Genomic DNA, 55,447 nt, shown 5'->3' on the forward strand with positions numbered 1-55,447 from the left:
GTCATCGGCGCGACGTCTTCGGCCATGTCGGACACGACCAGCGCATCCAAGCTGGCGGGTGTGGCTTTCAGGCGTATCTCGGCCTGAAGGGCCGCGAGGTTCTTCTGCAGCGGCACGAAGCCGGCGGAAGCGCCGCCGAGCGGCGACAGATAATTCGGCAGGCCAGAAAGCCGGCCCGTCATCAGCTTGATCGCGCGTTGCGCGGAAGCAGTCGCGAGATGCGAAAGCGCAATCGCCAGCGTGTCGAAGGCGAGCGCGAGCGCGGGCGTGTGGAAATTGGCGGTGGAGTGGATTTCGCCGCTTTCCACCAGCACCAGCGGATTGTCCGGCTCGCCGTTCAACTCGATCTCCACCTCGCGCCGCGCGCTCTTGACAGCGGCGAGCACCACGCCCGTCACCTGCGGCAGGGTGCGGAATGACAACGCGTCCTGCACGCGGGCCGGTTTGGTGCCGAGGAAGTCGCTGTCCTCGAGAGCATGACGAAAGCGAGCAGCGGCTTCCACCTGCCGGGCTGCGGGGCGCGCACCGACCAGCCGCGCGTCGAAAATGCCGGGATTGGCGCCAAACGCCTCACAAGCCAGTGCCGCCACCGCGACATGCAGCGTCACGATGCGCGCCAGGTCTTGAAACGCGAAACAGGCGAGTGCCGCCGTCACGGGCGATGCATTGGCGATCGCCAGCCCGTCCTTGGAGCCGAGTGCCACAGGTTCCAGACCGGCCCGTCGCAACGCTTCTTTCGCCGGCAAGACCTCGCCCGTATAGAACGCCTCGCCCTGACCCATCGCGGCACCCGCCATCGGCATGGATTGCAACAGATCGCCCGTGCCGAGCGAGCCGCGCGAGGGGAGAACCGGCACCACGTCGCGCTCGACCATCCGGACCAGCAGCTCGAACACATGCGGCGACAGGCCCGCGCCGCCCCGGCTCAAAGCCTCGACACGGGCAAAGAGTGCCGCGCGTGCGATCTCCACGGGCAGCGGTGCACCGATGCCCGCCATGCGCCCGAGCACCAAGCGCTCCTGAAAGCCTGCCGTCTCGGCGATCGTCACCCGGTGGCCGACATTGCCGCCGAGTCCGGTGTTGAGCCCATAGGCCGGGATATTCTCGTCCAGATAGCGCTCGACCACGGCCCGCGCCGCTTGCATCCTCGCCTGCACCGTCTCGTCCACCACCAGCCGCGTCGGAGCGCTGCCGGCCGCGACCACGTCCTCGACGGTCAGCGGCTTTGCTCCGATCTCATGGACCCGTCCGCTCATGCGTAGCGCAGGCGGTGTCCGGCGCCGATGCTTTCCGCCTTCCGGAGAAAAGCGTGGCCCAGCGCGATATCGGACAGCGACAGGCCGCGATGCCAGAACAGGATCGTCTCGTCCTCGTTCTCGCGGCCCGGTTTCAGGCCAGCCACGATCTGCCCGAGTTCGGCGTGAAGCGTTTGTTCCGACAATTTGCCCGCTTCCACATGCGCGCGCAGCGAGCCGAACTTGCCGCCCTTGCACTGGCCCCAATCGTCCACCACCAGTTTGCTCATGATATCGGTGAGTGAGAGTTCCACCGCACTCATCGTGCCGTAAGGCACCACCAGCGCGCCGGGTTTGATCCATTCGGTCTTGAGAAGCGGCGTGGGCGCGCTCAGGCGCGAGGCCTCCACCACGATATCCGCCCCTTCCACGCAAGCCTGCCAGTCATCCGTCGCGATCACTTCCTTGCCGAGATCGCGCGACAGGCGCTCGGCGAAACCGTTGCGGCTTTCCGGCCGGCGCGAGTGGACGCGGATCGCGTCGAAATCGAAGAGGTGGTCGAGCAGTCGCACGTTCCAGTAGGCCGTGCCGCGCGCCCCGATATGGCCGAGAACCTTGGAGCCTTTGCGCGCCAGATATTTCGCGCCGATGGCCGTCACCGCGCCCGTGCGCATATCGGTGATGCCGGATGCGTCGAGGATCGCTTTCGGCGCGCCGGTGCGCGGGTCGAAAAGGTTGAGCACGCCGAATTCGGAGGGCAGGCCCTGCTTGTAATTGTCCACGAAGTCGCCGACGACCTTGACGCCCGCCGCGTCGATGGCGCCGCCGATCCAGCCGCGCAGCACGTTGAAATGGCCCTCGACGCCCGCGCGCGGCTCGAGATGCACGCGCGGCTCGATCACCGTCTCGGCCCGCCCCTGCATGGCGAGGCTCGCCTCGATGGCCGCAAGAATCTCGGCATCGCTCAAGGCCGCCGCCTCGATGTCGAAGCGGTTGAGATAGGTGATATAGATGGGAGAATGGGGGGAATGGGATGCGCTCATGGGCTTTCGCCTAATCCCTGGCGCCAGTCGCGTCCAGCCCGCCTGCCCGATGGCGAAACGCGAAGCGGTCGGCTGTTGACGGAAAACCCGCCTGCCCTAGAATTTTGTTTCGCGAAAGTGCCTTGCTTTGGCAGGGACGTTCTCACAGTCGCTGCCAATTCAGGCCATTATCCGCCGTCCTTCCCTTTGGAGAATTCCATGGTCTCGTCTTTCCTCAAGGCTGCCGGCCTCAGCCTTGCCGCAATCGTCGCGGCCACCGCCGTCCAGGCCGAGCCGGTCAAGATCGGCAGCAAGAATTTCACCGAGCAGTTCGTCGTCGCCGAGATTTACGCCCAAGCGCTCGAAAAGGCCGGCATCGAGGTGCAGCGCCGCTTGAACCTCGGCACCACGCAGATCGCGCAGACCGCGCTCGTCAATGGTGAGATCGACCTCTACCCCGAATATACGGGCACGGCACAGGCCTCCGTGGTCAAGGGCGACCTGACGATCGGCGCCGACAAGATCTATGACGAGGTGAAGAGCTATTACGAGAAGAACTTCCAGGTCACATGGCTGAAGCCGACCGGCATCAACAACGGTTATGCCATCATCACGCTTCCCGAAACGGCCGAGAAGTACAAGCTCAAGACCCTGTCGGACCTCGGCCCCGTGTCCAAGGACCTGACCTTCGGTGCCGAAGCCGGTTTCGCCGATCGCTCGGACGGCCTGCCGGGCATGAAGAAGGTCTATGATATCCAGTTCAAGGACTTCATCATCTTCGCCAAGCTCGGCATCCGCTTCTCGGCCGTCACCGACAAGCAGGTGGACCTGTCCTATGGCTTCTCGACCGACTGGCAGATCGCCGACAGCAAGCTCGTGGTGCTCGAAGACGACAAGAACCTCTTCCCGCCCTACTATCTCGCGCCCGTGGTGCGTCAGGACGCGCTGAAGGCCAACCCGAAGATCGCCGAAGTGCTCGACAAGGTGGCGCCCCTTCTCACCAATGAGAAGATGCGCGAGCTGAACGCCGCCGTCGAGCGCGACCGCGAGGAGCCGGCCGACGTGGCGGAAAAGTTCCTGGCCGACAACAAGATCTGACCTATTTCCACCCGAGAACTGAGCCCGCGAAGGTTTTGAAACGCCTTCGCGGGTTTGCTTTATTGTTTGAGCCTTTCGTGATGAGGATTGCCCTCTGCTGAAGTGGACGCCCAAGAACCTCGACACCATCGCGGAAGCGGCGTGGCAGCACCTCGTGCTGTCCTTCTCCTCCGTCTTGATCGGCTGTGCGATTGCGCTCGTGCTCGGCATCGTCTGCGCGCGGCGTCCGCGTTTGTATTCGGTCGTGCTGACGCTCACCGGAATCATCTTCGTGATCCCGAGCCTCGCACTCTTTGCCTTTCTGATCCCCTTCATGGGGCTGGGCTTCAAGCCCGCGCTGACCGGCCTTTCTTCCTATTGCCTGCTGATCCTGCTCCGCAACGTCGTCACCGGCCTGCGCTCGGTGCCCGAAGATGTGCTGGATGCGGCGGACGGCATGGGGTTCAGCCGCTGGCAGCGGCTTTTCCGCATCGAACTACCGATGGCGCTACCTTTGATCGTGTCGGGCATCCGCATCGCGCTCGTCACCGTGATCGGCATCGCCACTATTGCGGCCTTTATCGACGGCGGCGGTTTGGGCACCATCATCCTGGCCGGGCTCGACCAGAACTATCCCGAGAAGATCATCGTCGGCGGCCTGGTCACGGCACTCATGGCGATCCTGTTCGACTATGGCCTCACGCGCTTCGAGCGCTCGCTCCTGCGCTGGAGGGCGGCATGAGCCTCGTTCTCGATGCGTTGACCTGGATCTGGAACAATCCCGCTCCCTTCAACCGCGCCCTGATCCAGCATCTGGTGATGTCGGGTGCCTCGCTTCTGATCGCGCTTGCGGTCGGCCTGCCGCTCGCGGTTCTGATCATCAGCCGCCAGACCCTGGCAACCGTCTCCATCAACGTGGTCAATGCCTTGCGCACGCTGCCGAGCCTCGTGATCCTCGCCATCATGATGCCCTTCATGGGCATCGGCTTGGCACCGTCCATCGTCGCGCTGACGATCCTCGCGCTGCCGCCGATCCTGATCAACGCCTATGTGGGCCTGCGCGACGTCGATCCCGATGCGGTGGAGGCCGCGACCGGCATGGGCATGAGCCGCTCGCAGATCCTGTGGAAGATCCGCGTGCCGCTGGCCGCTCCAGCGATGTTCGCAGGGCTTCGTACCGCGGCCGTACAGGTGTTGGCGGGCGCGACCCTCGCGCCCTTCATCGGCGGCGGAGGCCTGGGCGATTTCATCGTCGCGGGCCTTGGCATCATGGATATGTCGCGTCTGCTCGTCGGGGCGCTGACGATTGCCGTTCTCGCCCTTCTCGCCGAGTTCATTCTCGCGCTCACCGAAAAGCTGCTCTTTGCCGAAAGGACGGGCGCATGATCACCATGAACCATGTTTCCAAGCGCTTCGGGGACGGGTCGGCTGCCGCCGTGGACGATCTTTCCATGGTGGTGCCCGATGGCGAGACCGTCGCACTGGTCGGCCCCTCGGGCTGCGGCAAGACCACCACCATGCGCATGATCAACCGTTTGATCGAGCCCACGGAGGGCAGGATCATGGTGGCGGGCGAAGACGTGCGCAAGGTCGATCCCGTGCAGTTCCGCCGCCGCATCGGCTATGTGATCCAGCAGGTGGGCCTGTTCTCGCATATGACGATCGCGCAGAATATCGGCGCGGTGCCCAAGCTGCTCGGCTGGGACGCGTCCAAAATCAAGCGTCGCAACGAGGAGCTCATCGAGCTGGTGGGCTTGGACACCTCCATGCTCTCGCGCTATCCGCGCCAGCTTTCGGGCGGCCAGCGCCAGCGCGTGGGCGTGGCGCGTGCGCTCGCGGCCGACCCGCCGGTGCTTCTCATGGACGAGCCCTTCGGCGCCATCGACCCCATCGCCCGCACCCGCCTCCAGAACGAGTTCCGCGCCATCCTGCGCCGCGTGAAGAAGACGGTGGTGATGGTCACCCACGACATCGACGAGGCCGTGCGGTTGGGCGACCGCATCGCCATCATGCGCGCGGGCAAGATCGTGCAATACGACACGCCGGATACGATCCTGTCGCGGCCCGTCGATGGGTTCGTGGAAAACTTCGTCGGCGCGGATCGGGCGCTGAAGCGGCTGAGCCTGTTCGAGGCGCGCAACGTGATGAGCGCACCGGACGAGGCAGTGGCCAAGGCTCAGGTCTCGGGCGACACGGACTTGCGCGACGCGCTGGCCGCGATGATCGCGGCGGATGCGGATCGGGTGGATGTGGTGGACGAGGGCACGAAGGTGGGCACCTTGACGCGCGAAGCGGTGTTCGCGGTTTAACGACCGGCAGGTTTCGCGGTGAGGTGTGTTTCGCGGCCGCGTCACCCCCACCTCTTCGACGCTTCAAATCAGACGAGAGAACCCTCCGTTCACTGACCCAGAGGCAAAGTCACCTCCTGCAGCAATCCGTGCGGTTGCCGGTTGCGGATGGTGATCGTGCCGCCATTCCGCTCCACGATCTCGCGCGCGATCGCCAGCCCCAGGCCTGCGCCCTTGTGGACCTTGCGCCGGGCAGCATCGACGCGGAAGAAGGGTTCGAAGGCCTGGGCCAGAAGATCGTCCGGAATGCCGGGGCCGTCGTCTTCCACGCGAAAAACCGCGCGCCTATCGGCTTGGGTGACCTGAACCCTGGCACCCCCGCCATGGCGGGCGGCGTTCTCCACGAGGTTGCGCAAGGCACGCTTGAGAGCAAGCGGCTGGCCGCGCACCAGCGCAGGCGCGTCGCCGGGGACGATCGAGGCCGGCAGCCCGATCTCGCTCACCTCCTTCACCACGTCCTGCGCCAGCCTGCGCAGGGAGATCGGCTCGAAGGCACCCGGCTCGGCTTCCTCGCGGACGAGGCGGATGGCGCTGTCGGCGATCTGGTCGAGCTCGTCGAGGTCGCGCAGCCAGATGGCGCGGTCATCGTCGGGCAGAAATTCGGCGCGCAGGCGCAGCCGCGTCATCGGCGTGCGCAGATCGTGCCCGGCGGCAGCCACGAGGCGCATGCGGCTTTCCATGGCACTTTTGAGCCGGGCGGAAAGACGGTTGAGGGCATGTGCCGTGGCGCGTGTTTCGGGCGGCCCCTTTTCGGGGATCGGCGGCGGCACGCCTTCGGGCCCGACGGCGGCGAGCGCGTTCTCGATCATCCGCATCGGGCCCAGGATGCGCGAGGCGACAAAGAAGGAAACCACGATGGCCCCGAGCACCACGAGCGAAAGATAGGACACCAACGCTCGAAACGGCGAGGGCGGACGGCTGGGATAGCTGAGATAGGCCCATTCGCTGTCGGTGACCGGAAAAGCGAGCTGGCGCTTGTTGTCGTCGGCCGCCACGATCATCGCGCTGGGCGGCAGGTCGAATGCCATCAGCTCCTCGTTGAGGCGGCGCATCAGTCGCCCGTCGGGCTTGGGCCCCAGCGTGATGCCGGCTTCCCGCGCCCGCTCGGCCGAGCCTCCGACGAGCCTGGTGACGACGCTGACCTCTTCGGCGAAGGCGCGATTGAAGCTGCCGTCACGCCCCCGTTCCACGATCTGCGCGGTGATCACGGCGGCCAGCACCACGACGGTGACGATCGCCACGAAAAGCAGCAAAGCAAGCCGCAGGCGAAGCGGGATCATGGCGTCCGCTCTTCCCGCTCCACATGCGCGGCGAACTGGTAGCCGCCATTGCGCACGGTCTTGAACAGGCGGAACACACCGCCATCGCCGAAGCGGCGCCGCAGGCGGCTCATGGACACGTCGATGGTGCGGTCGAACGGATCGACCGAGGCGCGGCCGTGGAGCAGGTCGAGCAATGTTTCACGTGAAAGCACGCGGCCGGGCCGTTCGAGGAAGATGCGCAAGAGGTCGAATTCGGTGCCGGTCAGCTCGATCTCCGCGCCTTGCGCATCCGTCACGGCCCTCGTCACCGTGTCCATCCGGTAGGTCTCGAAGCGGAAGATCGCGCCTGAAACCGACAGGGGCTGCTCCGCAGTTTCCGGTGTCGGCCCGCCGCGCCGCAACACGGCCTTGATGCGGGCAGAGAGTTCGCGCGGGTTGAACGGTTTGCCGAGATAGTCGTCGGCACCCAGTTCCAGCCCGATGATGCGGTCCACATCTTCCTTGAGCGCGGTGAGCAGGATCACGGCGAGGCCCGGCGTGCGGTTCTTGATGTCGCGGCAGATGTCGAGGCCGGACCCGTCGGGCAGCATGACGTCGAGCACCACGAGATCGGGCGCGAACTGCGCGATCTTCGCCTCGCATTCGCGCCGGTCGCCGGCGAGTGCCGTGGCGAAGCCCTGGCCCTCGAGATAGCGGCCAAGGAGCTGGCGAATTTCGCTGTCGTCGTCCACCACGAGCACGCGGGTCTTGTCGGTCATCGGCTTGTCGGTCGGGCTTCGGTCATTCTCTTAAAATGCACCGATCGGCCTTCTGCGCCAGCGCCCGAGCCGCCCTCGTTACAAATCGATACATTCGGAAACGCACCCGCCATGGGGGCCGCCACAATCGCTTTCTATGTTTGCTCCTGTCACCAACCCGAACAAAGGACTTGGTTCATGAGCACGAAAAGAAACATCCTCGCGGCAGCCCTTGCCGCAGGCATCGCCCTTCCTGTCGGCGCCTATGCGCAGCAGGGCGGCTTCGACGATGGCAACCGGGGCGGTCCGCGCCAGGAGCGCGGCGACAAGGACTGGCGCGACCGTGACGGTCGCGGTGGTCCGGGTGGCTGGCGTCATCACGGCCCGCGCCATGGCGAGCGGCGCGGCCCCGGCATGCTGTGGAACGTGGCCGAAAAGCTTTCGGCCGCCGAGGTCGCCCTTGGCATCACGGCCGAGCAGGAGCCGGCATGGCGCAACTTCACAGGCGCCGTGGTGGCCTTCGTCCAGGCCGGTCGCGGCGGACCGATGGCGCAGCCTCCCGGCGACGAGGATGACGGCCCCGAAGCGGCCGCACCCGATGCAGGCCCAGCTGACGAGGCCGGCGCACCCCCTGCGCCCGACGCTGCCGATGAGACAGTCGATCAGGCCGATGCGGGCGTGCTCGACGATCTGCGTGGCGTGCAGCGCATGGAGCGCTTCCTCGACCGTTCGATTGCACGCGGTCAGGCAGCGGAACGCGTGAAGACGGCGCTCGACGGCTTGTCGGCCGTGCTGACGCCCGAGCAGGCCAGAACCGCCGATCGTCTTCTCGCCGAACTCGGCCCCCGTCATGGACCGCGCCACGGCCCGGGGCGCGACGGCTGGGGCGGCCCGAAGGGTCCCCGTGGTCCGGAAGGTCGTGGACCCGGACGAGGACCGGACAATCGCGGCGGTGAAACCCCTCCGCCGCCTCCGCCGCCTGCCGGTGAAGCGCCTGCGCCCGCGCAGCCGCAGTAAAACCGCAAAGGGGCCGGAAGACCAGCAAGGGTTTTCCGGCCCTCTCTCTGCTATGACTTGAAACGAGATGACCTTTCCTTTTCGCACGCTTCCGCTCGCAGCATCGCTTCTGCTCGGCCTTTCGCTCGGGAATGCCGAGGCGGAGGAAGCACGCGCGGCAACCGAAGCGAAATCGCCGGACGCGCCCGTAAGTCTCTCGGTCACCACCGACCGCGTGCGCGAGCAGGCGGTGTCGGTTCCCATTTCCGGCACGGGGCTGGTCGAGGCCTGGCAGGAAGTGGTGGTCGGTGCCGAGAGTGGCGGCGTGGCACTCAGGGAAGTGCTCGTGTCCGAAGGCGACCATGTGGAAAAGGGCCAGGTTCTGGCCCGCCTCGACGCGGCGCTTCTGAAAGCCCAGATCGCGCAGCAGGACGCGGCGGTGCGTAGTGCGGAAGCCTCCGCCCGCAATGCGGTGGCGGCGAGCGAGCGCGCATTGCGCTTGTCACGGTCAGGCACGCTCGCGAGCGAAACGGTGGAAACGCGCCAGACCACGCTCGAAACCGCGAATGCGGCCGTGGAACAGGCCAAGGCCGTGCGCGACACGCTCGCCGTGCAGCTCGACCGCCTCGAAATCCGTGCGCCTTTCGCCGGCGTGATTTCGGCGAAACCGGCGGTGGAGGGCGGCATGGTGCAGGCCGGCACCGAGATTGCCCGTATCCAGCGCGACGGCGCGCTCGAAGCACGCATCAAGATACCCGAACAGCGGCTCGGCCTCGTCTCGGTCGGCGATGCCGTCACGCTCGACGGTTCGAACGGCAAGCCGGTGACGGCAAAGGTCACATCGCTTGGCCAGACGGTCGATGCCACGTCGCATCTCGCGACGGTTGCCGTTCGCTTGCCCGAAGGCTCGGGCTTTCGCGCCGGCATGTTCGTGCGCGGCACGGTGAACGCAGCGGGCGGCAGGGCACTCACCGTGGCGCAGGGGGCGCTGACCTGGGTCGACAACAAGCCGGCCGTGTTCGTGGTCAACGACGACAGCACCGTTTCGCGCCGCACCGTTCAGGCCGGCGCGCGGGCGGAAGGACGCATCACGGTGTCGGGCGATTTGAAGCCCGACGAGATGGTGGTGGCCGAGGGCGCGGGCTTTCTTGCCGACGGCAACCGCGTGCTGGTGGTCGAGAGCCAGGCGCAAAACGATGAGACCGTGACGGGAGACACCACGCGGTGAACAACATCTCCGCCTGGTCGATCCGCAATCCCATCCCGACCGTCGTTCTCTTTCTGGCGCTTCTCGTCGCGGGCATCTGGGGCTTCACCCAGTTGCGCGTGAACATCATGCCCGACATCGATTTTCCGATGGTGACGGTGGTGGTGGCGCAGACGGGCGCGGCGCCGACCGAGATCGAGACCCAGGTGACCGATCTGGTGGAAAGTGCCGTTTCCACGATTTCGGGCGTGGAAAGCGTGTCCTCCACGATCAGTGAAGGCTCTTCGGTCACGATGATCGAGTTCGAGCTCGACACCGACCTGACGCAGGCCACCGACGAAGTGCGCACGGCCGTGTCCTCGATCGAGAACCAGTTGCCGACCACGGCCGAAGCACCGGTCGTCGCACGCGTGAATGCGGGTGATTTCGCGATCCTGACCTATGTGGTCGATGCCCCGAAGATGGACCCGGGCGAGTTGTCCTGGTTCGTGGACAACGATATTTCCAAGGCGCTGTTGAAGGTCGATGGCGTGTCCAAGGTGACGCGCTCGGGCGGCGTGTCGCGCGCCGTCCTCGTCAAGCTCGATCCCGACCGGCTCACCGCACTCGGCGTTACCGTGCAGGACATCAGCCAGGCGCTGGCAGCGCAGACCACCGACAGTTCGGGCGGGCGCACGGTGGTGGGGGAGGCGGAGCAGTCCGTGCGCACACTGGGCCGCGTCGCCTCCGTGGCCGATCTGGCCGATCTGCCGGTGACGCTCGGTTCGGGCGAAATCATGCGGCTGGGCGATATCGGCGCCATTGAGGACAATTGGGAGGAGCCGCGCAGCCGTGCCCGCTTCGACGGGCGTGAGGTCGTGTCCTTTTCCGTGTTCAGCGCCAAGGGATCGAGCCAGGTCGGCGTGACCCATGCGGTGCGCGACGCGGTCGCCGGGTTGAACGCGCAGAACAGCGGGGCGAAGCTGACGGAAGTCACATCGACCTCGGACTTCGTCGAGGAAAGCTACGACGCGGCCGTGGAAGCGCTGTGGGTGGGCGCGCTGTTGGCGGTGGCCGTGGTGTTCGTGTTTTTGCGCGACTTTCGCGCGACGCTCGTGTCCGCCACCGCCTTGCCGCTGTCGCTGATCCCGACCTTCGCCGTGATGGCGTGGCTGGACCTGTCGCTCAACGGCATCACGCTGCTCGCCCTTTCGCTCGTGGTCGGTATCCTCGTGGACGACGCCATCGTCGAGATCGAGAACATCGTCCGCCACATGCGCCAGACCGGCATTTCGGCCTATCAGGCGGCAATGGAAGCGGCCGACGAGATCGGGCTCGCGGTGGTGGCGACCACCATGACCATCGTGGCCGTGTTCGTGCCGGTGGCCTTCATGCCGGGCATTCCAGGCAAGCTTTTCGCGAGCTTTGCGGTGGCGGTCTGCGTGTCCGTCCTGTTTTCGCTGCTCGTCGCGCGCACGCTGACGCCCTTGATGGGCGCCTACCTCGTGAAGGCGGGCGGCGGGCATGACGAGACCAGGGTGGCGGGGTGGGTACGCGCCTATCTCGCCGTGCTGAAAGGTGCGCTGCGCTTTCGCTGGCTGACGATCCTGCTCGGGCTTTTATTCTTTGCCGGCTCGATCTTCGTTGCGACACGCCTGCCGACCGAGTTCATGCCCGCGACCGACCAGGGCCGCGCGGTGGCGAGCGTGGAGTTGCAGCCCGGCTCGACGCTGGCCGAGACCGACCGCGCGGTGATGGCGGTCAGCGAGCGCCTCAGGAAACAGCCGGAAGTGAAGAGCGTATTCGCCGAGATCGGCACGGCGACGGAAGGCCGTGGCGGGCCCGGCCGCTCGACGAGTGCCGCGGTGACGACTGCCACCGTGACGGCGAACCTCAAGCCGCGCGCCGAGCGCGACATCACGCAACAAGAGTTCGAGGCGCGGATGAGTCCGCTTTTGCGCGACATCCCCGGCGCACGCATCCAGTTCGGTGCGGACGGCCAATCGGGCGCCAAGGTCTCGATCACGCTGGTGGGGGCCGACAGCGACAGGTTGGCTCAAACCGCTGCCCAGCTCGCGACCGAGATGCGCACCGTGCCGGGCCTGCTCAACCCGGTTTCGGACGCGGCGGCCGCCAAACCGGAGCTTGTCGTGGTGCCCGACAAGGCGCGCATGGCGAGCGCGGGCGTGACGGCAGCCCAGGTCGCGCGTCTGTTGTCGGTCTCGACGCTGGGCGACAATGATGCGGCCCTCGCCAAGTTCAATCTCGGTGACCGGCAAGTCTATGTGGTGCCGACGCTGACCGACGAGGCGCGCGGCGATCTCGACCGCATCGCGACCCTTCAGGTGAAGGGCACGAACGCCACCGTGCCGCTGGGAGCGATTGCGCGCTTCGAGTTCGCGGCGGGCCCGACCACGATCCGGCATGTGGACAATGACCGCCGCGTGCAGGTCGAGGCCGAACTGTCGGGCCTGACGCTGGGCGAGGCGCGAAACGCCATCATGCAGCTGCCCGCCATGAAGAATTTGCCGGCCGGCATCACGGAAGAACCGCAGGGCGATTCCAAGCGGCTGGCCGAACTCTTCAACGGCTTCATCATGGCGATGATCGCGGGCGTGCTCCTGATGTTCGCGACGCTCGCACTTCTGTTCAACTCGTTCCTGCAGCCGGTGACGATCCTGACCGCGCTCCCGCTTTCCATCGGCGGCGCCTTCGGCTTTCTGTGGGTGACGGGCGCTTCGGTCGCCGTATCCGTTCTGATCGGCGTGCTGCTTCTGATGGGGATCGCCGCGAAGAACTCGATCCTGCTCGTGGAATACGCCATCGTCGCGCGGCGCAACGGGCAGGACCGGCTGGGCGCGCTTCTCGACGCCGCCACCAAACGCGCGCGGCCGATCGTGATGACCTCGATCGCCATGGGTGCCGGCATGGCGCCGATCGCGCTCGGCATCGGTGCCGACGCCGAAAGCCGTGCACCGATGGCATTGGCCGTGATCGGCGGGCTCCTGTCCTCGACGCTGCTCAGCCTCGTCTATGTGCCGGTGGTGTACACCGTGGTGGACGACCTCGAGCGCTGGCTCGGCCGCTGGCTCGGCAAGCTCTTGCCGCGCCAGGAGAAGCCGGCGCCGGAAGTTTCGGCCCCGGCGGGTTCATAGAGACTGTTTGGTGATTCATCGGCTGAGGGCTGGCGAGGAGTTTTCGTTGCCCGCTTCGTTGCCGAGCCTCGAATAGGCTCAAACGGATCGCATCAGCCCGCCATCGACGCGCAGGCTCTGGCCGGTGATGTAGCCGGCACCTTCGGAGACCAGAAAGGAAACGGTGGCGGCGATCTCTTCCGCCTTGCCGTAGCGCTGCATCGGCACGCTTTCGCGGCGTTCTTCGGTGCCGGGGAGGCTGTCGATCCAGCCGGGCAGCACATTGTTCATGCGCACATTGTCCCTGGCATGAGCATCGGCGAAGAGCTTGGAATAGGCGGCAAGGCCCGCGCGCGCGACCGCCGATGTGGGAAACATCGCGCTTGGTTCGGACACCCAGGCAGTCGAAATATTGACGATCGCACCCGCCTTCTGCGCGATCATCACGGGGGTGACGAGCCGCGTGGCGCGGACCACGTTGAGAAAATAGACGTCGAACGCCTGATGCCACTGTTCGTCGGTGATGTCGAGGATCGGCGCGCGGGGACCATGGCCCGCGCTGTTCACCAGGACATCGACGCGGCCCCATTTTTCGAGCGCGACGTCGAGCAGGCGCTTGAGGTCATCATTCGACTGGTTGGAGCCGGTGACGCCGACACCGCCGAGTTCGAGGGCCAGGGCCTCGCCCTTGCCGGATGAGGACAGGATCGCAACCTTGAATCCGTCTTCGGCGAGCCGCCGCGCGGAGGCCGCGCCCATGCCCGAACCGCCTGCGGTGATGATGGCAACCTTTTCGCTCATATGATCCCTCCTGATTGGGGAGACAGCCTTAAGTGTCCGCCGGCTTTTGCGCGAGGTGTTCGTTGTAGAAGCGCGGGTCGCCCGTCACTTCCTCGCCGATCCAGTCGGGCAGCGAAACGGCGTGGGTTTCAGAGGGTAGCTCGACCTCGGCCAGCACAAGCCCGGCATTCACCCCTTCAAAGACATCCACTTCCCATTTGAGGTCGCCCAGCACCACGTCGTGGCGCGTCTTCTGCAGGCGCGGGCCTCCGGAAAGCGCGATCATCGCCTCGGCGTCCGATACGGGGATCGGATATTCGAACTCCGAACGGCTCAGGCCTTTCTCCGCGCTCTTGACTGTCAGGAACGCCGTCTGGCTGTCGCGGATGCGCAGGCGGATCGAGAGGCCCGGGGCGGCGCCGAGATAGGCCTGGACGATATGCGAGAGGCGGGAAACGTTTTCGCGCCAGCCTTCATGCCGCACGAGAAACTTGCGTTCGATCTCCTGCGCCATCCGCTTTCTCGCTCCGTTTGCGCCAGTCGGTCCAATAGCTCTCGATGCGTGAAACCAATGCCTTGGGCTTTTCCACGAAGAGCTCGCCGCCCATGGCAAGCGCCTGCCGACCGAGCGCCTGTTCGCGCGTCAGGAGAACGTCGTGCAGCACGTCGCGACCCTCCAGATTGCCGAACAGCTCGCTTTCGGTTTCGAGGCCCAGGCGGAACACCGACATGTCGTGCTGCTGGCCCAGGAGCTCGCCCAGCTCGTTGGCGAGATCGCGCTGGCCGCCGAGCAGATGCGGGGCCCCGTCGCGCATTAGGCAGAGATGGTAGAAATGCGCCTTCACGGCCTTGCGCCAGTCGTGGAATGTTTCGGCGTCGTCGCTGTGCGAAAGCGCGCGCATGTCGTCGCGGCCGCGCTTGTAGATGATCTGGAACCCTTCGCGCAGCGCGCCGAAATTCTTGGTGCTCAGCTTCCAGCCCTCGGCGCGGCTGCGGAGAGCCGTGAAAGCCGTGCGGAAGCTTTCGAGGGCTTCCTCGCGATCGACTTCGGCTGTCATCTTTTCGGCGCGGGCCTTGATGGCACTCTGGAAGCGGTCGAGCTTGCGCTGACTCAGGCGCGCCTTCAGTTCGTCCTCGATGGCTCCGAATGTCTCGCCCATCACCTCGGCATCGCGCAGGAGGGACAGGCCCTGTGCCGCGTCGCGAATGGCGGCGTTCTCGTGGGCGTAAGCGTCGAAGGACGGGCGCACGAGGCGTAACAGGGCGCGCAGGCGCTTGGAACGCTTGCGGACGCTGTGAATGGCTTTTTCATGCGCGATCAATCCGCCGAGTTCGGCGAGCGCCGTGTCGATCTGGTCGAGCGCGATGCGGCGGACAGCGCTTTGGACATGTCTGTCGTCCGCCATGAATTTGAATGCCACGGGAAACTCCTTCTCGCGGAACGCCTAAGGGATCAGCCTGCGAAAAGGTTGCAAACCAGGCCAGCGCACGGAGACAGCGCACCGTTCTGTCACGCTCCTGTCATGGGCGGAACGGATAGGCAGAACCTTCTTTCCAAGGGGTCTCTGTTCATGCGCCATCGCGTTCTCCCGCCGCTCGCCACCGCACTGCTCGCCGCTTCCGCCCTCCCGGCTTCGGCTGACCCGTTCTTCGACCGGGTGGCGACTTTCATGGCGCACAGCAATGTCGAGGGCGAGGCGGATAAGCCGGCGGTGGCCGAGATCATCTCGGCGAATGCGGACGGCACGCTGCTCGTTTACACCGACGCCGCCGGAAAACGCGTCGGCATGATCGACATCAACGATCCGGCGAACCCCAAGCCCCTCGGCACGGTGGCGGTGGGCGGGGAGCCGACTTCCGTGAAGATCGTGGGCACCACGGCCTATGTGGCGGTGGACACGTCCGAAAGCTTCACGAAGCCCACCGGCAAGCTCTTGGCGGTCGACACAAGCGCGAAGAGTGTCGCCAAGGAGTGCGAACTGCCCGGCCAGCCGGACTCGGTGGCGGCTGCCAAGGACGGCGCGTTCCTGGCGATTGCGATGGAAAACCAGCGCGACGAGGAGACGAACGACGGCAACCTGCCGCAGCTGCCCGCCGGCTCGTTGGTGACGGTGGCGCTGGATGGTGCTGCGCTCGACTGCGCCAGGATCAACGAGATCGCACTGACCGGTCTCGCATCGGTCGCGGGCGAAGACCCCGAGCCGGAATTCGTGGATATCAACGAGCGGGGCGAGATCGTCGTCACGCTGCAGGAAAACAATGCGGTCGTTCTCGTGGACGGCAAGACCGGCAAGGTCACCGGCAACTGGGATGCGGGCCGTGTCGATCTCGACAGGATCGACACGGAAAAGGACGGCGTCATCCGTCTGGACGGCAAGATGGAGAACGTCGCGCGCGAGCCCGATGGCGTGGCATGGCTCGGCAATGACCGTGTGGTGACGGCGAACGAGGGCGATTGGAAGGGCGGCACGCGCGGCTTCACGATTTTTTTGCGCGACGGCACCGTGCAGTTCGATCCGGGCAACAGCCTGGAGCATGCGGTGGTGGCGCTTGGCCATTACCCTGAGAAGCGCAACAAGAAGGGCATCGAGATCGAGGGCGTGGCGACCGGCACTTACGGCGACGAACAGCTGATCTTCGTCGGCTCCGAGCGCGCGTCCGTGGTGGCCGTTTACCGCGATCGCGAAGGGGCCGATCCGGACTTGTTGCAGGTCCTGCCCGGCGGCATCGGACCGGAAGGCCTGTTGGCGATCCCGAGCCGCAACCTGTTCGTGACGGCGACCGAAACCGACCTCACGGAAGATGGCGGCATCGGGGGGCAGGTGGTGATCTATCAACGTGCCGAGCGCGCGGCGCCGGCCTATCCGACGATTGCATCGGAACTGGGCGAGACCGGCCTGCCCATCCCCTGGGGCGCGCTGTCCGGCCTGGCCGCCGACAAGGCGACGCCCGGCCGCCTTTATGCGGTGACCGACAGCGCCTATGGCAAGGCACCGCGCATTTTGACCATCGACGCCACCCGCACACCCGCCGCGATCACGGCCGAGATGACGGTGACCAAGGATGGCAAGACGGCGGAAGACCTCGACCTCGAAGGCATCGCGGTGGCGGCCGATGGCGGCTTCTGGCTAGCCTCGGAAGGCAATGCCAAAGGGCGCAAGAATCTGCTCCTGAAAGTCGATGCGAAGGGCGCGGTGCAGGACGAGATCGCGCTGCCTGCCGAAGTCGAGGCGACTGCGACCGCGTCCGGTTATGAGGGCGTGACGGTGACCGGCGAGGGCGACGCCACCACCGTCTGGCTCGCCCAGCAGCGGCCGTGGAAGGGGGACGCCGAGGACGAGGTGAAGCTTTTCGCCTTCAAGCCGGCTTCAAAGGAATGGGGCGCGGTGCGCTACAAGCTCGAGCCCAAGGGCGAGGGCTGGGTGGGCCTGTCCGAGATCACCGCCGACAATGACCGCGTCATCCTGATCGAGCGCGACAATCAGATCGGGAGCAAGGCCAAGCTCAAGCGCTTGTATGCGGTGCCGATGAGCGAGATGAAGCCCGCACCGCTGGGTGGCGAGTTGCCGCTCGTGTCGAAGGCGATAGCGCACGACTTCCTGCCGGAGCTTCAGGCGCCGAAGGGCTATGTGCTCGACAAGATCGAAGGCTTCGCGCTGGACAAGGACGGCAATGGCTTCGCGGTCACCGATAATGACGGCGTGGACGACGCATCCGGCGAAACGCAGTTCCTGCGGCTGGGCCGGCTGTAAGGATCGGAAAGGCGGCGCGGCTCACGCGGAGCCGGGTTGCCCATCAAGCGCTTCGAGAAACGTCACCGCCTCGCCGGCGCCCATGGTACGGGCCATGGAAAGCGCGGTGGCGCCTTCGGGCGTGCTGGCGTCAGCCTCCGCGCCACGGTCGAGCAAGAGGCGCATGGCCTCGACGCGGTTGAACATCGCGGCCATCATCAAGGGCGTGCGGCCGTCCGGCCCCGCCCCATCGACGGCAGCACCGCCGTCCAGGAGCGCTTCGATCACCGCCACCTCGCCTTTGAAGGCAGCGCCCGCCAGCGGCGTCTGGCCGCGATCATTGGTGCGGTCGGGATCGGCCTGGCGCTCGAGCAGCATGCGCACCGTCTCGGCGTGCCCGTTATAGCTCGCGAGCATCACGAGGCTGTCGCCTTTTTCGTTGGACAGGTTGGGCGGCAGGCCCTGGTCGAGGAAGCGGGCGAGCGTGTCCGTGTCACCGGCGCGCGCGGCCTGGAAGATGCGTGCGGCGAGTTCCGCCATCGCTTCCGCTTCGCTGCTCTCCATCGCACGTGCCTCGCTTGTTGAACGCTTGGAGCCTATCGCCAAAGCCGGCGCGCGCTTCAAGGGTGGATCACGTGTTTTGCGCCTTCAGCCGCCCGATCGCCTCGGCCTGCAACGAATTGGGCGCCATCTCCATGAATTCGATGCGGTTGCCGTCGGGGTCTTCGATCCAGGCCTGGCGGTTGCGGTCGAGGCCTGTGTTGATGGCGTTGCCATGCGTCGGGCGCAACTCGCCATCCTGCCAGATGAACACGGTTTCACCAGTTAGGCGGATCTGGTCGAGAACCGGTTCCAGCCTGTCCACAGTCAGGCAGATGTGGTGGATGCCATTGGCCTTCGGCCCCGAAGTACGCTCGGTTTCGGCTTCCGGAAAAATCTCCAGATACTGCGTGTCGGTGATCCGGAGATAGATCAGGAACAGGCTCCCATCATCGTGAAACAGACGCATCATTTCTAGAAAACCAAGTGAATCCCGATAGAAGCGAAGTGTTCGCTCGACATCGCGAACCTTGATGGCAACATGGCCGATCCCGCTGATCCCTTGCATGTGGCGTTCCTCCCGGTTATGCCGAACACCATGGTAGCGGATGGGAGGAGGAGTCCAAGCCCATTCGCTTCCGGTTTCGCAAAGCCGATCCAGCCGCCTTGAGACGGCAAGCGGAAAAGGCGATGTGTGAAATCGGTTTCAATCGGTGAGGGCGCTTGCGGTTCGACCTTTCCATTCTTTGGCCCCATCTTCCCTTCCTGTGGAAGGGCGCGGTGCTGTCGGCGGAAGTCTGCCTGCTCGCCATTATCGGCAGCGTGGTGCTCGGCGCGCTTGTGGCGATTGCGCGGACATCCTCGGCCAAACCCCTGCGCTGGCTGGCGCTGGCCTATGTCGATCTCTTCCGCAACGTGCCGTTTCTGGTGCAGCTTTTCTTCTTTTATTACGGCCTGCCCGAGCTCGGCATCTATATCGACGCCTTCACCACGGGCGTGATCGCACTCTCGATCGCAGGTGGCGCGTTCGCGTCCGATGCGATCCGCTCCGGCATCCTCGCCATCGAGCCCGGCATCATTGAAGCGGCTGAAGTCAGCGGCCTGTCTCGCCGCGTGATCTTCACCAGGATCGTACTGCCCATCGCGTTGCGCACGGCGATCAGGCCCCTCGGCGCGGTTCTGGTCAACATGATCCTGACCTCCTCGATCCTGTCGGCCATCACGCTCAACGAGCTGACGGGCAGCGGGCGCATCGTGGCATCCGACACGTTCCGCCCCTTCGAGGTCTATGCGGTGCTTCTCGTCTTCTACGCGGCCCTCACTTACGCCGTGTCGATCGCGGTGAACCTTTTGCATGTGCGGCTCAATCGCGGCATTTCGCAGGACGTGGCCTGATGCGCTATTCGTCCTTCACCCCTTACGACATCGTTCTTTTGCTTCAGGGCTTGGGCGTCAGCGTCGGGCTGTTTCTCGCGACCTCGCTGATCGGCCTGCTCCTTGGCACGGTCTGGGCCGTGATCCGCTACTATCGCGTGCCGGGCCTGTGGCAGCTGATGTCCTTCTTGGCCGAGCTCTTGAAGAACTCGCCGGTGCTGGTGCAGCTCTTTCTGGTGTTTTTCGGCTTTCCGGCCTTTTTCCGGGTCAACATGACGCCGGTCGAGGCCGCGACCTTGACGCTTTCACTCAACACAGCGGCCTTTGTTTATGTGATCGCGGTGTCGGCCGTGGAATCGGTCGGCCGAGACCAGATCGAGGCCGCGCGTGTATTCGGCCTCTCCCGCTGGCAGGTCTTGCGCCATGTGATCGGCCCGCAGGCCTCCGCTTTCGCGGTCGGTCCGCTGGTGGCGCTTCTCGTCAACCAGTTGCAGGTCACCTCGCTGATCTCGGTGATCGGCGTGGTCGATCTCACCAAGGTCGGCAACATCCTGAACTTGCGCACGCTCAAGCCCTTCATCGTCTGGACCGTGGTCGGGCTCCTTTATTACGCGGCTGCGAAGCTGATCGCGATGCTTGGCACGCGTCTCGAAAACCGCCTGCGCGCCCACAGCGCTTGGAAAGGCCTCTAGCATGCTCAAAGCGGAAAATGTGCGGAAGGTCTTCGGGTCGACGGTGGTGCTCGATGGCGTGAACCTTTCGGTTCAACCCGGCGAGGTCGTGTCGATCCTGGGCTCGTCGGGCTCGGGGAAGTCCACGCTGATCCGCTGCATCAACGGGCTCGAAAAGCTTGATGGCGGGCGCATCACGGTGGACGAGTTCGACGTGTCGAAGCCGCGTGAACTGGCGGAAGCGCGCAAGCGCTCCGGCACCGTGTTCCAGCTCTTCAATCTCTACCCGCATATGACCGCGCTTCAGAACATCACGCTGGCCCCGATCCAGGTGCTGCAGCAGCCGAAGGCTGAGGCCGAGCGGAAAGCGCGCGCGCTCTTGGCGCAGGTGGGGCTGGGCGATCGCGGCGACGCCTATCCTGCCCAGCTTTCCGGCGGCCAGCGCCAGCGCGTCGGCATCTGCCGGGCGCTCGCGATGGAGCCGCGCTATCTGCTTCTCGACGAGGTGACGAGCGCGCTCGACCCCGAAATGACCGCGGATGTGCTGGGCATTCTCGCCGACCTCGCGCGAGGCGGCACCACCATGGTCTTCGTCACCCACGAGATCGAGTTCGCCCGCCAGATCTCGAACCGCATCGTGTTCCTCGACAAGGGCAAGCTCGTGGTGGACCTGCCCACGGCGGCCTTCTTCAGCGCCAAGGGCGGCATGGCCGTGCCGCGCATCGCACAGTTCCTGTCCAAGATGAGAAAAGACTGACATTCATGCTTCTTCTGGCCAATGCCGAAGCCTGGGCGGGTTTCGCCACAAGCGTCGATCTCTTGAAGAAAGGTGACACGAGCCTCGACGCGATGGTCGCGGGCATCGCCAAGGTCGAGCAGGAGGAAAAGGTCCGCAGCGTCGGCTATGGCGGCTGGCCCAACATGCTCGGCCGCATGGAGTTCGACGCGGGCGTGATGGATGGCACGACGCGCGAGGTGGGCGCGGTGGGTGCCGTGCCCGACACGATCCCCGTGGCCCGATTGGCCCTCGAAGTGATGCGCCGCCTGCCGCATGTGATGCTGACGGGTGACGGCGCGCGCCGCTTTGCGACCGAGATCGGCATGCCGCATGACGAGACGCTTCTGGACGACAGCCGCCGCGTCTGGTGGGAGCGGCTCGAAAAGGAACTCTCGCCGGAAGACATCAGGCGGTTTCCCGACATTCCGCTGGCTCCCTTGAGCCGGACCATCACCGACCCCGAGCGCGTGCGCGACACCACGGTGTTTCTTTGCGCCGACCCGGCACGCGGTATTCACGCGGCGACCTCGACCTCCGGCTGGGCCTGGAAATATCCAGGGCGGCTGGGCGACTCGCCCATTCCTGGCGCGGGCTTTTATGCCGACAGCCGCTATGGCGCGGCCGCCTGCACGCATACGGGCGAGATGACTATGCGCTGCGGCACCGCGCGTACGATCGTGCTGGCGCTCAAGCTCGGCTATTCGTTGCGTGACGCCGTGCAATTGGCCGTGGACGAACTGGCCGATCTGACCGATGGTTTCCTCGCCGGCGTCGTGATCCACGCGGTGGATGCGAAGGGCGGCCACGAGGTGGTGAATTTCCGGTGCGAGGGCGAAATCCGCTTCTGGTTCTGGGAAGACGGCATGGCCGAGCCCGAGCTTCGGCCCGCCCGAGAACTCTGACGCGTCGTTTCTGAATCATGAAAAGGGGAAAGTGCATGAAGCGTTTGATTGGAGCCCTGGCTGCCCTTGCGGTGGTGGCGGGCACGGCATGGCCGGCGGCGGCGGGCATGCTGGACGATATCCGCTCGCGCGGCACGGTGCGCATCGGCGTCTCGCTCGGCGGCGAGCCGATCGGCTTCCGTGACGACCAGAACAACCCGACCGGCTATGACGTCGATGTGGCGAACATGCTCGCCCAGAAGATCGGCGTGCCGGTGGAATTCACCGATGTCTCGGGCGATGCGCGTGTTTCGATGCTGGTGTCGGGTCAGCTCGACATCGTGGTGGCGAACACCTCGGCGACGCTCGAGCGCGCAAAGACGGTATCCTTCTCGATCCCCTACAACCGTGCTGGCATGCGCGTGATCGTGCAGAAGGATGTAGGGATTTCGACGCTCAAGGATCTGGCCGGCAAGAATGTCGTGGTCGGCCGCGGCACGACCGGCGAAGCCTTCCTCAAGCGCGAAGTGCCGGACGCCAACCTCGTCTATGTCGATAATTTCGCGCCCGACGGCGTGCTGCAGCTCCAGCAGAGGCGCGTCGATGCGGCGATCGAGGATTCCTCGCTGGTCGACTATCTCGCCACCAAGAACGACACGCTCGTGACCCTGCCTGAACTCTACTCCAACGACCCGATCGGCATCGCGGTCGCCAAGGGCGATCCGGATTTCGTGCGCTGGCTCGACATGTTCGTATCCGACTATATCCAGTCGGGCGCCTATGAAGCGAACTACAAGAAGTGGTGGGGTGCGAACGCCAACCCGCCCAAGCTGAACCCGCTCTGGTAAGACGCACGCCTCGCCGGGCTGGTCCCTCGGGATCAGCCCGTCAGGCGGGAAATGAAGCGCGTTGGCACCGAAACGGGCGGATCGCCTGGCGTGAAGCTGTTCGGCTCCGCGACGAAGCGGGCGATATGCTCGACGAATTCTTCCTGGTCGTAGCCCACGGAAGAGATCGGATAGGCGGCGAAATCCGTCAGCGACAGGTTGTCGTAGCCGTAAAGGCGGAAGCGCGTCGGCCGGCTCTCCGGGAAATGAGCCCGGCAGGCATCGAGCACGCCCATGGCGGACGCGTCGGAGGTGCAGAACACCGCATCGGGCACCTTGTCCGACAGAAACGACGCACCGGCCTGATAGCCGCTCTGGTAGGTATAATCGCCGGCCCGCACCGTCTGAACCAGCGTGACGCCGTGTTCAGAAAGAGCGTGGAGATAGATCTGGATGCGCGCCTGCTCGACGGGCGAGGATTCACGGCCCGTCACGAGGGCTGCCGTCCTCACGCCTTTCTCGGTTGCATCGCGCACGGCGGCGCGGATGCCGATGGTGGAGTCGGGCACGACGGCGGGCGAGAGCGGGTCGGGGCGGCCGTTCAGCATCACCGCGAAGTCCGAGCGGAACATCTGCCGCACGGTCGCGGCATCCGCGAAATCGGACCAGACCAGGGCTGCATCGACATGGTGGGCGACGCCGTTGCGCAAAAACTGCTCCACCCGGTCCACGGAATTGACGCGGATGAACAGCACCTGCTTGCCCAGGCTCTGCATGGCATTCAGCAGGCAATCGAACAGGTCGAGGTCGGACAGGTCATGAATATGGTTGACCACCACCGCCACCAGATTGGTGCGCTTGGTGGTGAGGCTCTGGGCAAGAAGATTGGGCTGATAGCCGAGCTGGGCTGCGGCTTTCAGCACGCGCTCGCGCTTTTCAGGCGAGATCGGACGCGGATCCACCGAAAAGGCGCGCGACACCACGGCGCGCGAAACGCGGGCCAGAGCCGCCACATCGGCCATGGTCGCGCCGGTGGCGGATTTCGGACTTTCTCCCTTGGGTTTGTCGTTCAATTTCCGGTCCGGCAAAAAATCAGTATGACAATTCTACTCCATTCCACACAGACCCTCCAAGGTGCAATGTGATCGCGTGTTTCGATATTGGCGGTTCCGCCATCAAGGGCGCCGCCGCCCGCTCCGTTTCAGACATCGCGATGATCGGCTCGCGGCCGACCCCGCTCCATGATTTCGACGCCTTCGCGGGCGTGCTGGAAGCGTTGATGGCAGAAGGCGGCGTGCCGGCGCGAAGCCCTGTCTCGGTGTCGATCGCGGGCGTGGTCGATCCGGCCGACGGGCGCATCAAGATCGCGAATATCCCCTGCCTCGACGGGCGGCCTCTCGCGCATGATCTGTCGCAAAAGCTCGGCCGCGCCGTGACGGTGGCCAACGATGCCGACTGTTTCGCGCTGGCGGAAGCCATCGAAGGCGCGGGGCGCGGGCATCGCATCGTGTTCGGCGTGATCCTGGGTACGGGCGTGGGCGGCGGTCTCGTGATCGAGGGCAAGCCTTTGCAGGGGGCAGGCGGCTATGCCGGCGAATGGGGGCATGGACCGGTGGCGGCGACCCTTGCGGGCGATCCGCCGGTGGAGATCCCGCGTTTTTCATGCGGCTGCGGGCTGAAGGGCTGCGTGGATGCCGTGGGCGGCGCGCGCGGGCTGGAAAAGCTTCATCGCCACCTGCACGGGTTGGAGCAGTCGAGCAAGGAGATCGTCGAAGGGTTCGAGAGTGGCGAGGAAAAGGCGTCGCGCACGGTCGATGTCTTGATCGACGTGCTGGCGAGCCCGCTGGCGCTGGTGGTCAATGTGGTGGGTGCCGATATCGTGCCGGTGGGCGGTGGGCTGTCGAACTCGCGCCTTCTGATCGAAAGGCTGGACAGAGCCGTGCGTGCGCGCATTCTGCGGAAGACGACCGTGCCGCTCGTGGTGCAGGCGCAGTGCCGCATCGAACCGGGGCTGATCGGGGCAGCCATTCTGGGCTTCAGGGAAGACGCGGATCATGCCGCTGCTTGAGGTCTGTGTCGGGGATCCCGAAAGCCTGAGTGCTGCCGTCGAAGGCGGGGCGGACCGGATCGAGCTGTGCTCGGCGCTGGAACTCGGCGGACTGACGCCGGGGCCGGGGCTGATCGCGCTTGCCGCGCGTGTCGCGGTGCCCGTCTATGCCATGGTGCGCCCGCGCGGGGGCGATTTCGTATTCAGCAAAAGCGAGGTGGCGGCGATGCTGGCCGATATCACGGCGATCCGTGCGGTGGGGCTGGCCGGTGTTGTGCTGGGGTGTTCGCGTCCGGATGGTCGTCTCGACCGCGACACGCTTCAGGCGTTGCTCGAGGCCGCACACGGCCTGGGAACGACCTTGCACCGCGCCTTCGATCTCGTGCCCGAGATCGAACCGGCGGTTGAGACAGCCGTGGAACTCGGCTTCGAGCGCATCCTGTCTTCGGGCCGGGCGCGAACGGCCGTGGATGGCGCGGACGATCTGCGCCGTGCGCATGAAGCGGCGCGGGGCCGGATTGCGATCATGGCCGGCTCGGGGGTGAACGCCGGCAATGTGGGTGCGCTTCGGCAGAAGGTTCCGCTCGACGAATGGCACGGCTCCTGTTCCGCACCCGTCGGCACGCCGTCAGCCCGCGCGGTCGAACTGGGTTTTGCAAGCCCCGGTGCCGCCAAGCGCACCAGCGTCAATGAAGTGCGGCGCATGAAGGCGGCCATCGCGCGATAATCATCAAGACCGGGGCTGACGCCTCGAAAACAGACGCGCGACAGGGTGATCCCGGTTTCACTCGGTGCGCTCGAACCAGGATTTTGGAGGAACTCTGATGCCCATTGCCCTCAAGCCCGTCGCATTGCCCGATTTCGGCCCGCTGGGTCGCCAACCCACCGTGCCGCCTGCGACTTACGCGGCGCGTGCGGATGAGCTTTATCGGCGTGCCGGTCTTGACTGGGTCGTGGTCTATGCCGATCGCGAGCATTTCGGGAATGTGATGTTCCTGTCCGGCTTCGAGCCGCGCTTCGAGGAGGCGCTGCTGTTGCTGGGTCCTGGTGAGAGACGGGTGCTGATCACCGGCAACGAGTCGGAAAGCTATGCCGCACTCGCGCAATTGCCCGGTCTCGACGTGATGCGCGCGCAAAGTCTGAGCCTAATGGGGCAGGACCGATCGGTGGAGCCCAAGCTCGCGATCCGCCTGCGCGATGCGGGTATCCGGCCCGGCGACACGGTGGGCCTGGTCGGCTGGAAATATTTCGAGCCCGAAGAAGACGAGGAAATCGCAGGCCTGTTCTTCGTGCCCGATTCCTTGGCCGGCATGCTGCGGCGTCTGGCCGGCGAATTGCGTGACGTGACGCCCATCCTGATGCATCCCGAAACAGGGCTGCGTTCCGTGGTGGATGTGGATCAGATCGCCGCGTTCGAGTGGGCTGCCGCCCGCTGCTCATCGGCGCTCTGGCAGGTGGTGTCGAACGTGAAGGTCGGCGACACGGAGTTCTCGGCGCTCGGCCGTTTGCCTTACGAAGGCGATCCGCTCAACGTGCACACGATGTTCGCCTCCGCCGGACCCGGCGGAGCGGTGATCGGCCTGCGCAGCCCTTCCGCGCGGCGATTGAGCAAGGGCGATGGCGTGACCACGGCGCTCGGCTTGTGGGGCGCCTTGTCGTCGCGCGCGGGGCTGCTGGATGACGGCAATGATGCGTTTCTCCTGAAGGCGAAGAGCTATTTCGAGGCGCTGATCGCCTGGTACCACACGGCCGAGATCGGCTTGCCGGGCGGCGAACTCTTTTCGGCGGTGACCGAAAAGCTGGCGCAAGGCGGGCTGCAATCGGCGCTCAATCCCGGCCATCTCGGTAGCCATGAGGAATGGCTTCATTCGCCGGTACGTCCCGGTTCGGACGATCGCCTGCGTTCCGGCATGGTGTTTCAGGTGGATGTGATCCCCGTGCCGATGCCGGCAGGCCAGGCGCTCAACAACGAGGACGCTGTGGTCTTCGCGGACGGCACATTGCGCGCCGAGCTGGCGCAGAAATATCCGGAAGCCTGGGCCCGGATCGAAGCGCGGCGTCGTTTCATGGCGGACCAGCTCGGCGTGCCGCTCAAGGACAGCATCCTGCCGCTGTCCTCGACGCCGCTTTATCTGCCGCCGTTCTGGCTGAGGCCCGACCATGTGCTGGTGCGGGACTAAGCGCCTTTACTTCAGCTTGAAGGCAATCTGGATTGCGCGGCCGAGCGCCGGGGTCGGCACGCCCATATGGGTTTCGCCCGCAAACAACTCGAAGGAAGTGTGGAGGTTGGCACCCTCGGGTCGGGCGAGGCGTGCGGCCATTTCCTGCGCGTAAAGGATCGTGCGCGCTTTCCGCAGCTTTTCGAGCCGCTCCATCGCGTCGTCCTGCGTTTCCTGAAAGGGTGCGAGCCTGTCGCCTTCATGTTCGCCCGCCGAGAGGTGGACGCTGGGGCGGATGGCCATATCGAAATCGGCGCGGGCTTCGGTTGCGAGCAGCCCGCAATCTTCCCAATAGATGGTCGGGCTGGCCGCGATGATCGTCTGGAACAGCGAGGGCCGCGTGAACAGCGTGTGGAGCGCGAAGAGGCCACCGAAGGAATGGCCGAACAGCGCGCGCCGTGTCGGGTCAATCGGCACCTGCGTCGCGATGAAGGGCAGAACCCGGCTCTCGATGAAATCACGAAAATCGTCCGCCCCGCCAGTGCGCACGTCCGGGCCGTTTGGCGTGAAGGGCGGGTAGGTGGTGCCGGGCGGCGGGCTCAGGTCCCAGGAGCGGCGAAGCGGATCATAGGCTTCGTCCGTCGGATAGCCGAGGGCCGCGATCACGCCCCAGCCGACATTCGTGCCTTTCGGGTAGTGGGCCTGGGCACGCAGCGCATCGACCGCCGTGCCGAAGCAGGCGTTGCCGTCCGTCATGGCGAGCAGCGGCCAGCCCTCCGCTGGCGCCTCTCCGGGCGGCACGAAGAGGAGGAGGCGGCGGACCGCCCCCGTCTCGTCTTCGATGTCGTGAACGCTCGCGCCTTGAAGCGTGTAGGCTCGGCTCATCTCAGAACCGGTAGCGCAGGCTGCCGATGATCTGGCGGCCCTCGTCGCGATAGCCATAAGCGCTCGAATAGGTCACCGCGCGCTCGTCGAAGACGTTCTTGACGTTGAGCTGCGCTTCCGCGCCCTTCATGCTTTCATTGAGCTTGCCGAGGTCGAAGGAGACCTTTGTGTCCACCAGAAAGCGCGCGTCGTTTTCGGTCGTGTTGGCATCGTCGCCGAAGCTCTTGCTGGAATAGCGCAAGCCCAACCCCAGCCCCAGGCCTTCCGCCGGGCCGCCGCCGAACAGGTAATCGCCCCAGATCGAGAATTCATGCGCTGGAATGCCCGACGGCACGTTTCCCGCATTATCGCCTTCGGTGATCTCGAGGTCGAGATAGGTATAGGCGGCCGTCAGGTTGATGCCGTTGGGCAGGCTGGTGGAGGCTTCGAGTTCCAGGCCCTGCGAGCGCACCTCGCCACGCTGGACCTGGAAGCCGACATTGTCGGGGTCGGTGGCCAGAACATTGGACTGGATGATCTGGAAGACGGCGGCACTCGCCGACAGGTTGAGGTCGGTCGGCTGGTATTTCACGCCGGCTTCGATCTGCTCGCCCTCGGTCGGCTGGAAGGAGCCACCGCCGAAGCTCGCGCCGATGGTCGGCGCGAACGACGTGGAATAGCTCACATAGGGCGCGATGCCGTTGTCGAAGAGATAGCCCAGGCCCACGCGGCCCGAGAAATGCTCGTCGTCCTGCTCGGAATCCGTGCCCAACCCGTCATGGGCGATGTCCTGGCTGTTGAGCCAGTCGTAGCGGCCGCCCAGCGTCAGGATGAACCTGTTCCATTCCAGCTGGTCCTGCAGGTAGATGCCTGTCTGGCGCTGCTTGGTGGTGACATCGCGGAAATTATAGTCTGGCCGATCGATGTCCTGCTCGCCATAGTTCAGGTCTGAAAGGTCCAGATCGGGGGCGGTGCCGAAGCCGATCTTGTCGTTCACATCGACATAATTGTAGTCGAGCCCCATCAGCACCGTATGGCCGACGGCACCTGTCTGGAACTTGGCTTCGGCCTGGTTGTCGACAGCGAATGAATCGAGCTTGTCGGTGATCAGGCCCGTCGAACGGTTCGCGAAAAGCCGGTCGGGCGTGATGGCGTCGATGCCGGTATAGGGCACATCGGCATAGATATGAACGTAGCGCAGGTTCTGACGCACGCTCCAGGTTTCGTTGAAGCGGTGCTCGAATTCGTAGCCGATCCGGCCCTGATCCTGCACGAAGGTCCCGAATGCGGGATCGCCGGATTCGAGATTGGTGATCCGACCATTCTCGTTGAAGTAGGACGAGTTGCCCCCGGTCTCGACGTGGGAATACTCGCCGAGGATCGTCAGCTGCGTGTCGCGGTCGTCCGAGCGGAAGGTAAGCGCGGGCGCGATGGTGATCTTGTCGTCGGGCACGGAGCGCAGCTCGGTATCGGACTGGCGGACCATGCCGGTCAGGCGGAACAGCGCGTTGTCGCTGTTGGCGAGCGGACCGGAAAAGTCGAACTGGCCCTGATAGCGGTTGTGGCTGCCCGCCTGCACCTCGACCTCGCGGAAGGGCGTTTCAGTCGGGCGCTTGGACACGAGGTTGACCACGCCGCCGGGCGAGCCGCCGCCGTAAAGCACGGAGCTCGGTCCCTTGAGGATCGAGATGGAGTCGAGCCCGTAAGGCTCGGTCTTGAAGATCGAGAAATTGCCGGTCAGCTCGCGCAAACCGTCGCGGTAGACGCCGTTATAAGTCACGTCGAAGCCACGAATGGTGAAGGCGTCGAAGCGGTTGTCGAAGCCGAAGGCGCCGATGCGCACGCCGGGCGTATAGGTGAGCGCTTCCTTCAGCGTCTGCACGCGGCGGTCGTCGAGCTGCTTGCGGGTGACGACGTTGACGGCCTGCGGCACCTTCACGAGCGGCGTGTCGGTCTTGGTCGCGACTTTCGCACGTGTCGCCACATAGCCATCCTGGGCCACGCCACCGCCCACGCCGTTGCCGGCATTATCCGTGCCGGCCCCTTCCACCGTCACGGTTTCGAGCTCAACCGTGTCCTGTGCGAAAGCGATGCCGGGCAAGAGGAGAAGCGCAGTCGAGACGAGCAGGCTGGCCTTGCGTGAGCGTGCTCGGGTGCGATCGGCGACCGATCTGGAATGCATGTAATGTCCCTCAAGATTGCAGCATGGCGCTGCCCCCGAGAGGTCTTCTCGATATTATGACTTCATGAGTCAACTATTCTATTGCATAGCGCGAGGAGCTCGAAAAGCGTGCGTTGCGCCGATGCAACATGCCATTTGCGAGCCCCGCCAAGCAGGAAAGGAAAAGAACAATGCCTGAATCGACAACCCGCTTCGAAACGCCGAGTGCCGACAAATATATCAAGCAGCTCTGCAAGCATTTCGGACACCGGGTCGAGACCACGGTGGGCGACAACACCGGCACCTGCCGTTTCGAGATCGGCACGGCCCAGCTCGACGCCGATGCTTCGGCCCTGGCCATCCGCTTGGAGGCGGAAGACGAGGAGAGGCTCAAGCAGATGCAGCACGTGATCGAGAGCCACCTGCTGCGCTTCGCCTTCCGCGAAGAGCCAGGCGCGCTGGAATGGCGCTCGGCGTAAAGCTCGTCAGGCCCACTCACCCTTGCGGAACACCGGCACGCGGCTGCCGTCCGGCTTGATGCCGTCGATGTCGGTGTCGCCCGAGCCGATCATCCAGTCGATATGGATCAGACTCTTGTTGCCGCCCTGGGCAGCGATCTGGTCGGGCGTGATCGTGTCGCCGTCCACGAAGCACTTCGAATAGCACTGGCCGAGCGCGATGTGGCACGACGCGTTTTCGTCGAACAGCGTGTTGTAGAACAGGATGCCGCTTTTCGAGATCGGCGAGGAATGCGGCACGAGCGCCACTTCGCCCAGGCGGCGCGCGCCGTCGTCGGTGTCGAGCACCTTGTTGAGAACGGCTTCGCCCTTCGACGCCTTGGCCTCCACGATGCGGCCGCCCTCGAAGCGCACCGCGATGTCGTCGATCAGCGTGCCTTGATAGGACAGTGGCTTGGTCGAGCGCACATGGCCTTCGACGCGCAGGGCGTGCGGCGTGGTGAAGACCTCTTCGGTCGGGATATTCGGGTTGCAGGTGATGCCGTTCTTGGCCGAGGACGCGCCGCCCTGCCAAAGGTGGTTGTCGGCGAGGCCGATCGTGAGATCCGTGCCGGGGCCGGAGAAATGCAGGCTCTCGAAGCGCTGGCCGTTGAGCCATTCGGTGCGGGTGGCGAGCGCCCTGTTGTGCGCGTCCCAAGCCGAAACGGGGTCGTCATTGTCCACGCGCGAGGCGGCGAAGATGGCTTCCGCAAGTTTCGACACGGCGACGCTTTCCTCGTCATGGGGAAGGACGAGCTTCGCCCAGGCGGTGCCCGGAAAGGCGACGATGTTCCAATTGACGTCGAAGCCGGTGATCTTTTCGAGCGCCGGGCGATAGGCGGCCGAGTTCGCCTTGTTGGCGCGTGCGACCTTGGCGGGGTCTTCGTTCGCGAGAAGCATCGGATTGTCGCCGGTGATGGCAAGGCGCGCGGTGTTCTTGCTGAACGCCTTCGCCATGCCCTCATAGAGCCAGTCGGCAGCATGGTCGAAGCTCGCATCGGGCGCCTCGCGGTAGCGGGACAGCGTGATCTCCTCATCGGCGAAGAAGGGCGTGACGATGCCCGCACCCGCCGCATAGGCGTGATGAGCGATGCGCCGCACCAGCGGGAGCGCGGCGATAGGGCCGGTCAGAAGCAGGTCCTGGCCCGGTTCGAGCCGCAGGCCCACTTTCACCGCCACCTGCGCCAGCCGGTCGAGCTTCACCGGATCGATGCTTTGAATGCCGCCGGGGGATTGGATGGTCATGGCTTTGGCTCCTGAACCTTTGTCGCGCTTTGCTTGCGCCATCGGGGCGAGGTGAACAAGACACAATTCGAATGCGAAAGCCTTCGGGCCGACCGCGAAAGCCTCTCGGGCCTTGTGCAACTGCGAAGGCAATGGTCTAGGACGCGCGGCCCGAAAGGAAAGGGCCTGCCCATTTCCAAAGTCCTGAGAATTCCATGATCCGTCTCGAAAGCATCGGCAAGCAGAACGGCAAGCAGATCGTGTTCATCGAGGCGTCCGCCGCGATCCAGCGCGGCGAGAAGGTCGGGCTGGTGGGTCCGAACGGTGCCGGCAAGACCACGCTCTTCCGCATGATCACCGGCGAGGAGCAGCCCGACGAAGGACAGGTCTCGACCGATCGCGGCGTGCGCATCGGCTATTTCTCTCAGGATGTGGGTGATATGGGCGGCCGCTCGGCTGTGGCCGAGGTGATGGACGGCGTCGGGCCCGTCAGCCAGCTCGCCGCCGAGATGGCCGAGCTCGAGGCCGCGATGGGCGATCCCGACCGCGCGGACGAGATGGACGAGATCATTTCCCGCTACGGCGAGGTGCAGGGCCGCTTCGACGAGCTCGATGGCTATGCGCTCGACGGCCGCGCGCGTGAGGTGCTGGACGGTCTGGGCTTTTCCCAGGAGATGATGAACGGCGATGTGGGCGCGCTTTCGGGCGGCTGGAAGATGCGCGTGGCGCTCGCCAAGATCCTCTTGATGCGCCCCGACATGATGCTGCTCGACGAGCCGAGCAACCACCTGGACATCGAAAGCCTGATCTGGCTCGAGAACTTCCTGCAGGGCTTCGACGGCGCGATCCTGATGACCTCGCACGACCGCGCCTTCATGAACCGCATCGTCAACAAGATCGTCGAGATCGATGCCGGCGCGCTCACCACCTATTCCGGCGACTACGAGTTCTACCAGGGTCAGCGCCTGTTGAACGAAGCCCAGCAGCAGGCGCAGTTCGAGCGCCAGCAGGCGATGCTTGCCAAGGAGATCGCCTTTATCGAGCGCTTCAAGGCGCGGGCCTCTCACGCGGCCCAGGTGCAGAGCCGGGTGAAGAAGCTCGAAAAGATCGAAAAGGTCGAGCCGCCGAAGCGCCAGCAGACCGTGCGCTTCGAGTTCCAGCCCGCACCACGCTCGGGCGAGGATGTCGCGACGCTCAAGAACGTGCACAAGAGCTATGGCAGCCGCACGATCTACGACGGGCTCGACTTCCAGATCCGCCGCCGCGAGCGCTGGTGCGTGATGGGCGTGAACGGGGCGGGCAAGTCCACGCTCTTGAAGCTCGTCGCGGGCGCCTCCGACCCCGACCAGGGCGCGGTGTCGCGGGGGCCCAGCGTCAAGATGGCCTATTTCGCGCAGCACGCGATGGAGCTGCTCGACGGCGAGCGCACCGTCCTGCAATCGCTGGAAGACTCGTTTCCTCAGGCGGGCCAGGCGCCCTTGCGCGCGCTCGCCGGCTGCTTCGGCTTTTCGGGCGACGAGATCGAGAAGAAGTGCCGCGTGCTCTCGGGCGGTGAGAAGGCGCGGCTGGTGATGGCCAAGATGCTGTTCGATCCACCGAACTTTCTGGTTCTCGACGAGCCCACCAACCACCTCGACATCGCCACCAAGCAGATGCTGATCGAAGCGCTTTCGCGCTACGAGGGCGCGATGCTGTTCGTGAGCCACGACCGCCACTTCCTCGCGGCCCTGTCGAACCGTGTGCTGGAACTCACGCAAGACGGCATCCACGCCTATGGCGGCGGCTACACCGAATATGTGGAGCGCACGGGGCAGGAGGCGCCGGGTCTACGCGGCTGACCCTTCGACAAGTTCAGGGTGTCAAAGGCCCAATATTGATCTTTGACAGCGCGAGACGAAGCTGTGCCGCCTACCCTTCCAATCGAAGGAGAACCGGATGGACGACATGCAAGACCGGCGCTTTCCCGTCGGGGCCGGCATTCTGCTGGGTCTCGGGCTGGGCGGCTTCTTCGACGGGATCGTGCTGCACCAGATCCTGCAATGGCATCATATGGCGACAAGCGCGGGGTTGCCCGCCGACACGCTGAGCAATCTCCGGCTCAATGTGATGCTCGACGGCTTTTTTCATGCCGCCACCTATCTGTTCACGGCGGCCGGTCTTTTCCTTCTCTGGCGCGATGCGCGCAAGGAGCATTTCCGCTGGTCGGCGAGGCTGCTCTTTGCCGCGATGCTGATGGGCTTCGGTCTTTTCAACCTCGTCGAGGGCGTGGTCGACCACCATCTGCTCGGACTGCACCATGTGAACGAGACGGTGCCGCGCGAGCAGTGGGTCTATTGGGATATCGGGTTCCTCGTCTGGGGCGCCGCGATGCTCGTGGGAGGCTGGGCTTTTTATCGCGGTGGCCGCGCAAGCCACCCGGCCTGAGAGATTCTGCCCGCGTCCAGCATGAACCGGCCGCTAAGCCATGGCGGACAAGGCTTCTTGCGGTTTCGGAGACCCATGATGCGCGCTTGCCGCGAGCGCCTCGGCCAGCGGCGCGTGGACGCTGCGCCGCCCACCCACGACCTGCGCCGACAAAAGTCCGTTGGGACAGTCGCGGTCGTCGTCCCAGCCGGGATGGTTGGCGACGGGATAAAGGCAGATGCCTTCGACCGGCACGCCTCGGGCGCGCGCCGTCGCCACTTCCTGAGCCACATAGCGGAACCAGTTGGCGCGCCGGTCGCCCTCGATGCCGGTTTCGGCGATCAGGATCGGGCGACCGTAGCGGGCATGAATTTCGGCGAGCAGCTGGTGAAGGGGGATGTAGAGCGAGTGGTCGGTGTCGATGGGTGGGCCCCCGTGGATCCACTGATTGTTGAAGTAGTAGTTGACCCCGATCACGTCGAGCAGTTCCGGCCGTCCGCCGAGCTGTGGCCAGATGCGGCCCGACAGCATATCCCAGGCTTGGAACTGCGACTCGTGATGCCCGCCTGCATGTGCTGCATCCGCCGGGCGTGCCGGGTCGTTGACGATGGAGATCATCGGGTCGCAATGAACGAAGCGCGTCGTGGGATCGTCCGCCAGAATGGCTTCCATGGCCATGATCGAGGCGCGCGCGAGTTGCGTTTTGAGCTCGAAGCCGCGGCCATGCGCGAAGGGGTTGAGATAGCCCACATCGCCGCCGCCCCATGAGAAGAACGAAATCTCGTTGACGGGGCAGAGAAAGACCGGGCCATCGGTTTCGGCGCGGATGACGCGGGCGGCTTCGCGCGCGAAGCGGGCGAAGCGGGACGCGAACTCCGGCGACCAGATGATGATGTCGGCGGGCCAGCCATAATGGAGCAGGTCCCAGATCACCTGTGTGCCGGTTTTGCGCGCCGCCTGAAGCATGGGCACGAGGCTCGACCAGTCATACTGGCCGGGCGACTGCTCGACTAGGTGCCAGCGCACGCCGTCGCGCATGGTGCGGATGCCGTGCTCGGCGAGCTGGCGGTAGTCGTTCGCGGCATTCGTGTCGTGGCCGATCGAGGCGATCACGTCGAGGCGTTCAAATTGGCCTTCGCGCCTGGGGTCGCGACGCATATGCGTCGAGCACTCGAAACCGCCCTGAAGGAATGAGCGGAACAGCCTGGGCTCGGGGGCCGGACGTGTGTTTTCCCGGATCACGTCATCGAAGAGCTTCTGCCACTGCGGCACGACCGCTTCGACCGCGTAATGCGTCTCCACATGATGGCGCAAAGCCTGGCCGAGCGACCGGCGGAAAGGTTTGTCCTCGATCAGGCGAACCATGGCGCGGGCGACCGCAGCCGGGTCTTCATGAGGCACGAAGAGGCCAGACACGCCATCCTCGATCTGCTCAAGCGTGCCGTTGTCCTGTGTGGCGATCACGGGCAGGGACGCGGCCCCCGCTTCCGCGATCACATGCGGCATACCTTCGCCGCGCGCGAGCCAGGCGAGGATATCGAGCGCGGTCAAAAGATCAGGCACGTCCGGGCGGTCGCCGAGGAATTGCAGCACTTGGTTCAGGCCGCGTTCCTTGGCGAGCGCCTGCAGGTGCCCGGCATAGTCCGGCATGAAGGCGTCGGGACCGCCGATCACGAGAAAGCGTGCCTGGGGGTGCGACCGGTGGACGAGGGCGGCTGCCTCGATGAAATCTTCCACGCGCTTCTTGCGGTCGAGGCGGCCGACCCAGCCGATCAGCGGAACGTCGTCGGGGATACCCAGTGCGCGGCGGGTGGCGCTGCGGGTTGCCGGGTCGAATTCGGAAAGATCGACGGTGGAGGGGATTTCGAGCGCGTCGGTTTCGCGGCCTTCCATCCGGCTCGCCGCAGCGTCCCGGATCGAGCGGCACACGCCGACATAACGCGTGGTGAAATGCTTCGGCCCGGCCAGCGCTTCGGAGACCAAGCCGCCATGCTCGATGAGCGGCGGGCGGGCATGGAGGCGCTCGAGCGCGGGGTAGATGTCGGCCACGTTCTGGCAGGACACCACCACGTCATAGCGCGGGATCTTGCGCGCGAGATAGGAAACCGTGTCTTCGAATGAGAGCGTATAGGGCGTGCGGTCGACATGGACGCCCAGCGCTTCCAGCTGCTGGTGCGTCTGGTCGGGCATACCTTCCTTGCGGAAGCAGGCGACGACGTCGATGCGATACTCCCTGGGATCGAGCGCTTTGGCGAGGAGCCGGACCTCGGTCTCCTCGCCTCCCACCACCAACCACGCAAAAACAAAGAGAATGCGCTTCGGCTTGTGCTCGATCATGCCGCGGCCTTGAACACGACCTGCAGGAAGTCCGGCCGCTCGGCGACCAGCGTCTTGAGAAAAGCCGGCCCCTCGTCGAATGGCAGAACATGCGTGATGACATGCTCCTTGATCCGCTCGCCTTCACTCTGGAGCAGTTGGATCGTTTCGGATGCGAGTCGGCGACGGTCCCAAAGAGCCCCGAGCCCGCGCGGCACGCGGCCGATCTGGGCGCAGCGGATGCTCAAGCCATTGTGGTGGAACTCCTCACCGAGCCGCAGGGCCTCTGCACCGCCCTGGTAGAAGGCGAGATCGATGACGGTTCCTTGCGGGCGCAGCATGCGCAAGGCGTTGTGGAGGCTGTTGCCGTGGGCGCGGGTCTGGAAAACGATGTCCGCGCCGCGTCCCCCGCCCGAGCCGCCATGCCAGTTGGTCTTGGCGTAGTCGATGGCGTCGTCTTCGCTGAGCGCCACGAGCCCGAACTTCTGCGCCACCGCGCGGCGGAAGGGTGAGGGATCGCAGAGCACGACTTCCGCCGCGCCCGCCTGTTTCGCGAAAAGTGCGGTGAAGAGCCCGACCGTGCCCCCGCCGACCACCGCGACGGGGCGGCCCGCAATGCCCTGTCCGAGCTTCGTCACATGGGGGCCGAGAAGTTCGGCATCGGCGTGGAGGATGCCGTTGGCCGCGATCGGTCCCATCTGGGCGACGAAGATGCCGAGAATCGGGTCGAGGTTTTCGGGCAGCTTGACCAGAACCTCGTGGAACGGGTCGGCCGTGTGCCCGCTCTTGTGGCCGAAGGTGCCGGCGACCACATCGCCCACGGCAAAGCCGGGTGCCTGGCTCGCGATCACGCGGCCCACTTCCATGTAGCCCAGAAATGGCACGGGAAAGTGCGCGCTCGCCTCGCCTGAGTGGAACAGGCCACGGCCCTCGTCCCAGCGCGAATGGAGATAGGGGTTGGTGCCCTTGAAGAAGGTCAGTTCGGTGCCGGCTGAGAGCCCCGTATAGAGCGTTTCGAGCCGCACCTGCCCATGCCCTTCCGGGCCCTCGTCATAGCCGAAGAAGAAGCCCTCGCCCTCGCGTTCCACGCCGAGCGAGCGGATGTGACGATGATCAACCATGGGCCACCTCGCGCAGCGCGTTCTGGGAATGGGAAAGACGGATCCGCGCGCCGGATGCCGCCGACTGGTTGACGGCGAGCGCCAGTTCGTGGGTCTTCAACGCCTCGCTATAGGGGCAGCGGATGCGGTTTTCCTTGCCCTGCACGGCATCGATGAAATCGCGGTCCTCCCGCCAGACCGGGTCGCCCTCGGCATGGCGCACCGGGCGGCCCCGGCCAGTGTCGATCATGATGTCATGGTCGGTCATCTCGACGGCGAGACCGTCGGCGAAAAGGTGCAGGCCAACGCGGTGGCCCCAGCGCAGCAGGCAGGTGGACGCGATGTTGCCGACCGCTCCGCTTTTGAAACGCAGGCTGGCGGTGCTGGCGGTGGCCACATCGAGGCCGGGGAAATCGTCGCGCGCCGTGTGCTCGGCCTGGCCGAACACCGTCTCGACTTCGCCCACGAGAACGCGCACGAGATCGAGGATATGCGTGGTCTGTTCGACCATCTGCCCGCCCGAAGCGTCCTTGCGCCACCACCATTGCGGCGGCGGGGTGGCGTCGAGCCAGTAGCCGGAAACGAGGCGGGGCGGATTCTGGGCGAAGAGCGCACGGGCCTCGTCCACCGTGTCGAGATAGCGCCAGTGATAGCCGACAGCGGTGATGAGGCCTGCCTGGGCAACCTGCCGCTCGATCTGCCGCGCGGTTTCGATGTCGAGCGACACGGGCTTTTCCACGAAAAAGGGAAGCTTGGCCGCGATCACCGCTTCCTCGATAGCACCATGCGCGAAGGGCGGCACACAGATATAGACGGCGTCGAGGTTTGCCTGCGCCAGCATCTCCTGATGCGAGGCGAAGGCCTGCGCGCCGAAGCGCTCGGCGGTGCCGCGCGCGCGCTCGAAATCGGTATCGGAAAACGCGGCGAGCTCCACATCCTCGAACTGTTCGAGCACACCCAGATGCCGGTGGGCGATGCCACCCGCCCCGATGAAGCCGATCCGTGTTTTCGTCATGGAGGTCTGCCTTATGGAAATAGGGGTACGGCCCGAAAGGACGTCGCGATAGAGTTGCGTGGTTTCCCGGCCCATGCGCTCGGCATGGAAATGGTTCTCGAAGCGCTTGTGAAGCGCCTTTGTCGCCTGTTCGACGAGCGCCGGATCATGGAGGGCCGCGCGCATGGCGGCGGCGAGGCTGTCCGGGTCGCCCGTTTCTGCGAGGAACGGGTGGTCTTCTCCCACGGCTTCCAAGCTGCCTGTCGCGCGGGTGGCGATCACCGGCAGCTTCGCGGCCATGGCTTCGAGCAGCACCAGCGGCAGGCCTTCGAAGAGCGAGGGAAGCACAAGGAAGTCTGCCGCCACCATCAATTCGGGCACATCCGTGCGATGGCCGAGGAAATGTACGCGGGCGGCAATGCCACTGGCGCGCGCGAAATCCACCAGGGCGTCGTGTTCGGTGCCTTCACCGGCCAAAAGGAGAATGGCGCGGCTGTCGTCAAGCCGGCTGAACGCATCCAGAAGCGTGCTGTGTCCCTTTTGCGGGGTCAAACGCCCAACCGAAAGAAAGACCGGGAGGTTTTCCGAAAGCCCGAGTGTTTGCCGCGCGGCATTGCGGTCTTGAAGCGGAACGGCCGGGGCAATGCCGTTACGGATCACCACCAGTTTTTCAGGTGGAATGCCCGCTTGGGCGAAGCTCCGGCCGGCGGCATCGGAAACCGCGATCAGCTTGGCGATGTTTGCAAGAGACGCCTGATGCGCTTCGATTTGGTCGAGGTCGGTCAGAAGAAAAGGCAGGTGCTCGGTGCGCAACACGGGAATGCCCGTATCGGCCGCCGCCCCCGCCAGTTCCTGCCCTTCCCAGCCGATGCCGGCATGGACATGGAGGAGATCGGGGCGCGCGGCACGAAGCCAAAAGCCAAAATCGTCGCCTTCGGCACTGAAGCGTTTGACGGCGAGGCCCCGGCGCGCGGCGCGGCGGCTCAGATCGTCGCTCGCCTCGCCCCATGGCAGGACAAGCGTCGGCGCGATTCCTGCGCCGAGATGCCGGGCGAGCAGGAGCATATGCTCGCCCATCCCCGAAGGCTCGCCGCTGTCGGTCGCCAATGCGACCCTGAGCGGGCCTTGTCTTCCGACTAACTGCACGAAAGTCAGGCACCGACCATGGCACGAGGATGCGCGGCTGTCGTGCCCGGCAGGGCCATGCGCCGGAACGTTGCCAGCGCCTGCCCGACCACCTGATCCATGTTGTAATAGCGATAGGTGCCCAGCCGCCCGAGGAAGGATACATCGGGTGTCTCGTTGGCCAGCGCCTCGTAACGCTTGAAGAGCGCCTGGTTCTCGGGGCGCGGGATCGGGTAATACGGGTCGCCCTCGGCGCGCGAGAACTCGTAGGAAATGCTGGTTTTCGGGTGCACCTGACCGGTCAGGTATTTGTATTCGGTGATGCGCGTATAGGCCACCGACGGGTCGGGATAGTTGACCACGGCTGCCTCCTGGAAACGGCGGCGGTCTAGCGTTTCATGGCGGAATTCGAGGCTGCGATAAGGCAGCGCGCCGAAGCGGTGGCCGAAGAACTCGTCGATAGGGCCGGTATAGACCGTATGGCTCGCGAGGGCCTCGTCGCGGAGCTCTGCGAAGTCGGTATCGAGGCTGATATCGATGTTCTCGTGATCGAGCATGTTCTCGAACATATGGGTATAGCCATGGAGCGGCATGGCCTGATGGCTGTCGAGGAAATAGCGGTCGTCGGTGTTGACCCGCGTCGGCACGCGCGCAGTGACCGACTTGTCGAGTTCTGACGGATCGAGCCCCCACTGCTTGCGCGTGTAGCCTTCGAAGAAGGTGCGATAAAGTTCGGTGCCGACCTGGGCTATCACCACATCGCGCGAGGAGCGGATCTCGGGCACGGTTTCGGCACGCGCAGCGAGGAAGCGGGCCGCCGCCTCGTCGTCGTCGAGGCCCGCATCGTAGAGCGCGTTGAGCGTGGTGCGGTTGATGGGCATGGGCACGCGCTTGCCGTTGGCGACAGCCAGAACACGGTGCTCGTAATTGCGCCATTCGGTGAAGCGCGAGAGGTAGCGGAACACCTCGTCGCTGTTGGTGTGGAAGATGTGCGGCCCATAGCGGTGCACGAGAATGCCCGCCGCGTCCTGATGGTCGAACGCGTTGCCCGCGATGTGCGAACGCTTGTCCGCGACCAGCACGCGCTTGCCCGCCTCGCGTGCCAGCCGCTCGGCCATGACCGAACCGGCAAAACCGGCGCCCACCACCAGCACGTCATAGGGCTTGCGGCCGTTCGGCCGGCGCAAGGACGGACGGGGCATGGGCACGGCGCGCTTGCTGTTGCGTGCAACGGCTTCCGAGACGTAGCGCTCCATGCGGGCGAAGGTCTCATCCCAGGATTGCCGGGCGAGGAGCGCGTCCGCCTCGTCGCGCCACGCGGTTTGAACCGTGCGAGCCAGCATCGTTTTCACGGCGGAAACGAAGCCTGCGGCATCCGATGCGATCGCCACCGCATCCAGATGCCCGTAGGTGCGCACCACATCGGTGATCGGGGTCGAGACGACTGGGCGGCCTGCCGCCAGGAATTCCGGCGTCTTGGTCGGCGAGATGAAGCGCGTCGCCTCGTTGATGGCGAACGGCATGATGGCGCAGTCCCAGCCTGCGAGATAGGCTGGCAATTCGTTGTAATGCTTTTGGCCCAGCCAGAAGATGTTGGGCCGTTGTGGCAAATGGGCGGGATCGATCTTGACCACGGGGCCCACCATCACGAGCGACCAGTCCGGGCGACGCTCGGCGAGATCGGCGATCAGGCCGAGATCGAGGCGCTCGTCGATGACGCCATAGAAACCCAGACGCGGATGGGGAATCGCGGATTGGTCGGCCGGGTCAGACTGTTCGACCCGCGCCTGCCTGAAATGGGCGACATCCACGCTGGAAGGAAAGGCATGGATGTTGTCATGCGCGTGGCGCTTGGCTTCGAACAGGGAAACGCCGCCGGTGAACACTGCGTCGGCCGCCGTGATCAACTCCTGCTCGAGCAGCTTCAAGCGTTCGGGCGCGAAGCGGAAATTGGCGAGTTCGTCCATGCAGTCGTAAACGATCGCCGCCGCATCGACATGCTTGGCGAAGCCATACATCATCGGCGTGTAGAACCAGAGGACGGGGCGTTTGCCGCCGTCGAGCTTGATCAGAAGATCGAGCAGGCGCGCGAGCGCTTCCTCGCGTTGCGCCTCGTTCCACCAATGCGGCACGCGCGGGCGCACCGCCACAACATCCGTGCCTTCGAAAGGGTGATATTCAAGGTAAGCGAGTGGGTGATCGCAGGGGATAGGCTCTTCGAAAAAGAAGACCCGCCGGCCCTTCGAGAAGCGCTGCATCAGATGCTGGGGCCGTTGCAGCACGAAATCCCATCGCAGATGGGAAAAACATATCAAAGTATAGTCTGCCTTCGCCTCCGCTTCTTCCTCTATGGAAGAAATGTTGGCAGGGCGCAGGCACGTATCTCGCAGCATTCCATGCTCCGGGGAAGCGAATATTAACAAATGATATGCCCGTTCGCCCCCTCCCCGGAGCAATCAGCCTCAATGAGCTAGCGCGGATATTTCCAATGGAAAGGTCGGCGGCGGTTTTTATTAAATTCAAGCGCACGCGAACCGAAAAGAACGGTGCGCCGACGCTCAATTGTTAATGTGTCTCGCCGGTCCGGCACGTAAGCCATGTCGCCTTGCATGGAGGACCGTATGAGCCAGATCGTTGACACCGGTCGGATCACAGCCGAACTCGAAGCTCTCCAGAGCCAGCTCAACCAGCAAGAAGCGCAGTGGGCGAAGTGGCGGGAAGGCAATGCCTGCCTGACGAGCCAGCCCAGGGGCGAGGGGCTCCAGCAATTGCGTGACAGGATTCAACTGCTGCAGTATCGTCTTGCCAAGGTGAGCGGGGCCAAATCGAAGAGGTGAGCGATGGACGCCAAGGCCGAGCTCGACGCGCTCGAGGCAGAAGCCAATGAGCTGACGGAAAAGCTCAAGCTGGCCGAAACCCGGTGGGCCGAAACGGTTCGGACCCAAGGTGAGGAGACCGCCTCGCAGAATGGCGACCTGCACGAAATCCGCAACCGCCTTCAGATCATCCAGGCACGGTCCTTCAAGCTCAAGCGGGAACTCCAGGAAAGCCGGTAACTGCGCAAATCAGGCCGCGAGACTGCCAAGCCCGGCGGAGATCACGACAACCCGCACCCCGCAGCCGATCTGAATTTCCCACCCCCGGCCGATTCCGTGGGATTCGATGCCATCGGATCGTTCTTCCCGTTCTGCATCCCGTCAGTCGATCGTCAGTTGCCAACGCTTCGTAGCGACATCACAGGTTCCATCAAATGTGAGTGCGGGAGGTGCAATTCTCGCACAGGATCGGGACGCTCGGCCGTGAACCCAACCCAGCCGGGTAGCCCGGTGCCCGGTCGATCCCTGCATGTTCACGACCGGGCACCGGGCTTCTGATTTCGGATGCAGCATTCCAACAGGAATGCTGCTGCGGAACCCGGGCCTTGCTCCCCCTCGTGCTCGGGTTCCGCTGCTTTCATGCTGATACCCACTGCCGGCCTTGGGCCATCAGCGTCGCTTGCCGGCTGCAAACAGCGCGAAAACCGCGACGCCCGCGGTGGCGAGAACGGCGGCAGTCGTCATGGGATGCGTCTGCGCGCCCGTATAAAGACTGCGGCGCGCTTGAAGCGAAAGGTCGCCGCGGGCCGAGCCGTCGGTCGCGGGCCCGTAGAGCGAGCCCTCGCGCGGCCGGCGAACCGGTCCCGACGATTCCAGTTTTCCCGAACGTGACGCGCCCCAATCCATGAGGCTCGGAATCCGCTTGTTGAGCGAGCTCATCAGCTTGCCGCCGCTGCCGATATAATAGTCGCGCCCGCCATGCTGCGCCGCGTGCACGATGGCCGAGGCCACGTCTTCCGGCTGATAGACCGGCGGCGGCAAGGTCGGCTCCTCGTCGAGATAGTTGCGCGCATGCTGCGGAAAGGGCGTGTTGATGGCGGAGGGCTTGATGAGCGTCACCGAGATCGGCGCCTTCTCGGCCATCAGCTCCATGCGGAACGCGTCGGTGAAGCCCTTGATGGCATGCTTGGAGGCGGCATACATGCCCTGGATCGGCAGGGCGATGTCGGACACGACGCTGCCGAGATTGATGATCGCCCCGCCCTTGGGCTTGAGGTGTGCTGCCGCGATCTGCGTGCCATAGACGAGACCCCAGAAGTTGATCTCGAACAGCCGGTGGTGGTCCTCGTCGGACACCTCTTCCAGGCGACCATAGATGCCGATGCCGGCATTGTTGACCCAGGTGTCGAAGCCGCCGAAGGCTTCCGCAGTCCTGTCGGCAAGACGCTGCATGTCCTCGCGGCGGGACACATCGGTGACGACTGCAAGCGCCTCGCCGCCCTCGCGCCGGATGCGTTCGGCGATCTTTTCGAGCTCAGGCTCGTTGCGCGACGCCAGCACGACACGCGCGCCGAGCCGCGCGGCGTGAAGGGCCGTCGCGAGTCCGATGCCGCTCGACGCGCCGGTGATCACCATCACCTGTTCGGCGATGGGCTTTAGTGAAATGGACATTGCGGAAACTCGCCTCTCATGTGAGCGGGGGCGGAGACGCGTCACTGTCGTCCAAGGGCCGGATTGCTCCGGCTCCGCCCGTTCACGGCTCAACTTCTGCTGTCTGGCCGGGTTCCATCCGTGAGTGCGTATGGCTGCACCCGGCTCAGTGGTGCAGGTCGGCCGGCACGTCCTCGCTGCCTTCGGTGCGGTCGCGGAACACGGCGGCGCGCGCGAGCAGGATCAGGGTCACGGGTGTGGTGAGTGTGAGAAACAGCGCGATCAGCCCGTCGCGCAGAACCAGTTCGCCTTCGAGCAGCGAGAAGAACAGGATCGACGCGCCAACCACGAGGCCCATGCCGAGCGTGGCACCCAGGGTAGGCGCATGGACGCGCTCATAAAAACGCCTCAGGCGCAGAAGGCCGATGGCACCCACCAGCGAAAGGCCGGCACCGGCCAAGGCCAGCGCGGTGACGACCCAAGCCGCCCAGAGCGGCAGTTGCGCGGCGTCCGTCATTCGATCACCTCGCCACGCATCAGGAACTTCGCGAGCGCCACGGTGGCGGCGAAGCCCAGAAGGCCGATGATGAGCGCGGCTTCGAAGTAACTCTGGCTGCCGGCGCGGATGTTGAAGACCAGGATCAGGAGCATGCCGTTGAGGTAGAGCGTGTCCATGCCCAGCACGCGATCCTGCGCGCGTGGGCCCCACACGATGCGCCACGCGGCGATACCCATGGCGAGCCCCAGCATGACGAGGGCGATGCTCAGGCTCCAGAACAGAACCGCGTCCGCCGTCATGGGAAAATCTCCTTCAACAGTCGCTCATAGCGGTTGGCGATCAGGTCCTGCCATTCGTTCTCGTCCACGAGGTCGAGGACGTGCATCAGAAGCTGTCCGCTGCGCGCATCATACTGCACCCAGAGCGTGCCCGGCGTGGAGGTGATGATCACCGCGAGCATGGCGATGGCATAGGGGCTCTGAAGCGAAAGCTGCACCGTGATGAAGCCCGACACCCGCTCGCGGCCTCGGGGAGAAAGGATGATGCGCGCCACCGCATAATTCGAGCGCAGGATATCGACGAAAACGAGCCCGGCGAGCCGCAGAATGGCGCCCGGCGCCCGGATGCGCGCCTTTGGCGGCTCGAGCGTGCGCATGGCGAATGGCAGGAGAAGCCCGAGCAGCGCACCATTGAGCAGCGTGGCTGGCGCCACCGAGCCGTTCAGCACCAGCCACATGCTGAGGAGAAACAGCGAAAGCAGCGGATAAGGGAGAAGCCGGCTCATGGCGTATCCCCTTGCGGCGCATTGCCCGGTGATGCGTCGCCGTGCCAGGGCTGATGTTCCATCACCGCGCGCACATAGGCACCCGGATCGCGCAGCCAGGACACGGCGCCATCCGCATAGGCCAGCCCTTTCTCGCTCCAGAGCGTGAGCAGGATGCAGGCGAGAAGCAGGGTGGCGATGCCGGAAAACTCGACGATGCGGACCACGGGCAGCTTCGTGCCGTCGCCCGGCGTCCAGAGATAGGCAACGCCGAAGCGCAAGAGCGTCATCAGCACGCCGAAGCTCGACAGCGTCAGCACGGCGATCAGCGTCCAGGCGGCACCCGACAGCGAGCCCTCGCGCGGCAGGGCGCCGAGAAAGATGGTGAGCTTGCCGATGAAGCCAGCGAAGGGGGGAATGCCCGCCAGCAGCAGGCCGCAGATCAGGAAGCCGGCGGAGGCGAGCGCGATGGCAGCCGGAATGACCGGACCGTTCTCCTCGACCGTTGTGCTGCCGAAGGGGTCTTCATATTCGTCGGCGAAGACACGGGCGTCCGCCGCGAGCGCCGCTTCGGGCGCTTCGCGTTCGAGGATTTCGGCAAGCAGGAAAAGCGCGCCTCCGGCGAGGATCGAGCCCGCCATGTAGAAAAGCGCGCCGCCAAGGGCGGCATCGGTGCCGAAGCCCAGCGCCGCAAGCACCGTGCCCGAGGAAATCATCACGCAACAGCCGGCGGCATAAGGCAGGTTGCGCGCGGCCATCGCACCCGCCGTGCCGAACAGAACGGTGAGAATGCCGCCCACGAACAGCCAGTCGGCACCGAAGCCGGCGAAGGCACCGGCGTCGGTGCCGAACAGGAGAAGCGACAGGCGAAGCACGACATAAACGCCGACCTTGCTCAGGATCGCGAAAACGGCGGCAGCGGGCGCGCTCGCCGCCGCATAGGTGCGCGGCAACCAGAAGCCCAACGGCCACATCGAGGCTTTCACCAGGAATGCCGTGCCGAGCACCGCGCTGGCCACTGCGAAAAGCGTCTGGTTCTCTGGCGGCAGATCGGACAGGCGACGCGCGAGGTCGGCCATGTTGAGGGTGCCTGTCGCGCCATAAACGAGGCTGACGCCGATCAGGAACAGCATGGAGGCTGTGAGGTTGACCGCGACATAGGCCAGGCCCATCCGCACCCGCTTCTCGCCCGAGCCGTGGAGCAGGAGGCCATAGGAGGCGGCCAGCATCACCTCGAAGAAGACGAACAGGTTGAAGAGATCGCCTGTGAGCAGCGCGCCGTTGACGCCTGCGACGAGCAGCAGGAAGAAGGCCAGAAAGCGCGGTCCCGCCCACGCCCAGCGCGCCAGCGAAAAGAGCAGCGTGCCGAGGCTCAGGATGCTTGAAAGAACCAGCATCATGGCGGACAGGCGGTCCACCACCAGCGTGATCGCGAAAGGTGTGGGCCAGTTGCCGGGCACATAGACCCAGGCCGGCACGGCACTCCCCGCACTCACCGATTGCAGGAGAAGGGCGGATACCACGACGAGGGCCGCTACCGTCGCGATGGTGACGATGGCCTTGAGCCGCCGCCGATCTTCGTTGAACAGCAGAAGAAAGGCCGCTGCCAGCATGGGCAGGGCCACGGGCATCACCGCGAGATGGGCGCTCCAGCCGGTCATTCGCCGGGCTCCCTGCCGTCCACATGGTCGGAGCCCGAGAAGCCGCGAAGCGCGAGCAGGATCACGAGAAAAAGCGCGGTCAGCGCGAAGCCGATGACGATGGCGGTAAGAACCAGCGCCTGCGGCACCGGATCGGCATAAGTCGACGGGTCGACCGGCCCACCGCCTTCGAGCAGCGGCGGCGCGTCGGTTTTCAACCGGCCCATGGAGAAGATAAAGAGGTTCACGGCATAGCCGAACAGCGAGAAGCCGGCGATGACCTGGAAGGTGCGCGGGCGTAAGGTTAGCCAGACCGCCGAGCCTGCAAACACACCGATGCCGATGGCGAGCATGAGTTCCATCACACCACCTCCTCGAGCGGCGGAGCGGGCGGATGGGCGGGCGCCCGGTCGCGCGGCTTGCGCAGCGACTGGTGGGCGAGCGCAATCAGCACGAGCACCGTGGAGCCCACCACGAGGCCGAACACGCCGATATCGAACAGGATGGCCGAAGGGAGCGGTACGCGCCCGAGAACGGGAAGCTCTGCATAGCGGAACCAGGAGGTCAGGAAGGGATAGCCGAATATCCACGATCCCATGCCCGTCAGCGTGGCGATGCCTAAGCCCAACGCCACCCATTTGAGTGGGCGGATGCGCAGGCGATCTTCCACCCAGCGCGTGCCGGACGCCATATATTGCAGGATAAAGGCGATCGACATGGCGATGCCCGCTGCAAAGCCGCCGCCCGGCTCGTCATGCCCGCGCAGGAAGAGGTGGACGGCGAAGAGCACGATCACCGGAAAGAGCCACTGCATGACCACGCGCGGCACGAGCATCGTATCCTGCAGCGTGTCGCCGGGCTGGCGCGTTTCGTGGCGCTCGTCGGAGGCCCGCTGCACGCGCTGCTGCTCGGGCGCGGACAGCGAGTCCGCTCCGGGACGGAAGCGCAAGAGAAGCGCGAAGACGGTGAGGCCGACGAGACCCAGCACGGAAATCTCGCCCAGCGTGTCGAGCGCGCGGAAATCGACCAGCAGCACATTGACCACATTGCGTCCGCCGCCCTGCTCATAGGCGTGTTCGAGGAAGAACCTGCCGATGCCGTCGGGGGCGGCCGGCATGGTCATCACGCGGAACGCGATGGCCGCGGTAAACGCACCGAACGCAATGGCCACGAGGAGGTCGGATACGCGGCGCGCCTTGGCGCGGCGCTGTTCCGAGGGCGGGATATGGATCGCGTCCTGGCGCTTGGGCAGCCAGCGCAGGCCGAGCAGCAGCAGGACGGTGGTCACGACCTCGACCAGCAACTGGGTCGTGGCGAGGTCGGGCGCGGAGAGCCAAACAAAGGAGATGCAGCTTGCGAGCCCGGCACCGCCCAGCATCACTACGGCCGCGAGCCGGTGATATTTGGCCTGCCAGGCAGCTATGAGCGCGCAGCCGATGCCCAGCAGCCAGAGAACCACGAAACCCGGGTCGGGCGGCGTGAGCGTGAAACCGTTCGCACCAAGGCCCGACCAGAAGGGCAGCGCGGCAAGCACGGCAGCCAGAAGCATCACGAGAATGATGTTGCGCAACTGCGGCTGGAGGCGGTTCGTGCCGAACACCGAGGCGCCGCGCTCGGACGCCGCCGTCAAGCCGTTCATCACCCCATCGAAGATGCGCACGCCGTCGAAGGGCCGGAACAGGCGCGGGCCGCCATGCGGGTTGGTGTTGATGGGACGGCGAAACAGCACATAGAGCACAGTGCCGCCCGCCAGCGCGACGAGGCTCATCAGAAGCGGCAGGTTGAACCCGTGCCAGACGGCGAGGCTATAATAAGGCGTCGCCTCGCCCAGCACGGATTGCACGCCGGTGGCGAGGAACGGGCCGATCGTCAGACCGGGGATGATGCCGACCACCACGCAGATCAGCACCAGGAGTTCGATCGGAAAGCGCATCCAGTGTGGCGGCTCGTGTGGGGTGCTGGGCAGGTCTTGGGCGGGCGGCCCGAAAAAGGTCTGGTGGATGAAGCGCAGCGAGTAGAGCACGGCGAAGGTCGAGGCGAGCGTTGCGAGCACGGGCAGAAGAAGGTTGCGGTCGTAGTCGCGCGGATTGCTGACGGCTTCGGCCAGGAACATCTCCTTGGATAAGAACCCATTGAGAAGCGGCACGCCGGCCATCGCAGCCGCCGCCACGATGGCGAGCGTCGCGGTGATGGGCATGGCTTTTCGCAATCCGCTCAACCGGCGCAGGTCGCGCGTGCCGGTTTCATGGTCGATGATGCCTGCCGCCATGAAGAGCGAGGCCTTGAAGGTCGCGTGGTTGAGCGTGTGGAAGAGCGCCGCGACGAAGCCCAGCGGCGTGCCGAGCCCCAAAAGCAGCGTGATGAGCCCGAGATGGCTGATCGTGGAATAAGCGAGCAGGCCTTTCAGGTCGTGCTGGAAGATCGCCGCATAGGCCCCGATCAGAAGGGTCAGGATGCCGGCCGTGCCGACGATCGCATACCATTCCTCGGTTCCCGCCAGCACCGGCCAGAGCCGCATCATCAGGAAGATGCCGGCCTTCACCATGGTGGCGGAATGGAGATAGGCGCTGACGGGGGTGGGAGCCGCCATCGCGCGCGGCAGCCAGAAATGAAATGGAAATTGCGCGCTCTTGGTGAAGGCGCCGAGAAGCACGAAGACCAGCATCGGCAGATAAAGCGGGCTCCTCTTGATCTGGTCGCCCGCGCCGAGCACCACGTCGAGATCGTAGGAACCGGCGATATGGCCGAGAAGCAGCACGCCGATCAACAGACAGAGCCCGCCGGCGGCCGTCACCGTCAGCGCCATGCGCGCGCCGTCGCGGGCGAGCTGGTTGTTGTACCAGTAGCCGATCAGAAGGAACGAGAAGAGGCTGGTCAGCTCCCAGAAGATGGCGAGCTGCACGAGGTTTCCGGCCATCACCACGCCCTGCATCGCGCCCATGAAAGCGAGCAGATAGGCGAAGAAGCGCGGCACCGGGTCCTTGGGCGACATGTAGTAGCGCGCGTAAAGCACGACCAGCGCGCCGATGCCCAGCACCAGCACCGAGAACAGCCAGGAAAGCCCGTCGAGCCTCAGCACGAAATCGATGCCGAGCGAGGGCATCCAGCGGATTTCGTGGCGGACGGGGCCGTCGGTGATGTTCGGATAAAGCAGGATCGCGGAAACGAGACCGACCAGTGCCACGACCCAGGACAGCGCCGCCGCGCCATTGCGCGCATAGCGCGGCAGGAGCCCGGCGAGAACCGCCCCGACCCATGGTGCGAGGATCATCGAAAGAAGAAGCAGGTCGGGCCGGGCAAGAGTGTCGGTCAAACGCGTGCGGGTCCTTTCGAGGTCGTTTATCTCATCGCACCATCTCGAAGGCCTGCCCGAACGCGTTGAGGTCTCATCTTTTCATGTAGTGTTTTCGTCGCGCGGTGAAACCCTTTTGTGTCGAATCAACACACGCATATCGCATGCTCCCCCATCAAGACATGAGAGCGGTCATGGGAGATGCCTTGGACCTTCCCATTGAGATCGCTCCGGCTTCTGCGATGCCAGATCGTACGCAGCCTGTTTTGACGCCATTCTGGAGATGATTTTCTTCTGAGAGGAGCAAGGCGGGGAATGGGCTGGAAAGACGTTCCGCGTTGACCTCGATCTTTGGAATATTGTCTTTTGCGGGAGGCGGTGGCGGCGCCCATAAGAGGGAAGCCGGTGGAATTTTCCTCCCGTTTTTTCTGCCGGTGTTCCCCTCTGGAGGTTTCAACCTTCAAGACTTTGCCGGGCTGTCTCGCAGCCCGGCTTTTTTCTTGCCCGGCTTGAGGGCCGGGCGCCAGGCGCCTGCGCGAAGATCGTCCATTGACTTGAACCTTAAACGGCTTCAAATCTTCGCCCATTCCGAGGGGCGCACGTAACCGTGCTGAGATGGCGTTGAGCCAGCACCCTTGAACCTGATCCGGGTCATGCCGGCGTAGGAACGGAATGGGTGCCACGCGCCCGCTTTGTTTCCCGCTGTTTCGTGCCCGGTCGTTGAGTGCGGCGGGCCAGAGTGACACGAGGTTTCGGCAAGGCTGACAGGAAGTCGGGGGCATTGCCCCGGCCGCGCTTTTCTGCGGCTTTCCGCGTGATCGGCGCGACCTTGGGTGCGATCCTCGTCGTCGTTTTGGTCTGGCAGGCAGCGGTCTGGGTTCTCGATCCGCCTCCCTTCATGTTGCCGGCACCCTTGCGCGTCGCCGAAACGCTGGTTTCGCGCGCGCCCTTTCTGTTGCGCGAAAGTGCCGTGACGGGGATCGAGATCGTCTTCGGGCTGTTTTTCGGCATCGCGGCTGGTGCGCTGCTGGGCCTTTCGGTGGAAGCTTTTCCTCGCTTCGGCCGCCTGCTCTGGCCGGTTCTGCTCGTGCTTCAGGCGATGCCGGTCTTCGCACTCGCACCGCTTCTGGTGCTCTGGTTCGGCTTCGGGCTCACCTCGAAGGTCGTGATGGCGGCGCTCGTCATCTTTTTTCCTGTCGCGTCCGCATTCGCCGATGGCTTGCGGCGCACCGATCCCGATCTTCTGGACGCGACCGCGATGACCCAGGCCTCGCATTGGCAGTCGCTCTGGCATGTTCGCGTGCCGCTGGCTTTGCCAGCACTTGCCACCGGCATCCGGGTCGCGGCTCCTTTCGCGCCGCTGGGTGCCGTGATCGGCGAATGGGTCGGCGCATCCGGTGGCCTGGGCTTCGTGATGCTGCAGGCCAATGCGCGGATGCAGACCGACACGATGTTCGCGGCACTGGCCGTGTTGGCTGCCGCCACGCTTTTTCTTCGCTTTCTCGCCGATGCGCTGACTCGCCGGCTCGCCCCCTGGGCGCCTGAAACCCGCTAATTCCACTCAAAACCGGACCAATCCTGATGCTCAGATCCTTATGCCTCGCCACTGGCTTGCTTCTCGGCGGTCTCGCGCCGGCCTCCGCCGCGGACAAGCTGTCCCTTCTGCTCGAATGGTACGTGAACCCGGTGCATGCGCCTTTGGTGATCGCGCAGGAGAAGGGCTTCTTTGCAGCCCATGGCCTGGACGTGGACATGACCCCGCCCTCCGACCCGTCCGCGCCGCCGCGCCTAGTTGCGGCTGGTCAAGCGGATGTCACGGTTCACTACCAGCCGAACCTTTATCTCGACCATGAAAACGGCCTGCCGCTGGTGCGTTTCGGGACGCTCATGGAAACGCCGCTGAACACGCTCACGGTTCTCGCCAACGGTCCGATCAAGACGCTGGCCGACCTCAAGGGGAAGCGCATCGGCTTTTCGGTCTCGGGCTTCGAGACCGCCATGCTGAACAGCTTTCTGAAAAGCGCGGGGCTGACGGCGAACGATGTCACGCTGGTCAACGTCAACTTCTCGCTGACGCCCTCGCTGATCAGCGGCAGCGTCGACGCGACGGTTGGAAGCTACCGCAATTTCGAACTGGCTCAGATGCGGCTCGAAGGCCATGAGGGCCGCGCTTACTTCCCCGAGGAATATGGGGTGCCGGCCTATGACGAGCTGATCTTCGCGACGCGCAAGGACCTCGTGAACGATCCGCGCCTGCCCCGCTTCCTGGCTGCGGTGGAGGACGCCGCCATTTATATCACCAATTACCCGGACGAGAGCTGGAAGCTCTTCACCAAAGCCTATCCCGATCTCGACGACGCGCTCAACCGTCAGGCCTGGATCGACACGCTGCCGCGCTTCGCCAAGCGCCCGGCAGCCCTCGACGCGGCGCGCTATGCCCGCTTCGGAAAGTTCATGCAGGATTCGGGGCTGATCAAACAGGCACCGGCCGTGGCCGATATCGCCGTCGAGCTCGGCCAGTGAGCCTCGATACCGAGCGCCTCGCGGCACTCCCCGCGCGGCTGCGGGAAAAGGGCCCGCGCGTGCACTGCCTTCTGAACACGGTGGCGCAGAAGCTGGTGGCGGATGGTCTTTCCGCCCTGAGCTGCGTGCCGTCCATGACGGCAAGCGTGGATGAGGTGGCGGATTTCACCCGCCGTGCGGATGCGCTGCTGGTCAATCTCGGCACCTCGACGCCCGACATGCGCGAGGCCATCACGCTCGCCGTGGATGCGGCCACAGACGCGAACAGGCCCTTCGTGCTCGATCCGGTAAAGGCTTACGCCTCGCCGGTCCGCCGCGACTTCGCGTTGCAGTTGATGGCGCGCGGGCCCTATGCCGTAAAGCTCAACGCGGCGGAGCGCGCCGATCTGCGCCCCCAGCCGAGTACGCGGACGCTGGTGGTCGAGACCGGGGAAACCGACCGCATCGCTGATGGCGCGACGACCGCGTTGGTCGAAAACGGCCACCCCTGGCTCGCGATAGTGACCGCGACGGGTTGCCTCGCCGGCGCGCTGATCGCGGCCGCCGCGACGGTGGAAGAGGATCCGCTTCATGCGGGCACGGGCGCGATGGCGCTTCTGGGCATCGCGGCCGAAATGGCAGCGACACGCAGCCGGGGGCCCGGCACCTTCGCGCCCGAATTGCTCGATGCGCTGGCGGCTATCGAGGCGGGCGATGTCCGCGCGCGGTTGAGGCTTTCCCATGGTTGATATCCGGCTCTACGCCCTGGTCGACGCGTCGCTCGGCCGCGAGAAACTGCCCGGACTCGCGCGTCTGGCGGCATCGGGCGGCGCGACGCTGATCCAGTATCGCGACAAGACGGGCAGCACGCGGCAAATGATCGAATGCGCCGAAGCCATCCGCGCGAGTCTTAAGGGCAGCGGCGTGCCGCTTCTCGTCAACGATCGAGTGGATGTGGTGCTCGCCAGCGGCGCGGGCGGCGTGCATCTGGGGCGCGAGGACATGAGTGCGGATCAGGCCCGCGCCATTCTCGGGCCTGACGCCATCATTGGATTGACGGTGAAAAATGAAGAGGATGCGGCAGTCGCAGGCGCGGCACCCGTGGATTATGCCTGTATCGGCGGCGTGTTCGAAACACTTTCCAAGCACAACCCCGATGCGCCGGTGGGGCTCGACGGGCTGTCGCGTCTGCGACGGCAGCTGCGCGACCTCAACCCGACCCTGCCGGTGGGGGCCATCGCCGGCATCGAACTTCAGCGCACGCCGGAGGCCATCGCGGCGGGCGCGGATGGCGTTTCGGTGATTTCCGCGATCTTCCGTGCCGCTGATCCGCGCGCGGCGACTCTCGCGCTGAGACAGGCGGTGGGTGCGGCGCTGGAAAGGCGAAACGCATGAAGCCGCCGATTGCCCTGACGATCGCCGGCTCGGATTCCGGCGGCGGTGCCGGCATTCAGGCCGACCTCAAGACGTTTTCCGCTCTCGGCGTTTATGGCGCGAGCGCACTGACCGCCATCACGGCACAGAACACGCGCGGCGTGTTTCTGGTCGAAGACCTGTCGCCAGCCATGGTCTCCGCGCAGATCGATGCGGTGCTCGCGGACCTCGCGGTGGGTGCGATCAAGATCGGCATGGTTTCGCGTGCCGAAACCGCTCGTGCGATTGCCGAGGCGTTGCGCCGGCACGGACGGCGCGCGGTGCTCGATCCGGTGATGGTCGCGACCTCCGGCGACCGGTTGTTGCAGTCCGACGCGGTGGAAGCCCTGCGCTTCGAGCTTCTGCCGCTCGCCGACTGCGTCACGCCGAACCTGCCCGAAGCGGCGATCTTAGCCGACAGTCCGGTGGCTGAAGATGAGGCCGCGATGGCAGCCCAAGCCGAGCGCATTCTGGCGCTAGGCGCCAAGGCCGTCCTGATCAAAGGGGGCCATGGCACCGGCAAAACCAGCACCGACCTGCTTTTCGACGGCACGAGCGTCCGGCGTTTCGAGGCGCCGAGGCTTCAAACCACGCGCGACCACGGAACCGGCTGCACACTTTCAGCCGCCATCACGGCCGGTCTCGCCTCTGGGCGGCCGCTCGAAGAGGCGGTGGCCGAGGCGAAGCGCTATCTGCATGCCGCACTCCAGGCGGCAGACCGTCTTCCCATCGGATCGGGCCGAGGCCCGGTACACCACTTTCACCGTTGGTGGCTGGCCTGAGGCGCCTACATCATCTCGCCGTCATGCGCGCCCAACCGCGCGCCGCGCCAGATGGCGGATGCGTTGGGGTCGGGAAACAAGAGGCGCAGATGGCCGATGAGCTGGGAGGCACGCGGATCGGCAAGGCGATAGGACACCGCGCGCGCCTCGCGCCTGCCTTCGATGATGCCGGCTTCGCGCAACGCGCCGATCTGCTGCGACAGCGTGGGCTGATGGACGTCGAGAATGGTTTCGAGTTCGCCCACCGTGCGCGCGCCTTCGGAAAGCACGCAAAGGATGGACAGCCTGACGGGATTGCCAAGGGCCTTCAGGAAATCGGAGGCCGTGCCGATGGCCTGGCATTTGACTTTCGGCTCGCGGCTTTTGTCCGGCATCGCCTCGCTCCCGGTTTGCGTCGTCTCCTGTCCCAGCGATCCACGAATGGACAGGAAGAATTTTCCAGTGTCCGGCCGGATTTTAGAGAACCTTTCCTCACGGCCAGGACCGCCATTATTATATAAAAAAGTATATTGAATTTGGCTATGGCACGCTGCTTGTGACGTTGAAGATCGGCTTTCACCCCAACAACCTGCATCTGACGCTGGCCGCAGAGTGGCCCGGTGCGTTCAGGACATTGCGCCC

Annotated in this window: 52 protein-coding genes and 1 riboswitch (2 of these 53 cut by a window edge); of the genes, 27 read left to right on the plus strand and 25 right to left on the minus strand. The window is 65.0% G+C overall.

What is annotated here, in order from left to right:
• Both NGM99_RS04110 and NGM99_RS04115 read right to left on the minus strand, forming a co-directional pair.
• Nucleotides 1–1,256 carry the 5' portion of an HAL/PAL/TAL family ammonia-lyase gene (locus NGM99_RS04110; RefSeq protein WP_252816268.1) on the minus strand. Its footprint begins 268 nt before the window's first position, so the window shows 1,256 of its 1,524 coding nt (coding positions 1–1,256); it begins with the start codon at nucleotides 1,254–1,256; the stop codon falls past the left edge of the window.
• Complete coding sequence (locus tag NGM99_RS04115; protein WP_252816271.1) at nucleotides 1,253–2,278, minus strand: ornithine cyclodeaminase family protein; 1,026 nt, start codon at nucleotides 2,276–2,278, stop codon at nucleotides 1,253–1,255. The genes NGM99_RS04110 and NGM99_RS04115 overlap by 4 nt, the downstream gene beginning before the upstream one ends.
• Nucleotides 2,279–2,476: 198 nt before the next feature.
• On the opposite strand from NGM99_RS04115, the gene NGM99_RS04120 reads away from it, so the two are divergent.
• From NGM99_RS04120 to NGM99_RS04135, 4 genes are all read left to right on the plus strand, one after another.
• Nucleotides 2,477–3,355 (plus strand): glycine betaine ABC transporter substrate-binding protein, encoded by an 879-nt coding sequence (locus NGM99_RS04120; RefSeq protein ID WP_252816273.1) that lies wholly within the window; start codon nucleotides 2,477–2,479, stop codon nucleotides 3,353–3,355.
• A gap of 97 nt (nucleotides 3,356–3,452) precedes the next feature.
• Complete coding sequence (locus NGM99_RS04125) at nucleotides 3,453–4,076, plus strand: ABC transporter permease (RefSeq protein WP_252816907.1); 624 nt, start codon at nucleotides 3,453–3,455, stop codon at nucleotides 4,074–4,076.
• On the plus strand, nucleotides 4,073–4,720 hold the full coding sequence (locus NGM99_RS04130; RefSeq protein ID WP_252816275.1) for an ABC transporter permease: 648 nt from the start codon (nucleotides 4,073–4,075) through the stop codon (nucleotides 4,718–4,720). Before NGM99_RS04125 ends, NGM99_RS04130 begins: the two co-directional genes overlap by 4 nt.
• Nucleotides 4,717–5,643, plus strand: coding sequence for an ABC transporter ATP-binding protein (locus NGM99_RS04135; protein ID WP_252816277.1), 927 nt, complete (start codon nucleotides 4,717–4,719; stop codon nucleotides 5,641–5,643). Before NGM99_RS04130 ends, NGM99_RS04135 begins: the two co-directional genes overlap by 4 nt.
• An 89-nt stretch (nucleotides 5,644–5,732) precedes the next feature.
• On the opposite strand, the gene NGM99_RS04140 is transcribed toward NGM99_RS04135, so the two are convergent.
• Nucleotides 5,733–6,962 carry an ATP-binding protein gene (locus NGM99_RS04140; protein ID WP_252816279.1) on the minus strand — a complete coding sequence of 410 codons (1,230 nt, stop codon included), beginning with the start codon at nucleotides 6,960–6,962 and terminating at the stop codon, nucleotides 5,733–5,735.
• Nucleotides 6,959–7,702, minus strand: coding sequence for a response regulator transcription factor (locus NGM99_RS04145; protein ID WP_252816281.1), 744 nt, complete (start codon nucleotides 7,700–7,702; stop codon nucleotides 6,959–6,961). Before NGM99_RS04145 ends, NGM99_RS04140 begins: the two co-directional genes overlap by 4 nt.
• A gap of 177 nt (nucleotides 7,703–7,879) precedes the next feature.
• Between NGM99_RS04145 and NGM99_RS04150 the strand changes: the two genes are divergently transcribed.
• The 3 genes from NGM99_RS04150 to NGM99_RS04160 all read left to right on the plus strand — a co-directional run bounded on the left by NGM99_RS04150 (nucleotide 7,880) and on the right by NGM99_RS04160 (nucleotide 13,018).
• Nucleotides 7,880–8,698, plus strand: a complete 819-nt coding sequence (locus NGM99_RS04150) for a hypothetical protein (RefSeq protein WP_252816282.1) — start codon at nucleotides 7,880–7,882, stop codon at nucleotides 8,696–8,698.
• A gap of 67 nt (nucleotides 8,699–8,765) precedes the next feature.
• On the plus strand, nucleotides 8,766–9,905 hold the full coding sequence (locus NGM99_RS04155; protein ID WP_252816284.1) for an efflux RND transporter periplasmic adaptor subunit: 1,140 nt from the start codon (nucleotides 8,766–8,768) through the stop codon (nucleotides 9,903–9,905).
• Nucleotides 9,902–13,018, plus strand: a complete 3,117-nt coding sequence (locus tag NGM99_RS04160) for an efflux RND transporter permease subunit (RefSeq protein ID WP_252816286.1) — start codon at nucleotides 9,902–9,904, stop codon at nucleotides 13,016–13,018. The genes NGM99_RS04155 and NGM99_RS04160 overlap by 4 nt, the downstream gene beginning before the upstream one ends.
• Before the next feature lie 78 nt (nucleotides 13,019–13,096).
• On the opposite strand, the gene NGM99_RS04165 is transcribed toward NGM99_RS04160, so the two are convergent.
• From NGM99_RS04165 to NGM99_RS04175, 3 genes are read right to left on the minus strand one after another with little or no spacing between them, the layout of a single operon-like run.
• The gene (locus tag NGM99_RS04165; RefSeq protein ID WP_252816287.1) at nucleotides 13,097–13,798 is read right to left on the minus strand and encodes an SDR family oxidoreductase; all 702 of its coding nucleotides are present in this window, start codon (nucleotides 13,796–13,798) and stop codon (nucleotides 13,097–13,099) included.
• A 28-nt stretch (nucleotides 13,799–13,826) separates the two neighbouring features.
• Nucleotides 13,827–14,291, minus strand: a complete 465-nt coding sequence (locus NGM99_RS04170) for a CYTH domain-containing protein (protein WP_252816288.1) — start codon at nucleotides 14,289–14,291, stop codon at nucleotides 13,827–13,829.
• Nucleotides 14,251–15,198, minus strand: coding sequence for a CHAD domain-containing protein (locus NGM99_RS04175; protein ID WP_252816289.1), 948 nt, complete (start codon nucleotides 15,196–15,198; stop codon nucleotides 14,251–14,253). The genes NGM99_RS04170 and NGM99_RS04175 overlap by 41 nt, the downstream gene beginning before the upstream one ends.
• A gap of 150 nt (nucleotides 15,199–15,348) precedes the next feature.
• On the opposite strand from NGM99_RS04175, the gene NGM99_RS04180 reads away from it, so the two are divergent.
• Nucleotides 15,349–17,529, plus strand: coding sequence for an esterase-like activity of phytase family protein (locus tag NGM99_RS04180; RefSeq protein ID WP_252816291.1), 2,181 nt, complete (start codon nucleotides 15,349–15,351; stop codon nucleotides 17,527–17,529).
• A 21-nt stretch (nucleotides 17,530–17,550) separates the two neighbouring features.
• Here the strand turns inward: NGM99_RS04180 and NGM99_RS04185 are convergent, their stop codons facing one another.
• Nucleotides 17,551–18,072, minus strand: a complete 522-nt coding sequence (locus NGM99_RS04185; RefSeq protein ID WP_252816293.1) for an ankyrin repeat domain-containing protein — start codon at nucleotides 18,070–18,072, stop codon at nucleotides 17,551–17,553.
• Between the two features lie 67 nt (nucleotides 18,073–18,139).
• On the minus strand, nucleotides 18,140–18,616 hold the full coding sequence (locus tag NGM99_RS04190) for a VOC family protein (protein ID WP_252816294.1): 477 nt from the start codon (nucleotides 18,614–18,616) through the stop codon (nucleotides 18,140–18,142).
• A gap of 155 nt (nucleotides 18,617–18,771) precedes the next feature.
• Between NGM99_RS04190 and NGM99_RS04195 the strand changes: the two genes are divergently transcribed.
• Genes NGM99_RS04195 through NGM99_RS04215 form a run of 5 tightly spaced genes read left to right on the plus strand, consistent with a single transcriptional unit; the run spans nucleotide 18,772 to nucleotide 22,600 of the window.
• The gene (locus tag NGM99_RS04195) at nucleotides 18,772–19,443 is read left to right on the plus strand and encodes an amino acid ABC transporter permease (RefSeq protein WP_252816296.1); all 672 of its coding nucleotides are present in this window, start codon (nucleotides 18,772–18,774) and stop codon (nucleotides 19,441–19,443) included.
• On the plus strand, nucleotides 19,443–20,114 hold the full coding sequence (locus NGM99_RS04200) for an amino acid ABC transporter permease (protein ID WP_252816298.1): 672 nt from the start codon (nucleotides 19,443–19,445) through the stop codon (nucleotides 20,112–20,114). Before NGM99_RS04195 ends, NGM99_RS04200 begins: the two co-directional genes overlap by 1 nt.
• 1 nt (nucleotide 20,115) lies before the next feature.
• A complete protein-coding gene (locus NGM99_RS04205; protein ID WP_252816300.1) occupies nucleotides 20,116–20,850 on the plus strand; it encodes an amino acid ABC transporter ATP-binding protein in 735 nt (244 codons plus the stop codon).
• A gap of 5 nt (nucleotides 20,851–20,855) precedes the next feature.
• Nucleotides 20,856–21,773, plus strand: coding sequence for an isoaspartyl peptidase/L-asparaginase (locus NGM99_RS04210; protein ID WP_252816302.1), 918 nt, complete (start codon nucleotides 20,856–20,858; stop codon nucleotides 21,771–21,773).
• A 35-nt stretch (nucleotides 21,774–21,808) separates the two neighbouring features.
• A complete protein-coding gene (locus tag NGM99_RS04215) occupies nucleotides 21,809–22,600 on the plus strand; it encodes a transporter substrate-binding domain-containing protein (RefSeq protein ID WP_252816304.1) in 792 nt (263 codons plus the stop codon).
• A gap of 32 nt (nucleotides 22,601–22,632) precedes the next feature.
• Here NGM99_RS04215 and NGM99_RS04220 read toward each other — a convergent pair whose 3' ends face one another.
• The gene (locus NGM99_RS04220) at nucleotides 22,633–23,652 is read right to left on the minus strand and encodes a LacI family DNA-binding transcriptional regulator (protein ID WP_252816306.1); all 1,020 of its coding nucleotides are present in this window, start codon (nucleotides 23,650–23,652) and stop codon (nucleotides 22,633–22,635) included.
• A gap of 68 nt (nucleotides 23,653–23,720) precedes the next feature.
• On the opposite strand from NGM99_RS04220, the gene NGM99_RS04225 reads away from it, so the two are divergent.
• From NGM99_RS04225 to NGM99_RS04235, 3 genes are all read left to right on the plus strand, one after another.
• The gene (locus NGM99_RS04225) at nucleotides 23,721–24,647 is read left to right on the plus strand and encodes an ROK family protein (RefSeq protein ID WP_252816309.1); all 927 of its coding nucleotides are present in this window, start codon (nucleotides 23,721–23,723) and stop codon (nucleotides 24,645–24,647) included.
• Complete coding sequence (locus NGM99_RS04230) at nucleotides 24,631–25,353, plus strand: copper homeostasis protein CutC (RefSeq protein WP_252816909.1); 723 nt, start codon at nucleotides 24,631–24,633, stop codon at nucleotides 25,351–25,353. Before NGM99_RS04225 ends, NGM99_RS04230 begins: the two co-directional genes overlap by 17 nt.
• 97 nt (nucleotides 25,354–25,450) lie before the next feature.
• Nucleotides 25,451–26,806 carry an acyl-CoA synthetase family protein gene (locus NGM99_RS04235; RefSeq protein ID WP_252816311.1) on the plus strand — a complete coding sequence of 452 codons (1,356 nt, stop codon included), beginning with the start codon at nucleotides 25,451–25,453 and terminating at the stop codon, nucleotides 26,804–26,806.
• Between the two features lie 6 nt (nucleotides 26,807–26,812).
• Here the strand turns inward: NGM99_RS04235 and NGM99_RS04240 are convergent, their stop codons facing one another.
• Both NGM99_RS04240 and NGM99_RS04245 read right to left on the minus strand, forming a co-directional pair.
• Nucleotides 26,813–27,670, minus strand: a complete 858-nt coding sequence (locus NGM99_RS04240) for an alpha/beta hydrolase (RefSeq protein WP_252816312.1) — start codon at nucleotides 27,668–27,670, stop codon at nucleotides 26,813–26,815.
• 1 nt (nucleotide 27,671) lies between these two features.
• Nucleotides 27,672–29,831 carry a TonB-dependent siderophore receptor gene (locus NGM99_RS04245; RefSeq protein WP_252816314.1) on the minus strand — a complete coding sequence of 720 codons (2,160 nt, stop codon included), beginning with the start codon at nucleotides 29,829–29,831 and terminating at the stop codon, nucleotides 27,672–27,674.
• A 170-nt stretch (nucleotides 29,832–30,001) separates the two neighbouring features.
• Here NGM99_RS04245 and NGM99_RS04250 point away from each other — a divergent pair, with 170 nt between their 5' ends.
• Nucleotides 30,002–30,289 (plus strand): DUF2218 domain-containing protein, encoded by a 288-nt coding sequence (locus NGM99_RS04250; protein ID WP_252816316.1) that lies wholly within the window; start codon nucleotides 30,002–30,004, stop codon nucleotides 30,287–30,289.
• 6 nt (nucleotides 30,290–30,295) lie between these two features.
• Here NGM99_RS04250 and NGM99_RS04255 read toward each other — a convergent pair whose 3' ends face one another.
• Nucleotides 30,296–31,552, minus strand: a complete 1,257-nt coding sequence (locus tag NGM99_RS04255; RefSeq protein WP_252816318.1) for an aminopeptidase — start codon at nucleotides 31,550–31,552, stop codon at nucleotides 30,296–30,298.
• A 194-nt stretch (nucleotides 31,553–31,746) separates the two neighbouring features.
• Here NGM99_RS04255 and NGM99_RS04260 point away from each other — a divergent pair, with 194 nt between their 5' ends.
• Both NGM99_RS04260 and NGM99_RS04265 read left to right on the plus strand, forming a co-directional pair.
• Nucleotides 31,747–33,369: an ABC-F family ATP-binding cassette domain-containing protein gene (locus tag NGM99_RS04260; protein WP_252816320.1), complete on the plus strand. Its 1,623-nt coding sequence runs from the start codon at nucleotides 31,747–31,749 to the stop codon at nucleotides 33,367–33,369.
• A 97-nt stretch (nucleotides 33,370–33,466) separates the two neighbouring features.
• Nucleotides 33,467–33,955: a DUF2243 domain-containing protein gene (locus NGM99_RS04265; protein WP_252816322.1), complete on the plus strand. Its 489-nt coding sequence runs from the start codon at nucleotides 33,467–33,469 to the stop codon at nucleotides 33,953–33,955.
• A gap of 33 nt (nucleotides 33,956–33,988) precedes the next feature.
• Here the strand turns inward: NGM99_RS04265 and NGM99_RS04270 are convergent, their stop codons facing one another.
• From NGM99_RS04270 to glf, 4 genes are all read right to left on the minus strand, one after another.
• Nucleotides 33,989–36,271, minus strand: coding sequence for a glycosyltransferase (locus NGM99_RS04270; RefSeq protein ID WP_252816324.1), 2,283 nt, complete (start codon nucleotides 36,269–36,271; stop codon nucleotides 33,989–33,991).
• Nucleotides 36,268–37,371, minus strand: coding sequence for a zinc-binding dehydrogenase (locus NGM99_RS04275; protein ID WP_252816326.1), 1,104 nt, complete (start codon nucleotides 37,369–37,371; stop codon nucleotides 36,268–36,270). Before NGM99_RS04275 ends, NGM99_RS04270 begins: the two co-directional genes overlap by 4 nt.
• A complete protein-coding gene (locus NGM99_RS04280; RefSeq protein WP_252816328.1) occupies nucleotides 37,364–39,421 on the minus strand; it encodes a glycosyltransferase in 2,058 nt (685 codons plus the stop codon). Before NGM99_RS04280 ends, NGM99_RS04275 begins: the two co-directional genes overlap by 8 nt.
• A 74-nt stretch (nucleotides 39,422–39,495) precedes the next feature.
• Nucleotides 39,496–41,727, minus strand: coding sequence for a UDP-galactopyranose mutase (gene glf / locus NGM99_RS04285; protein WP_252816911.1), 2,232 nt, complete (start codon nucleotides 41,725–41,727; stop codon nucleotides 39,496–39,498).
• A 363-nt stretch (nucleotides 41,728–42,090) separates the two neighbouring features.
• Here glf and NGM99_RS04290 point away from each other — a divergent pair, with 363 nt between their 5' ends.
• Together NGM99_RS04290 and NGM99_RS04295 are read left to right on the plus strand one after the other, a co-directional pair.
• Nucleotides 42,091–42,306 (plus strand): hypothetical protein, encoded by a 216-nt coding sequence (locus NGM99_RS04290; RefSeq protein WP_252816329.1) that lies wholly within the window; start codon nucleotides 42,091–42,093, stop codon nucleotides 42,304–42,306.
• A 3-nt stretch (nucleotides 42,307–42,309) separates the two neighbouring features.
• Nucleotides 42,310–42,525: a hypothetical protein gene (locus tag NGM99_RS04295; RefSeq protein WP_252816331.1), complete on the plus strand. Its 216-nt coding sequence runs from the start codon at nucleotides 42,310–42,312 to the stop codon at nucleotides 42,523–42,525.
• 429 nt (nucleotides 42,526–42,954) lie between these two features.
• Here NGM99_RS04295 and NGM99_RS04300 read toward each other — a convergent pair whose 3' ends face one another.
• The 7 genes from NGM99_RS04300 to NGM99_RS04330 form a co-directional block, all read right to left on the minus strand.
• Nucleotides 42,955–43,956: an SDR family oxidoreductase gene (locus tag NGM99_RS04300; RefSeq protein ID WP_252816333.1), complete on the minus strand. Its 1,002-nt coding sequence runs from the start codon at nucleotides 43,954–43,956 to the stop codon at nucleotides 42,955–42,957.
• A gap of 145 nt (nucleotides 43,957–44,101) precedes the next feature.
• On the minus strand, nucleotides 44,102–44,452 hold the full coding sequence (mnhG, locus tag NGM99_RS04305) for a monovalent cation/H(+) antiporter subunit G (protein ID WP_252816335.1): 351 nt from the start codon (nucleotides 44,450–44,452) through the stop codon (nucleotides 44,102–44,104).
• Nucleotides 44,449–44,733: a K+/H+ antiporter subunit F gene (locus NGM99_RS04310; RefSeq protein ID WP_252816337.1), complete on the minus strand. Its 285-nt coding sequence runs from the start codon at nucleotides 44,731–44,733 to the stop codon at nucleotides 44,449–44,451. The genes mnhG and NGM99_RS04310 overlap by 4 nt, the downstream gene beginning before the upstream one ends.
• Nucleotides 44,730–45,218 (minus strand): Na+/H+ antiporter subunit E, encoded by a 489-nt coding sequence (locus tag NGM99_RS04315; RefSeq protein ID WP_252816340.1) that lies wholly within the window; start codon nucleotides 45,216–45,218, stop codon nucleotides 44,730–44,732. Before NGM99_RS04315 ends, NGM99_RS04310 begins: the two co-directional genes overlap by 4 nt.
• On the minus strand, nucleotides 45,215–46,858 hold the full coding sequence (locus tag NGM99_RS04320; RefSeq protein ID WP_252816342.1) for a monovalent cation/H+ antiporter subunit D: 1,644 nt from the start codon (nucleotides 46,856–46,858) through the stop codon (nucleotides 45,215–45,217). The genes NGM99_RS04315 and NGM99_RS04320 overlap by 4 nt, the downstream gene beginning before the upstream one ends.
• Nucleotides 46,855–47,199: a Na+/H+ antiporter subunit C gene (locus NGM99_RS04325; RefSeq protein ID WP_252816344.1), complete on the minus strand. Its 345-nt coding sequence runs from the start codon at nucleotides 47,197–47,199 to the stop codon at nucleotides 46,855–46,857. The genes NGM99_RS04320 and NGM99_RS04325 overlap by 4 nt, the downstream gene beginning before the upstream one ends.
• Entirely contained in the window at nucleotides 47,199–50,108 is a 2,910-nt protein-coding gene (locus NGM99_RS04330; RefSeq protein WP_252816913.1) for a monovalent cation/H+ antiporter subunit A, read from the minus strand. The genes NGM99_RS04325 and NGM99_RS04330 overlap by 1 nt, the downstream gene beginning before the upstream one ends.
• A gap of 602 nt (nucleotides 50,109–50,710) precedes the next feature.
• Nucleotides 50,711–50,814, plus strand: a riboswitch (TPP riboswitch).
• Between the two features lie 129 nt (nucleotides 50,815–50,943).
• On the opposite strand from NGM99_RS04330, the gene NGM99_RS04335 reads away from it, so the two are divergent.
• Genes NGM99_RS04335 through thiD form a run of 5 tightly spaced genes read left to right on the plus strand, consistent with a single transcriptional unit; the run spans nucleotide 50,944 to nucleotide 54,826 of the window.
• Entirely contained in the window at nucleotides 50,944–51,684 is a 741-nt protein-coding gene (locus NGM99_RS04335; protein ID WP_252816915.1) for an ABC transporter permease, read from the plus strand.
• Nucleotides 51,685–51,710: 26 nt separating this feature from the next.
• Nucleotides 51,711–52,652, plus strand: coding sequence for an ABC transporter substrate-binding protein (locus tag NGM99_RS04340; protein WP_252816346.1), 942 nt, complete (start codon nucleotides 51,711–51,713; stop codon nucleotides 52,650–52,652).
• A complete protein-coding gene (locus NGM99_RS04345) occupies nucleotides 52,649–53,380 on the plus strand; it encodes a hydroxyethylthiazole kinase (RefSeq protein WP_252816348.1) in 732 nt (243 codons plus the stop codon). The genes NGM99_RS04340 and NGM99_RS04345 overlap by 4 nt, the downstream gene beginning before the upstream one ends.
• Nucleotides 53,373–54,026, plus strand: coding sequence for a thiamine phosphate synthase (gene thiE / locus NGM99_RS04350; protein ID WP_252816350.1), 654 nt, complete (start codon nucleotides 53,373–53,375; stop codon nucleotides 54,024–54,026). The genes NGM99_RS04345 and thiE overlap by 8 nt, the downstream gene beginning before the upstream one ends.
• On the plus strand, nucleotides 54,023–54,826 hold the full coding sequence (gene thiD, locus NGM99_RS04355) for a bifunctional hydroxymethylpyrimidine kinase/phosphomethylpyrimidine kinase (RefSeq protein ID WP_252816352.1): 804 nt from the start codon (nucleotides 54,023–54,025) through the stop codon (nucleotides 54,824–54,826). Before thiE ends, thiD begins: the two co-directional genes overlap by 4 nt.
• Nucleotides 54,827–54,831: 5 nt before the next feature.
• Here thiD and NGM99_RS04360 read toward each other — a convergent pair whose 3' ends face one another.
• Nucleotides 54,832–55,200: an ArsR/SmtB family transcription factor gene (locus NGM99_RS04360; protein ID WP_252816355.1), complete on the minus strand. Its 369-nt coding sequence runs from the start codon at nucleotides 55,198–55,200 to the stop codon at nucleotides 54,832–54,834.
• 167 nt (nucleotides 55,201–55,367) lie between these two features.
• On the opposite strand from NGM99_RS04360, the gene NGM99_RS04365 reads away from it, so the two are divergent.
• Nucleotides 55,368–55,447, plus strand: the start of a protein-coding gene (locus tag NGM99_RS04365; protein ID WP_252816916.1) for an ABC transporter substrate-binding protein. The gene runs 769 nt beyond the window's last position; 80 of the gene's 849 nt are visible here — the first part of the coding sequence; it begins with the start codon at nucleotides 55,368–55,370; its stop codon lies beyond the right edge, outside the window.

This window comes from Mesorhizobium liriopis, from assembly GCF_024053505.1.
Taxonomy (GTDB): Bacteria; Pseudomonadota; Alphaproteobacteria; order Rhizobiales; family Rhizobiaceae; genus Mesorhizobium_B; species Mesorhizobium_B liriopis.

What these genes read in the sequence shown, in the direction of transcription:
- NGM99_RS04300 (WP_252816333.1), bottom strand. Translation starts at nt 43,956, where the DNA reads ATGTCCATTTCACTAAAGCCCATCGCCGAACAGGTGATGGTGATCACC.
- NGM99_RS04170 (WP_252816288.1), bottom strand. Translation starts at nt 14,291, where the DNA reads ATGGCGCAGGAGATCGAACGCAAGTTTCTCGTGCGGCATGAAGGCTGG.
- NGM99_RS04310 (WP_252816337.1), bottom strand. Translation starts at nt 44,733, where the DNA reads ATGACGGCGGACGCGGTTCTGTTCTGGAGCCTGAGCATCGCCCTCGTC.
- NGM99_RS04165 (WP_252816287.1), bottom strand. Translation starts at nt 13,798, where the DNA reads ATGAGCGAAAAGGTTGCCATCATCACCGCAGGCGGTTCGGGCATGGGC.
- NGM99_RS04275 (WP_252816326.1), bottom strand. Translation starts at nt 37,371, where the DNA reads ATGGTTGATCATCGTCACATCCGCTCGCTCGGCGTGGAACGCGAGGGC.
- NGM99_RS04190 (WP_252816294.1), bottom strand. Translation starts at nt 18,616, where the DNA reads ATGCAAGGGATCAGCGGGATCGGCCATGTTGCCATCAAGGTTCGCGAT.
- NGM99_RS04295 (WP_252816331.1), top strand. Translation starts at nt 42,310, where the DNA reads ATGGACGCCAAGGCCGAGCTCGACGCGCTCGAGGCAGAAGCCAATGAG.
- NGM99_RS04185 (WP_252816293.1), bottom strand. Translation starts at nt 18,072, where the DNA reads ATGGAGAGCAGCGAAGCGGAAGCGATGGCGGAACTCGCCGCACGCATC.
- NGM99_RS04235 (WP_252816311.1), top strand. Translation starts at nt 25,451, where the DNA reads ATGCCCATTGCCCTCAAGCCCGTCGCATTGCCCGATTTCGGCCCGCTG.
- NGM99_RS04325 (WP_252816344.1), bottom strand. Translation starts at nt 47,199, where the DNA reads ATGGAACTCATGCTCGCCATCGGCATCGGTGTGTTTGCAGGCTCGGCG.
- mnhG (WP_252816335.1), bottom strand. Translation starts at nt 44,452, where the DNA reads ATGACGGACGCCGCGCAACTGCCGCTCTGGGCGGCTTGGGTCGTCACC.
- NGM99_RS04280 (WP_252816328.1), bottom strand. Translation starts at nt 39,421, where the DNA reads ATGGGCGAGCATATGCTCCTGCTCGCCCGGCATCTCGGCGCAGGAATC.
- NGM99_RS04265 (WP_252816322.1), top strand. Translation starts at nt 33,467, where the DNA reads ATGGACGACATGCAAGACCGGCGCTTTCCCGTCGGGGCCGGCATTCTG.
- NGM99_RS04130 (WP_252816275.1), top strand. Translation starts at nt 4,073, where the DNA reads ATGAGCCTCGTTCTCGATGCGTTGACCTGGATCTGGAACAATCCCGCT.
- NGM99_RS04205 (WP_252816300.1), top strand. Translation starts at nt 20,116, where the DNA reads ATGCTCAAAGCGGAAAATGTGCGGAAGGTCTTCGGGTCGACGGTGGTG.
- NGM99_RS04150 (WP_252816282.1), top strand. Translation starts at nt 7,880, where the DNA reads ATGAGCACGAAAAGAAACATCCTCGCGGCAGCCCTTGCCGCAGGCATC.
- NGM99_RS04120 (WP_252816273.1), top strand. Translation starts at nt 2,477, where the DNA reads ATGGTCTCGTCTTTCCTCAAGGCTGCCGGCCTCAGCCTTGCCGCAATC.
- thiD (WP_252816352.1), top strand. Translation starts at nt 54,023, where the DNA reads ATGAAGCCGCCGATTGCCCTGACGATCGCCGGCTCGGATTCCGGCGGC.
- NGM99_RS04215 (WP_252816304.1), top strand. Translation starts at nt 21,809, where the DNA reads ATGAAGCGTTTGATTGGAGCCCTGGCTGCCCTTGCGGTGGTGGCGGGC.
- NGM99_RS04135 (WP_252816277.1), top strand. Translation starts at nt 4,717, where the DNA reads ATGATCACCATGAACCATGTTTCCAAGCGCTTCGGGGACGGGTCGGCT.
- NGM99_RS04340 (WP_252816346.1), top strand. Translation starts at nt 51,711, where the DNA reads ATGCTCAGATCCTTATGCCTCGCCACTGGCTTGCTTCTCGGCGGTCTC.
- NGM99_RS04145 (WP_252816281.1), bottom strand. Translation starts at nt 7,702, where the DNA reads ATGACCGACAAGACCCGCGTGCTCGTGGTGGACGACGACAGCGAAATT.
- NGM99_RS04320 (WP_252816342.1), bottom strand. Translation starts at nt 46,858, where the DNA reads ATGACCGGCTGGAGCGCCCATCTCGCGGTGATGCCCGTGGCCCTGCCC.
- NGM99_RS04290 (WP_252816329.1), top strand. Translation starts at nt 42,091, where the DNA reads ATGAGCCAGATCGTTGACACCGGTCGGATCACAGCCGAACTCGAAGCT.
- NGM99_RS04270 (WP_252816324.1), bottom strand. Translation starts at nt 36,271, where the DNA reads ATGATCGAGCACAAGCCGAAGCGCATTCTCTTTGTTTTTGCGTGGTTG.
- NGM99_RS04245 (WP_252816314.1), bottom strand. Translation starts at nt 29,831, where the DNA reads ATGCATTCCAGATCGGTCGCCGATCGCACCCGAGCACGCTCACGCAAG.
- NGM99_RS04330 (WP_252816913.1), bottom strand. Translation starts at nt 50,108, where the DNA reads ATGATCCTCGCACCATGGGTCGGGGCGGTTCTCGCCGGGCTCCTGCCG.
- NGM99_RS04140 (WP_252816279.1), bottom strand. Translation starts at nt 6,962, where the DNA reads ATGATCCCGCTTCGCCTGCGGCTTGCTTTGCTGCTTTTCGTGGCGATC.
- NGM99_RS04200 (WP_252816298.1), top strand. Translation starts at nt 19,443, where the DNA reads ATGCGCTATTCGTCCTTCACCCCTTACGACATCGTTCTTTTGCTTCAG.
- NGM99_RS04260 (WP_252816320.1), top strand. Translation starts at nt 31,747, where the DNA reads ATGATCCGTCTCGAAAGCATCGGCAAGCAGAACGGCAAGCAGATCGTG.
- thiE (WP_252816350.1), top strand. Translation starts at nt 53,373, where the DNA reads ATGGTTGATATCCGGCTCTACGCCCTGGTCGACGCGTCGCTCGGCCGC.
- NGM99_RS04210 (WP_252816302.1), top strand. Translation starts at nt 20,856, where the DNA reads ATGCTTCTTCTGGCCAATGCCGAAGCCTGGGCGGGTTTCGCCACAAGC.
- glf (WP_252816911.1), bottom strand. Translation starts at nt 41,727, where the DNA reads ATGCAGCGCTTCTCGAAGGGCCGGCGGGTCTTCTTTTTCGAAGAGCCT.
- NGM99_RS04155 (WP_252816284.1), top strand. Translation starts at nt 8,766, where the DNA reads ATGACCTTTCCTTTTCGCACGCTTCCGCTCGCAGCATCGCTTCTGCTC.
- NGM99_RS04240 (WP_252816312.1), bottom strand. Translation starts at nt 27,670, where the DNA reads ATGAGCCGAGCCTACACGCTTCAAGGCGCGAGCGTTCACGACATCGAA.
- NGM99_RS04115 (WP_252816271.1), bottom strand. Translation starts at nt 2,278, where the DNA reads ATGAGCGCATCCCATTCCCCCCATTCTCCCATCTATATCACCTATCTC.
- NGM99_RS04315 (WP_252816340.1), bottom strand. Translation starts at nt 45,218, where the DNA reads ATGAGCCGGCTTCTCCCTTATCCGCTGCTTTCGCTGTTTCTCCTCAGC.
- NGM99_RS04360 (WP_252816355.1), bottom strand. Translation starts at nt 55,200, where the DNA reads ATGCCGGACAAAAGCCGCGAGCCGAAAGTCAAATGCCAGGCCATCGGC.
- NGM99_RS04180 (WP_252816291.1), top strand. Translation starts at nt 15,349, where the DNA reads ATGCGCCATCGCGTTCTCCCGCCGCTCGCCACCGCACTGCTCGCCGCT.
- NGM99_RS04255 (WP_252816318.1), bottom strand. Translation starts at nt 31,552, where the DNA reads ATGACCATCCAATCCCCCGGCGGCATTCAAAGCATCGATCCGGTGAAG.
- NGM99_RS04250 (WP_252816316.1), top strand. Translation starts at nt 30,002, where the DNA reads ATGCCTGAATCGACAACCCGCTTCGAAACGCCGAGTGCCGACAAATAT.